Here is a 49,852-nt window from a genome sequence, read left to right as displayed (position 1 = left end):
GCCCGCGCGCCGCCGCCCCCCCGCGGGTGTGGGGGGGGGGGCGGCCCCCCCCCCCGGGGGGGGCCGCCCCCCCCCCCGGGGCGGGGGGGGGGGGGGGGCCCCCCCCCCCTCCTCGTACCTTCTGGAGTTCTTCGAAGTCGTACGGGGGAGGAAGCCGAAACCTGGAGTGCTTTTCAGGTCTACCCGTGGATTGGATACCGTCCGTCTTCATACGGACACCGGGCGTTTGCTGTGCTTTCGCAGAGTTTCGACTGTCCCCGCTTTATTCGCGGCGCTGCGGCGGCCACCCACATTTCCGCGCCGTCCACCTTCACCCTAAATTGGGGCTTTAGTGAAGTCCAGTTAGTCTTCATTGCCACTTAATCAACCGCAGCTTCACGAACGGGGTCGTCACGGCGGCCGTCGCCGGCGGTCGTGCGGGCCTGGCGGTTGATCAGCAGCACGCCCCCGATGATGACGATGCCGCCCGCCACCTCGGCGAGCCGGGGGATTTCGGACAGCCAGACGAACGAGACGACGAGCGCGACCGGCGGCACCAGGTAAAGGGCGGCCGTGGAAACCGCGAGCGGCAGCCGCGCCACGGCGTACCCCCAGATCACGAATCCCAGCGCGGAGGGCAGAAGTCCCAGATAGGCGACCGACACGAGCGCCCCGGCCGAAGCACCGGCGACACCGTGCACCGTCCCCGGAAGCAAGGGCAGCGCGAAAACCGTCCCGGCCACCATCGCGTACGTCGCGACCTCCATGCCGCTGTAGCGGCGAAGGAGCGGCTTGGAGACGACGTGGTACGCCCCCTGCACCACGGCGGCCGCCAGAACCACCAGCGCGCCTACGGAGAACCCGGCGGAACCACCGCCGAGCGCGACGATCACGGAACCGCCGATGGCGACACCACTGCCGACGAGCACGGTTCGCGTCACCCGCTCCGACAGGAACGTCCTGCCCAGCAGCACACTGAACACCGGAGCGATGGCGATCAGCATGCTCGCGGTACCCGCTGAGACATGGACCTCACCCCAGTTGAGCAGTATCTGGTAGGCGGTCATGCCGGTCGCGCCGGCCAGCGCGATCAGCGGCAGGTCCCGGCGCCTGGGGCGCCGAACTCCCAGGAACGGTGCGACCGCCACCAGGACGAGAGCGGCGACGGCCAGCCGGAGGAAGGACAGTGCCGCCACGCCGAGGCCGTCGACCCCGACCCGGATGGCCGGGAATGCCGATGCCCAGAGCACGACGACGCCTGCGAGGGCCAGGAAGCTGCGGGGGCTGGAGTGCACGTTCATGTCCCTCACGATGAGCCCGGCAACCCGAAAGATCTAGTTAGTTGTTCTTGCCGAACCATAAAGGGTGGCTGACTGCCCTGAAAGAAGGGGTGCAAGGATGTCTGAATTATGCAAATTTCCGGGAAGGGCTCCGGACGCACCCCGCCTCTGGCTATCCTTGATGTTTCAGGCGCGATGCATAAGGAGGCCTTCATGCTGGACGTCAGAAGACTCCGCGTCCTGCAGTACCTGGCCACACACGGCACGGTGGCGGCCGCCGCACAGGCGCTGTACCTGACCGCTCCCGCCATTTCCCAGCAACTCGCGGCGCTGGAGCGGGAAGTGGGGATGCCCGTGGTCGAGAAGCAGGGGCGCACCCTGCGCCTCACCCCTGTCGGTGAGCTGCTGGTGTCCCACGCCGAGATCGTGCTGAGCGACCTGGCCGCCGCCGAGTCCGCCCTGGAGGCCATCCGCGGTGGCGGCCACGGCATCGTGCGCGTCGCGGCCTTCGCCTCGGCCGCGCGCACCCTGGTGGCTCCCATATGGCGACGCATCCTTGAGGCGGACGAGGGAGCCGACGTCTCGCTGGAGCTGGAACTCGTCGAGCAGGAGCCCGGCGCGGCGCTCGAGTCGTTGCGCCGCCGGGATGTCGATGTGGCAGTGGTCCACGGGTACACCGTGCTGCCGCGGGACTTCCCGTCCGGATGCGAGGAGACCAAGCTCCTCGAGGAACCCGTTCTGCTCGCACTCCACCCTGATCACGCCACCCGCATGGGCATCGGCCCCGGAGACACCGTCGACCTCGCGCGCCTGTCCGAGAGTCCCTGGCTCACCCCGGGGCCGGAGACGTCCTGCTACGAGATGATCCAGCGCGCCTGCGGGGCCGCCGGGTTCGTTCCGGCCATCCGCTCGCGCAGCAACGACTTCTCCGTGCTGGCGGCGCTGGTCGCCGCGGGGGCGGGAGCGGCACTCCTGCCCCGTATGACCCTCCCCGACGCGACATCGGGGCCCGTCAGTCTCCACCCCCTCCTGCACCCCGTGACCCGCACCGTCTACGCCGTCAGCCGCACCGGCACGTCCCGGCGTCCGGACATCCGCCACCTCGGCGACCTCCTGCGGCAGGCGGCCGGCGCGGAGACAGGGGTCAAGCAGGCAAGTCACGCCTGAGGGACAGGCGGCCCGGAACGGCTGCAGAAGCTCGTCGCCGTCGGCATATTCGAGATCCACGACTCGCCGCTCGGGAACTCCCACGAGTACGTCCTCACCGAGAAGGGCCGGGATTTCCACACCGTTCTCTCGGCACTGCGCCAGTGGGGGCCGAAGCACCTCTTCGCGGACGACGAGCCGATGACCCAGGTCGTCGACGCCCGGACCGGACAGCCGCCCCGCCCCCTGTCCGTCATCGCCGAGGACGGCAAGGAGCTCACCGCCGACGCCCTGCTCCTGGTGCAGGCCCGTGCGGCGGACCCGATCGAGAACGCGGTGCCGATCGACACCCCCCGGCGCCGCAAGGCGTGAGGAGACGGCCCATGCCGCCGGGCCCCGGCACACGGCGGCAACGCCGGACGTGCATCCGGTCCCGCCGGACGTACATTCGGTCGTATGGACGAGATGCCCCAGCGCATCGCCCCCTCCACGGACCGGACGGCCGCCGCGCGCCTGCTCGGCTGCGCACCTCACGACGTCGGATACTGCCCGCGCTGCCAAGGGCTCACCCACCGCTACGGGCGCCACGCGCAGATCATCTGCCCTGCCTGCCGGGCGGCGCAGGCCCCGCCGGGCGAACCCCCGGCATCGACGTCCACGGCATCGGCGCAGCCCCCGAACTCCCCACGCCGATGAGTGCCCAGGCGGGTTGCGACCCCTCCCCCATGGGCGTTCCCTGGAAGTACCGGCGGTGAGGCGAGCCCATGATCGCGGCGCATACCGAAAGCCGCGCCTTCGTGTGCGTCCCCAGCAGCGGCCCGTCCTCTAGGCCGCCTTCCAACGCCTCACGGGAGGTGACAGGGGTGAAAGCCGTTGTCTACGAAAGGCCCTTCAGCGTCACGGTGAAGGACGTCGACGATCCGCGGATCCAGCACCCCAACGACGTGCTCGTACGGGTCACGTCGTCCGCGATCTGCGGCTCCGACCTGCACATGTACGAGGGCCGCACGGCAGCAGAGCCGGGCATCGTCTTCGGACACGAGAACCTGGGCGTCATCGAGGAGGTCGGCAGCGGCGTGACCTCCCTGGCCACGGGCGACCGTGTCGTGATGCCCTTCAACGTCGCGTGCGGATTCTGCAAGAACTGCCTCGCGGGCGAGACGGGCTTCTGTCTGACGGTCAACCCCGGCTTCGCCGGCGGTGCCTACGGCTACGTGGCCATGGGCCCGTACAAGGGCGGGCAGGCGGAGCGGCTCCGTGTTCCGTTCGCCGACTTCAACTGCCTGAAGCTGCCGGCGGGTGAGCAGTTCGAGACGGACTTCGTCCTGCTCGCCGACATCTTCCCGACCGGCTACCACGGCTGCGAGCTCGCCCAGGTGATACCCGGAGAGAGCGTGGCCGTCTACGGCGCCGGACCGGTGGGCCTGATGGCCGCCTACTCGGCGCTGCTGCGCGGTGCGTCGAAGGTGTTCTCCGTCGACCGGGTGCCCGAGCGGCTCGCCAAGGCGGAGGAGATCGGAGCCATCCCCATCGACTTCACCAAGGGCGACCCGGCCGAACAGATCAAGGAACAGACGAACGGAGAAGGAACCGACAAGGGCGTGGACGCCGTCGGATACCAGGCCCAGGCACACGACACCAGCCATGAGGAACCGGCCATCGTCCTCAACGAGCTCGTCGAGACGGTACGGGCGACCGGCAGGCTCGGCATTCCCGGCCTGTACGTACCGTCCGACCCGGGTGGTCCCGACGAGCACGCCAAGCACGGCCAGCTCCTGGTCTCGATCGGCAGGATGTTCGAGAAGGGCCAGAAGATGGGCACCGGCCAGTGCAACGTCAAGCGGTACAACCGCCAGCTGCGTGATCTGATCATCGCCGGGCGCGCCAAGCCCAGCTTCGTGGTCTCCCACGAGCTGCCGCTGGAGGACGCTCCGCGGGCGTACGAGAAGTTCGACAAGCGCATCGAGGGCTACACCAAGGTGGTCCTGCACCCCGGCCACGCACTCGCCGCGTAGGCCACCGGCCCGGGCACACACCGGTGCCCGGGCCGTCACTTGCTCACCGTCGCCCCCGGCCCTCAGCCCTCCCAGGCGTCCGGGCCGCCGCCACGCCACTCCACGAGTTCCGACCGGCGTACCCAGTCGTCGTCCACGTCGTCCAGACCCGCGAGCCGCAGGAACTCGACGATGTCCAGGAGCCCGTACGCCATCCCCACGAAGTGCCGGTCGACGCGGACCCGCCTGCCGCCGTCCTCGGCGGGTGGGTAGATCACCACGGGCGGTGCGATGGCCATGGCAACAGGATGCGGGCTGCGCCGGACGCCCGCACTCGGGGCGCTGCGGTCTTCGGGACAGCGCAGGTGCCGTCGCCGGCCGGGCGGCCGCGGGTGCCGCGGCCACGCCGCCTTCCTCGGTCGTCGCCCGGAGAACGTGCGTGCGGCTGAGATCCCGCCCGTGCCACGATGGCCTCGGGAAGCGAGGTCTCGTGGACGAGTTGAGGCGGTTTCGCCGGGCGCTGGTCGCGTGGGCGGCCGGAGGGGCGGCGGCGGGTGAGGCCGCCGAGGTGGCTCGGGCGCTGGCCGGTGGCGGTGCGCGGACGATCGTGCTCGTCGAGGGGAGCAGTGACCAGGTCGCGCTCGAAGCTCTGGCCGCGCGCCACGGCCGCGACCTCGGTGCGGAGGGCGTCGCGGTGGTTCCGCTCGGGGGAGCGACGAACATCGGGCGCTTCCTCGACGTGTGTGGCCCCCCTGGGCTCGGCCTCCCGCTGGCCGGCCTCTGCGACATCGGCGAGGAGCGGCACTTCCGGCGGCATCTGGAGCGGGTCGGGCTCGGCTCCGGTCTCACCCCCGCCGAACTGGAGACCCTCGGGTTCCACATCTGCGTCGCCGATCTGGAGGACGAGCTGATCCGTGCCCTCGGGGCCGCAGGCGTGCAGCAGGTGATCGAGGACCAGGGCGAGACACGTCCGTTCCGCACGTTCCAGGGCCAGCCTGCACAGCGGGGACGACCCGTGGAGCACCAGCTGCGGCGCTTCATGGGCACGCACAGCGGCCGCAAGGCCCTGTACGCGCAGGCGCTGGTCGCGCACCTGGACCTCGACCGCGTTCCCCGGCCGCTGGCGCGACTGCTCACGCACGTCTGACGCGGCCGTCACGTCATCGGCTCGCATGAGCCGGGGCGACGGACGTGAGGGAGGCGGACGGCGCGGCGGAGACGGAGGCCGAGCCGAACGGGGAGGCGCTGCCACCGGGCGGTGGAGGGTGGCCGGGCCGGTACGGCGCGGGCGAGCGAGACGTGCGTCCGTCGTCCGTACCGAGGTAGCCGGAGGGGGCGGTGCCGCCGGGCGTCAGGTCCACCGGCCGCCACACGGACACGGTCGCGTCGAACCACTCCACAGTGACCTGATCGGGCGTCACCTGATTCAGGCGCCAGTTCGGCGTACCGCGCGGCCTGATCAGCGGTCTGGGCGGGCGCCACGGCCACATCAGGGGAATGAGAAGAAGCTTGAAGTATCAACTGCCGGAAAGGGGCCGAGATTCGCAGTCGATCAAAAGAAGGAAGGAGTCAATCAATTGACTCCTCATACGCCACTGCGCCTTTGCGATCCGAGCGTCGGCACGGCGCGCCGCGCGGGAGTTCGGAATCTCCCACGCGGCACAGGCCGGGTCAGATACCGAACGGAGCGGCGTAATGGACCGTGCCGCTCGGGAGCGGGTGGCCGGCGTCGAGACCCAGTGCCATCAGTGCCTCGTCGGGAACGTCGATCGTCACACGGATGCCATGGTCACGGGCGCGGGTGAAGCCGAATCGGGGGTAGTAGTCCGGGTGCCCCAGGACGACCACATGACGCTCCCCCAGTGCCCTGGCCGCGGCCAGGGCCGCCCGTACGGCCGCGCTGCCCGCACCGGTCCGCTGCCGCTCCGGCAGGACAGCGCAGGGGGCCAGGCACAGCGCCGGGGTGTCGTCGATATGGCAGCGGGTCAGCAGCGCGTGGGCCACCGGACGGCCCGCCTCGTCCACCGCGACGAGAGAGAGGCCTTCGATCCATGCGGCCGGGTCGGCGCGCAGGGCGTCGACGAGGTCTGCCTCCGCGGGGGTGGGAAAGGCGGCCAGGTCGATCTCACGGATGGCGGGGATATCGGCGCTGTTCTCGGCGCGCGTCATCCAGTTTCTGCTCATGACGGTGAAGTTCCGATTCAGGAGGTGGTCGTGTAGTCGCCCCGTGAGCTCGCGCGCTCAGCAAGGGGCAATGGACGGAGTCAGGCCACGGCCCAGGACGTGAGGGAGACCCGGACGCTGCGCACGGTGGCCTCGAGCACGGTCATCAACCTCACCTCCCTGTTTCTCGGCTCCTGATCAGCGCGGACACAACAACCCTAACACCGCGCGAACCACGCCGTCGCGAATACTCCTGCCTCATGGTGTACCGCTGTCTGCACCCACTACGGAGTGGACTTCTTCCGTACCATCACTGCAACACAACTGTGTGCGGCAGTAACCGCAACCGCCCGCACAGCAACAGGCGGAAAAGCGCACACGTTAGATTTCGCATACGCCACGGGCCTGCCGCCCGCGGGAGACGACACCCAGGAAAGGTGTGAGGACCTTGTCCGAAACCACTGCCGAACCCATTGCCGAAACCACCGAGTTGACTTCTCAGTACAGCGCACAGGTGGCCGGCGACCTCGACCGGAACGTCAAGGAACAGGAGCGCCTCAGCGGCGAAATCGAGGAACTCCAGGCCCAGTTGACCGCCCTTCGCCACGACCACACCGTGCTGGTGAACATCCAGCAGGCCCTCGGTGTCCCGGCACCCGCACCCGCACCCGCACCCGCACCCGCACCCGCCGCGGCGGTGCCCGCACCCCGCAAGAAGGCGGCGGCCGCCTCGAAGTCGGCCAAGCAGGCCAAGGAGAAAAAGCCCGCCGCTGCGGCCCGGAAGCGGACCGAGAAGAAGGGCGCCACGAAGGCGGCGGCCTCGCCGACTTCACCCACGCTCGTCGAACTCGTACGCGCACACCTGGCCGGCCAGGCCGAACCCCGTTCCGCCGCCGAAGTCACCACCGCACTGGGACAGCAGCACCCCGAGCGCACCGTCAAGACAACTGTCGTACGCACGACGCTCGAAGGGCTCGTGGCCAAGAACCAGGCCCAGCGCACCAAGCAGGGTTCGTCCGTCTTCTACACCGCCTCGGAGACGGTCGAGCCGCCCACGCAGGCCGGGGAACTCCCGCAGCAGTCGGACTGACGCGTCCTCCAAGGCTGCGACCTCCAAGGCTGCGACCTCCAAGGCCGCAACCTCCCAGGCTGCGACTTCCGGAGCCTCTTCGCCACCGCCCCGCCCCCGCGGCACCCGCCTGCGGGGCGGCAGGCGTGCCTCTCTCAGATCCGCCCAGCGCGGCACATACGTGAACACCGCTGCCAGGTGCCGGCTCCCGCGAGTGCTCCGCATCCGGGAGTGCACAAGCCCTTGCCACAACCGCTCCCCCACCCTACGCTCACCCGACCTTCCACGTGAATTCTGTTCACATAGATGAATGGAGAGGGTGTGGGTAGACGATCTCCAGCCGCTGTCGCCCTGGCCATGATCGCGACGCTCGTCGTCTCGGTCCTCCCGGCGGCCTCCGCACAAGCAGCGCCCAAGACACCCGGAACGGCGGTTCTCGACGGAGCCCGGCTCCGGCAGGCGAGGATCGAGCTGCACCGCGGCGATCCCGAACTCCGCCGCGCTGTGGCGCACTTGACCCGCCGCGCGGACGGATGGCTGAACCAGGGTCCGTGGACCGTCGTCGACAAGCCACGTCCCGCACCGAGCGGCGACGTACACGACTACCTCAGCCAGGCACCCTACTGGTGGCCCACGCAGCCACCGTCCGCGAGCAATCCATGGGGCTGCCCGTATGTCCAGCGTGACGGGCAGCGGAACCCGGAGGTCGACTCGGGCACGGACCGCCAGGACGTCGAGAAGGTCTTCGACGCGACCTACGAGCTCACTCTCGCCTGGTACTACACCGGCCGCCGCCAGTACGCCGAGAAGGCCGCGCAGATCCTGCGCACCTGGTTCCTGAACCCGGCCACGAGGATGAACCCCCACCTGAACCACGCCCAGTTCATCCCCTGCAAGTACGACGGCCGGGCGATCGGCGTCATCGACTTCTCGCAGTCGTACACCAGCGTCGTCGACGCCCTCGCCATCCTCGACACCGGCGCTCCCGGCTGGACCCGGCACGACCGCACCGCCATGAGGCGCTGGAACACCGACTTCCTGACCTGGCTGACGACCAGCCCGTTCGGCAAGCAGGAGGCCGCGGCCACCAACAACCACGGCACCTTCCACGACATGCTGGTCGCCGCCCTCGCCTACTCGACCGGCGACAAGGAGCTGGCCCGCAGGACGGTACGGGAGGCGGCCGCCAAGCGGATCGACACCCAGATCGCGGCCGACGGCAGCCAGCCCCAGGAACTGGCCCGCACCAGAAGCTGGCACTACTCCACGTTCACCCTCGTCGCCCACACCCGCCTGGCCGCGGTCGGCCACCACGTCGGCGTGGACCTCTGGGCGCACCGCGGCCCGCACGGCCAGAGCCTCGCCCAAGCCGTGCGCCACCTGCTCCCCGCCGCGACCGGCTCGGCCGACTGGCCGCATCCGGAGCTTGAGTTCCACCGCTACGCCGCGAGCGACGTCGTCCGCGCGGCGGCGGACGCCGGTGACCCGGCGGCCGCCCGAGCCGTGCCCCTGCTGGAGCCACCGCCCCGAGGAGACCTGTGGCCCTTGCGGCCGGCTGCCGAGCAACTCGACTCGATCGCAGGCTGAACCCGCGTCCCGTCGTCCGGCCCCCAGGACCAGCGCCCCGCAGGCACCGCCTTTGCGTACCACTCCCCCACCGGAAAGGCACCCCGATGCAGACATACCCCCGCACGCTGTTCACCGCACTGCTCACCGCGGCCGCCGTCGCCGGCGGCGGCCCGGCGGTGACCCCCGCCCGGGCCACCGCCCCCGCGGCCACCATCGACGTCTCCACCGCGGCCCAGCTCAAGTCGGCCCTCACCGCCGCCGCACCGGGCGACACCATCCGCCTCGCCGACGGCACATACACCGGCAACTTCAAGACCACCGAAGCCGCGACCTCCGGCTCCCGCATCACGCTCACCGGCTCACCCCGGGCCGTCCTGAGCGCGAGCGGCGGTTACGGCCTGCATCTCGACGGCGCCTCCTACTGGACCGTCAGCGGCGTGACGGTGCGCGGCGGCCAGAAGGGCATCATGATCGACTCCGCCCGGGGGGTGGTCCTGGACGGAGTCACCGTGCACGACCTCGGCATGGAGGGAGTCCACTTCCGCAACTCCAGCAGGGACGGCGTCGTCAGGAACTCCAGGATCTACGACACCGGCAACGACGGCCGCGGAATGGGCGAGGGTGTCTACGTCGGATCGACCAACACCCTGTCCGACAGGAGCGACAACGTACAGATCCTCGGCAACACCATCGGTCCCGATGTAGGCGGCGAGAACATCGACATCAAGGAAGGCACCACCGGCACGCGCATCGTGGGCAACACCTTCGACGGCGACGGCCTCACCGGCGCCCACTACGACGACTCGTGGGTGGACGTGAAGGGCAACAACGTCCTCGTGGAGAACAACACCGGCAGGAACACCACGAACGACGGCTACCAGACCCACAGCCAGCAGTCCGGCTGGGGCTGCGGCACGGTCTTCAGGAACAACCGGTCCACACTCACCGGAGCCGGCGGCTCCACGCGGCTCGCCATCAACGTCACGAACAACAGCTCCAGTTGCCGTACGACGGTCTACGGCAGCAACACCGTCACGGGCGGCAGGGGCCTCACCAACATCCCCGTGACGCCGTAGCCCCGGCGCCGCGTTGCGCGGCTGTCCGCAGCCCAACTGGTCGGCGCCGTTCACCGATTGGACTGTACCAAGCTCTTGACAGAGTTTTCTGTCACTTCTTAAATCACGGTGTGAAGTAAGCGGTCCGATCTGACTCCCCACCTCCCCCACCCTCGCGCAGCCGCCACATGACTCCGCAGCCCCCGCCTCACGCCCGTCTGTCATAGACACGCCATCGCTTGGGCCCCTGCCGGTCCTCCGGCTCGCCGTCCTGATGGCTCATGACCGGCGTGGTCTTCGAGGTGGGGCAGCGGGGACCGCGGGCCGGCCGGACGACGGCAGAACAGGACACCGACGCATGACCAAGACACTCCTCCGCGGGCACGCGGGGCGCGCCGGGCTCGGCACGGCGGTTGCCGCCGCCCTCCTGGCAGGCTTGAACTCCACCCCGGCAGGCGCCGCCGCGGCGGCCACCGGACAGATCACCGGGCTCGGCGGCAAGTGCGTGGACGTCGCGGGCGCCGCGACGGTCAACGGCACTGCCGTACAGCTCTACGACTGCAACGGCACGGCCGCACAGCAGTGGACCGTCGGCGGCGACGGCACCATCCGCGCGCTCGGCAAGTGTCTGGACGTCGCCTCGGCCGGCACCACCAACGGCACGCGCGTGCAGTTGTGGGACTGCAACGGCAGCGCGGCCCAGCAGTGGACCGTCACCGCCGCCCGCGACATCGTCAACCCGCAGGCCGACAAGTGTCTGGACGCGACGGGCAACAGCTCCGCCAACGGCACCCGGCTGCAGATCTGGAGCTGCACCGGCGCCGCCAACCAGAAGTGGACGGCGCCCGCCGACGGCGGCAACCCGCCGCCCGGACCTGGCGCGATGGCGGTGGCGCCCTACCTCTACAACGGCTGGGGCAGCCCGCCGAACCCCACCACCGTGATGAACGCGACCGGCGTCAAGTGGTTCACCCTCGCGTTCGTCCTCAGCAATGGCTACTGCAACCCGCAGTGGGACGGCAACCGGCCCCTGACCGGCGGTGTCGACCAGCAGACCATCAACACCGTCCGCGGCGCGGGCGGGGATGTCATCCCGTCCTTCGGCGGGTGGAGCGGCAACAAGCTGGAGAGCTCCTGCGGCAGTGCGGGCGAGCTGGCCGCCGCCTACCAGAAGGTCATCAACGCCTACGGCCTGAAGGCGATCGACATCGACATCGAAGCCGCGGCCTACGACAGCCCGGTCGTGCAGCAGCGCACGGTCGACGCCCTCAAGACCATCAAGGCCAACAACCCCGGCATCAAGGTCTACGTCACCTTCGGCACCGGCCAGAACGGCCCCGACAGCAGCCTGATCAGCAAGGCGGCCGCATCGGGGCTGACCGTCGACAGCTGGACGATCATGCCGTTCAACTTCGGCGGCGCCGGCCAGAACATGGGCCAGCTGACCGTGCGGGCGGCCGAGGGACTGAAGACCGCGGTCAAGAACGCCTACGGCTACACCGACGACCAGGCCTACCGCCACACCGGCATCTCCTCGATGAACGGCATCACCGACAACAACGAGACGGTGACCGTGGGCGACTTCCGCACCATCCTGGCGTACGCCCAACAGCGGCACCTTGCCCGGCTGACCTTCTGGTCCGTCAACCGTGACCGGCCCTGCACCGGCGGCGGCGCCGACACCTGCTCGGGCGTCTCCCAGCAGCCCTGGGACTTCACCCGCGTCTTCGCCCAGTACAGCGGCTGACCGGGCGACGGCCGGCCCGCGCCTTCCTCCTCCCCGCTTTTCCTCCCCCGTCCCCCACCCGAGCCGCCTCTGCGGCCCAGGAAGCAGACACCATGCCTCGCTCCTCGCGACCACCCGTCCGTGGCCGCTCCAGCGGCTCTCCCCTGCGCCGTGCCCGTCGCCCGTGGACCGTCGTCCTCGCGGCCGCCGCCACCGTCGCCTCCGTCCTCACGGCCGTCCAGCCGGCCCAGGCCACCGCCACGAAGGCGGACACCCCCTCGGGCACCGCGGCGGTGGCCGCCCTGCCGACGGGCTGGGCGACGGTGGTGAACACCGGCAGCGGCAAGTGCCTGGACGCCCGGGCGGCCGGGACGGTCAACGGCACGGCGGTACAGCAGTACACCTGCAACAGCACCACCGCGCAGCAGTGGAGTTTCACCCCGACCAGCGACGGCTACGTCCGCATCGGCAACCGCAACGACGCCCAGCAGGTGGTGGACGTGAGCAACGTGTCCAGCGCCGACAACGCGGCCGTGCACCTGTGGACCTACGGCGGTGGCAACAACCAGCAGTGGCAGGCCGTGGACGAGGGCGGCGGCGCCTACCGCTTCGTCAACCGGCACAGCGGCAAGTGCCTAGACGTTCCGTCCGCGTCGACGGCCGACGGTGTGCAGCTCGTGCAGTACACCTGCAACGGTTCGGCGGCGCAGCGCTTCCAGGTCACGCCCGTGAGCACCGCGCCCGGGGATGTCGACCTCGGCCCGAACGTCGCCGTCTTCGACCCCTCGATGCCGTCGTCGACGATTCAGAGCCGCCTCGACTCGATCTTCCGGCAGCAGGAGACGAACCAGTTCGGCTCGCAGCGCCATGCGATCCTGTTCAAGCCCGGCACCTACAGCAACGACGTCAACGTCGGCTTCTACACCCAGGTCCTGGGCCTGGGCCAGTCTCCGGACTCGGTCACCATCAACGGTGCCGTGCATGTGGAGGCGGACTGGTTCCCGCCGCAGAACGCCACCCACAACTTCTGGCGCGGTGCGGAGAACCTCTCGGTGAACCCCACCGGCGGCACGGACCGCTGGGCGGTCTCACAGGCCTCCGCGTACCGGCGCATGCATGTGCGCGGCAACCTGGAACTCAGTGACGGCGGCTGGTCCAGCGGTGGGTTCATGGCCGACACCAAGATCGACGGCCAGGTCCGCTCCGGCACCCAGCAGCAGTGGCTGACCCGCAACTCGCAGCTCGGCAGCTGGACCGGCTCCAACTGGAACATGGTCTTCGTCGGCAGCCAGGGCGTGCCGGGCAACACGTTCCCCAACCCGCCCTACACCACGGTCAACCAGACCCCGACGGTACGGGAGAAGCCCTTCCTGTACGTCGACGGCTCGGGTGCCTACCGGGTGTTCGTCCCGGCCCTGCGGACCAGCTCCTCGGCCACCACATGGGCGAGCGGCAACGCCGCCGGCACCTCGCTCGGCATGGACCAGTTCTACGTCGTCAAGCCGGGGGCCACCGCCGCGCAGATCAACGCCGCCCTCGCCGAGGGCAAGAACCTCCTGGTCACGCCGGGCGTCTACCACCTGAACCAGACACTGCGCGTGACCCGGCCCGACACCGTGGTCCTCGGACTGGGACTCGCCACCTTCATCCCGGACAACGGCATCACGGCCATGACGGTCGCCGACGTCGACGGCGTGAAGATCGCGGGTGTCCTCTTCGACGCCGGCACCACCAACTCCCGGACGCTGGTGGAGATCGGGCCGGCCGGGGCATCGGCCGGCCACGCGGCCAACCCCACCTCGCTGCACGACGTCTACTTCCGTGTCGGCGGCGCCGCCGTGGGCAAGGCGACCACCAGCCTCGTCGTCAACAGCGACAACGTCATCGGCGACCACATGTGGATCTGGCGCGGCGACCACGGCGCCGGCATCGGCTGGAACACCAACACCGGCGACACCGGCCTGATCGTCAACGGCGACAACGTCACCATGTACGGCCTCTTCGTCGAGCACTACCAGAAGCACCAGACCATCTGGAACGGCAACGGCGGGCGGACGTACTTCTACCAGAACGAGATGCCCTACGACCCGCCCAACCAGGCAGCCTGGATGGACGGCTCCACCCAGGGCTACGCCGCCTACAAGGTCGCCGACTCCGTCACCAGCCATCAGGCCTACGGGCTCGGCAGTTACTGCTTCTTCAACGTCAACCCTGGCGTCACCGCCGAGCGCGCCTTCGAGGTGCCCAACAAGCCCAACGTCCGCTTCCAGAACATGGTGACCGTGTCACTGGGCGGCACCGGCACCATCCGGCACGTCATCAACGACCGGGGCGGGCCGTCCAACTCGACCACCAACGTCGCCAACCTGGTGAGCTACCCGTGAGGCGGCTCGCAGCACGCCTTCTGACACTGCTGGCCGTGGTGCTGGGGCTGACCGCCCCGGCCCACGCCGGGCCCACCGTGTCCGCCGCGCCCTCGGCACCCGCGTTCAAGGTCATCGCCTTCTACAACGGAACCTGGGACCCCGCGCACATCGACTTCGTCAAGGAAGCCAACGCGTGGTTCCCGCAGGCCGCGGCGCAGAACAACTTCACGTACACGGCGACAACCGACTGGAACCTCCTGGCGAACGGCGGGGTGGACGCCTACCAGGTCGTCCTCTTCCTGGACGACGCGCCCAAGACCGCCGCGCAACGGGCCGGTTTCGAACGGTACATGCGGGCCGGCGGCGGCTGGCTGGGCTTCCACGTCTCCGCCTTCACCACCGATGCCGGGTCCTGGCCCTGGTACTACGACACCTTCCTCGGCAGCGGGAACTTCAGGTCCAACACCTGGGGCCCCACGACAGCGGTCCTGCGCACCGAGGACCGCACGCACCCTTCGACGGCCGCGCTGCCGGCGACGTTCACCTCGGCGGTCAGTGAGTGGTACAGCTGGTCCAACGACCTGCGGACCAGGTCCGACATCAAGATCCTGGCCTCGGTCGACCCGTCGAGCTTCCCGCTGGGAACCGACCCGGACCAGTCGTGGTACAGCGGCTACTACCCGATCCTGTGGACCAACACCCAGTACCGGATGCTGTACGCGAACTTCGGGCACAACGCCATGAACTACGACACCAACACGCGGCTCTCCTCGACGTTCGCCAGTCCCACGCAGAACCGCTTCCTGATCGACGGCCTCACATGGCTCGGCGGAGCGGGAGAGGACCCCGACCCGCCGCCCGACCCGATCTCCGAGACGGCGTGGTACTCGGTCGCCAGCAGCGCGAACGGAACCTGCGTCGACGCCAGGGCGGCGGCCACCGCCAACGGCACACCCATCCAGCAGTACACCTGCAACGGGACCCTGGCCCAGCAGTTCCAGTTCCGCCCGACCGACAGCGGCTACTCGCGGATCGCGATCCGCGGCAACCCGCAGCAGGTCATCGACGTCACCGGAGTCTCGACCGCCGACAACGCGCCCCTTCAGCTGTGGGCGTACGGCGGCGGAGGCAATCAGCAGTGGCGGCCGGTACGGGAGGCCTCCGGCGGCTACCGCTTCGTCGCCCGGCACAGCGGTAAGTGCCTGAGCACGACCGGCAGTTCGGCGAACGGCGTGCAACTGGTGCAGCGGCCGTGCGACAACTCCGCCGCCCAGAGCTTCCTCCTGGACGCACAGCCCTGACGGACAGGGTCGCGCAAGGCACACGGCCCCCTCCCGCCCGCTCGGGCGGGAGGGGGCCACCAGCACATGGTGGAACTCGCGACCGGTATCCGTGGTTTCCCTGGAATAGCCGCGGGCCGGCCTCGTGTTGCGACGAGCATGACGACGCCACCGCCGCGGCCCGAGGTGCTGCGATACACCGCCTTCTCCAGCACCCCCGACGGCGGCAACCCCGCCGGGGTCGTGCTGGACGCCACCGATCTTGACGACGGTGACATGCTGTCCATCGCCGCCGGCCTCGGCTATTCGGAGTCCGCGTTCCTCACCCCGCCCCCGGAGGGCCTCGGCGGCCCTCAGGGGCGGTCCTACGGCATCCGCTACTTCAGTCCCAGGGCCGAGGTGCCGTTCTGCGGCCACGCCACCGTGGCGACCGCCCTCGCGCTCGCCGAGCGGACAGGACCGGGGGAACTGGTCTTCGCGACACGTGCCGGCACCGTACCGGTGGAGGTGACCGAGGAGGGCGGCGCGCTCAGGGCCACGCTCACCAGCGTCGAGCCGCACATCGAGGAGGTCGCCGGGGCCGACCTCGCGGAGGCGCTCGCCGCGCTCCGCTGGGACGCGGCCGATCTCGACCCGGGCTTCCCGCCCCGCATCGCGTTCGCCGGTGCCCGCCATCTCGTCCTGGCGGCGGCGACGCGCACGCGCCTCGCGGACCTCGCCTACGACTTCGCGCGCCTCGAAGCCCTGATGCACCGCCTGGACCTCACCACGCTCCAGCTGGTGTGGCGGGAGTCGGCCACCGTCTTCCACGTCCGTGACCCGTTCCCCGTCGGTGGTGTCGTCGAGGATCCGGCCACCGGTGCGGCGGCCGCCGCGTTCGGCGCGTACGCCCGTGAGCTCGGCCTGGTCCCCGAGGACGCCGTCCTCACCCTGCACCAGGGCGAGGACCTGGGCCGCCCCGGCGAGCTCACGGTGACACTGCGCGCGGGTGAGCGGCGCGTTCGTGTGAGTGGCACCGGCGCTCGCATCGGGTGACGTGCCGGTGGGCGTCACGGCATCCGCGCGGCGGGTGCGAACAGCCCTTCCGGGTCGTACGCGGCACGGATGCGCCCGAGTCGCTCCTCGTGCGAGCCGAAGACGGCTCCCCGCAGCTCACTCGCGTCCTCGCCCAGCCCGGCGAAGTTGACGTACGTGCCACCGCTCGAGAACCGCTTCATCGCGTCCCAGGCCGAGCGGGCCCACTCGATCGCGGTCCCGTCCATCGCCGGGTCGCGCCAGCCCGCGTCGATACTCACGTTGAAGCGCGCCTGCCGATGGGCGAACGCGCTGTCGTCGGGGGCCACGCGGGCCACGGCGCCCCCGAGTGTGCGGACGACGACGAGGCTCTCCGGAGTGGGCCGCCGGGAGTCCCAGTCCAGCAGGGTCCCGATGGCCTCGTCGGTCAGCTCGTCCATGAAGTGCGACTTCATGAAGTAGCGCTCGCCGTCCGGGAAGCGCCAGGTGTTCGCGCTCTGCAGCACCACATAGGGCACCGTGCCGCTCAGGTCCATGAGCACCGGGCCCAGGGCGCGCTGCGGGGCCAGCGCCGCGGCGGCGCCGTCGTCCGGCGGCCCTCCGTACACGGCACCGGCGATGACGCAGGGCGACCTGTGCAGTTCCCGCGGTATCGCGGGGTCGGCGGGGACGCTCCAGAGCAGCAGTTCCGGGGTCACCGTGTCCGGCGCGGTGTACGTCGCGTCCCGCCAGGCCCGTACCACCGCCTCGGCGTGCTCGTACGGGTGGAGTACCACCGCCGCGGCCACCTCCGGGCCCAGCGGCCGGAGTCCGAACTCGAAGGAGGTGACGACGCCGATGCCCCGGCCCCCGCCGCGCGCCGCCCAGTACAGGTCGGGCTCCTTCTCCCGGTCGGCCGTGCGCACCGTGCCGTCCGCCGTGACGATCTCCAGCGAGCGGACGCTGTCGCAGCTCAGGCCCAAGGTCCGCATCACGAAACCGAAGCCGCCGCCGAGAGTGAGACCCGCGATGCCGGTCGCCGAGATCTCCCCACCGGGCGTGGCCAGGGCGTGCAGCTGGGTCTCGCGGTCCAGTTGGCCCCACGTCACGCCTGCCTGGGCGCGTGCCGTACGGGCCACGGGGTCCACATGCACGCCCTTCATCCGCGACAGGTCGATCACGAGTCCGTCGTCGCACACCGCACTGCCGGCCACCTGGTGCCCGCCACCGCGGATGCTGACGACGGGACGGTGCTCCCTGGCGATCCGCACCGCCTCGACGACGTCCGCCGTGCCGGAGCAGCGGGCGACGACCGCGGGGTGGCGGTCGATCAGGCCGTTCCACACGGTGCGTGCCTCGTCGTAGCCGGGATGGGCGCGGTCGATGACCTCACCCCGGAGCGCGGAGCGAAGCTCATCGGCGATCACCCGCTCCGCAGCGGCCGTGGAGGGGGCACTCTGCTCGTCCGGCATCGCCGTCACCTCTTCCGGTGCCCGTTGCTGGCTACGGCTGTGTGTTCTTCCACGGTAGGCGCCGGTCCGCGGGCCTGCACGCGGTGCTCCACCGGGCGCACGGGGTCGCGCCCGCCGGAAAACCAGGTGCGTCCGACGCGCCCGGCTCCTACCGTTCCGGGCATGCGCGTCGTTTTCACCAAGGGCCCCGGTACGAGCTACGACATCGCCGTGCACCGCGAGACCGGAGTCGCGCTCGCCCCGCGCAACGGGCCTGGCGGGCACCCCTACCTCCCGCACGATCTGGTGCACTTCCTGGTCGAGGCGGAGGCCGGTATCGAGCTCGGGGTCTACGGGCGGCTCGCCGCCGGTGACCACGGCCTGTTCTGGCCCGCCGACCCCGCCGAACGCGCCAAGGCCTTCCGGCGCCGCAGGTCCAGGCCGGTGAAGCCGTCCCCGCGGGCGAAGGCCGACATGGCCATGTCCGAGCAGCTGGCGGGCATCGCCGTACCCGTGTGGGAGGTGCGGCACGGCCATGCGCGGGAGTTGCCGGCGTATGTGACGGCCGGGGAGATCCCGGCAGTGGTCGACCGGATCGTGTCCCGGTTCGACGACTACGCGGGCCGCTGGCACGCGCTGCCGGTCGGAGGCTCGCTGACACTGACGTGGTGAGGCCGGCCCGGCGAACCGGGCCCTCCGCCGTCGCCTTCCCCGGGCAGGCGCGCCGGCGCGATGTTCAGCCGCTGTCCGCTCGGCGCACGGATGCCTCCGGCGGGCGTTCGCGGAGCGCCCCGTAGGCCAGGAAGTAGGCCGGTACCCGGTTCAGCCGGCGTGAGGTGGTGACCAGTTCGGCCATGCGCTTGGCGCGCTTGGGGTCGCCGAAGGGCGGCCTGCCCTGCAGGACCGGCTCGATGACGTTGGTGTGCGCCAGGCGCTGCAAGCGCTGGGTGCTGGCCGTGGTCAGCCAGCGGCGGCGCTGGATGCGGCGTACGGCAGCCGGCAGGCCGGACGTCTCGCCGCTCAGTGGCCCGACGAGATGGCGGGCGGCGGCCACCGCGTCCTGGACGGCGAGGTTGATGCCGATGCCGAAGACCGGCGACATGGCGTGCGCCGCGTCCCCGATGCACAGCAGCCCCGGCCGGTGCCAGTGCCGGAGTCGTTCGAGCCGCACGTCGAGCAGCTTCACCTCGTCCCACGAGGACAGGGTGTGCATGCGGTCCGCGAGCCATGTGACGGCGGCCCCGTAGGAGTCCCTGAAGCGGTCGAGGCCCTCCGCGCGGAGCCGCGGGTCGCTGCCCTTGGGGATCAGCGCGGCGCACTGCCAGTAGTCCCCGCGGTCGATCATGGCGCTGAGGAACCGCTCGCCCACGCCCCCCACGAGCCCGTGTGGATCGCCGTCGCGCCGCGGCAGCCGGAACCACCAGGCGTCCATCGGGCACCGGAACGTGCGCAGCTCCAGTTCGGGGAGCGAGCGGGCCAGCGAGCCACGGCCGTCGCAGGCCACCGTGAGGGTGGCGCGCAGTTCCCCGGTGCGGCCGTCGGACGTGCGGTAGGAGACGCCGGTGACGCGGCCCCGCTCCTTCAGGAAGGACGTCGCCTCGGTGTTCATGCGCAGGGTGAACACCGGCTCGCGTCCGGCCTCGTCGGCGAGGAGGTCGAGCAGGTCCCACTGGGGCACCATCGCGATGTAGTTGTAGCGGCGCCGCAGCGCGGCGATGTTCCCTACGGTGACCAGCGTCCGGTCGGCGCCGATCGGCAGCTGGATCGTCGTGACCCGCCGCTGCGGCAGCCGCGCGAACCGTTCGGCCAGGCCGAGTTCGTCCAGGAGCGCGAGGGTGGTCGGATGGACGGTGTCGCCGCGGAAGTCCCGCAGGAAGTCGCCGTGCTTCTCCAGGACCGTCACCTCCACCCCGGCCCGGGCCAGGAGCAGGGCGAGGACCATTCCGGCGGGCCCGCCGCCCACCACGCAGCAGGTCGTCCGCTCCCCCGTCCGCCTGCTGTCCCTCGTGTCCATCGCGCTCCGCCCTTCACCGGCGCCACCTATGCGTCACACTGGCGTATATACCCACAAGTAGCCGCAATACCGTCACACAGGGTCGCTCTTCGTGGTTGCTCCGTGTCGATGTCGCTCCGTGTCCCTCTGTCGCTCCGTGTCCCTCTGTCGCTCCTGTCCATGTCACTTCGTGTGAGTGTCCCCGTGTCCGCCCTGTGCCCGGGAGGCGTGATGAGCCAGCAGCCGGTCCTTCTCCCCTACTCCGACCCGGCCTTCGTGACCGACCCCTTCCCGCTCTACCGGCAGCTGCGCGAGGACGGCCCGGTCCGGCGCGCCGTCATCGCGGGCGGCCTGGACGCCTGGCTGGTCACCCGCTACGACGACGGGCTCGCCGCCCTGTCCGACCCGAGGCTGAGCAGCGACGTCCGTGACGCGTCCGACCGCCGCCTCATGGAGCAGCTGCCCGAGTTCGAGCGCGAATCGATGATGAGCAACATGCTGCGCTCCGATCCGCCCGACCACACCCGGCTGCGCCGGCTGGTCTCGAAGGCCTTCACGGCGCGCCGGGTCGCCGGGCTGCGGCCGCGGATCCAGGAGATCACCGACCGGCTGCTCGACGAGGTGGCACCTGCGGGCCGGGCGGAACTCGTCGGGGACTTCGCGCTGCCCCTGCCGGTCATCGTGATCAGCGGGCTGCTCGGTGTGCCGGTGGACGACCAGTACGACTTCCAGCGGTGGACCGACGACATGCTGCTGCGCGGCGAGCGGATGCCGGACCCGGTGGTCGTGAACGAGGCGTGGCGGAAGATGCGCGCGTACCTCACGACGCTGCTGGATTCCAAGCGCGCCCGGCCCGAGGACGATCTGCTCAGCGCCCTGATCAGCGCCCGCGACGAGGAGCAGCGGCTGAGCGAGGACGAGTTGATCTCGATGACGTTCCTGCTGCTGGTGGCCGGGTACATCACGACGGTCAACCTGATCGGCGGGGGCATCGCCGCACTCCTCGACCACCCCGACCAGCTGGAGCTGCTGCGCAACGACCCCGGTCTGCTGCCCGGCGCGATCGAGGAGTTCCTCCGCTATGACGGTCCGGTCAGCCCGGGCATCGCCCGGTTCGCACGCGAGGACGTCGAGATCGCGGGTGTGACCGTGCCGCGCGGCGCGACGGTCCTCATCGCCTCCGCGATCGCCGACCGCGATCCGGCCCGGTTCACCGAACCCGACCGGCTGGACCTCGCCCGGCAGGACAACGGCCACCTGGCCTTCGGGCACGGCATCCATTACTGCCTGGGCGCCCCGCTCGCCCGCCTGGAGGGCCAGATCGCCATCGGCACGGCCCTGCGCCGCCTCCCGGACCTGGCCCTCGCGGTGCCACCGGCCGAGCTGACCTGGCGGCCCGGCGGGCTGCGCGGTCCGGTACGCCTGCCCGTCACGTTCACGGCCGCCGACGGGGCGGGCTGAGCAGCCGGCAGGCCGCCTGACACCCGGTCAGGCGGCCTGCCCGCCGGGCTAGAAGAAGCCCAGCTTCTGGGGTGAGTACGACACCAGCAGGTTCTTCGTCTGCTGGTAGTGGTCCAGCATCATCTTGTGCGTCTCCCGGCCGATCCCCGACTGCTTGTAGCCGCCGAAGGCCGCGTGTGCGGGGTAGGCGTGATAGCAGTTCGTCCAGACCCGGCCCGCCTGGATGGCGCGGCCCGCGCGGTAGGCCGTGTTGATGTCGCGGGTCCACACGCCCGCGCCGAGGCCGTACGACGTGTCGTTGGCGATCTTGATCGCGTCGTCGAAGTCGTCGAAGGACGCCACCGAGACCACCGGTCCGAAGATCTCCTCCTGGAACACCCGCATACGGTTGTCGCCCTCGAAGATGGTGGGCCGTACGTAGTAGCCGCCCTTCAAGTCACCGTCGAAGTCGGCGCGTTCACCGCCCGTGAGTACTTTCGCGCCTTCCTGCCTGCCGATGTCGATGTAGGACAGGATCTTGGTCAGCTGCTCGCTGGACGCCTGGGCGCCGATCATCGTGTCGGTGTCGAGCGGGTGCCCGGGCTTGATCAGCTCGGTGCGGGCGACCGCCGCCGCCAGGAAGTCGGGGTAGTTGCCGCGCTGGATCAGGCCCCGGGACGGGCAGGTGCACACCTCGCCCTGGTTGAGCGCGAACATCGTGAACCCTTCGAGGGCCTTGTCGCGCAGCTCGTCGTCCTTGTCCCACACGTCGTCGAAGAAGATGTTCGGCGACTTGCCGCCGAGCTCCAGCGTGACCGGCTTCAGGTTCTCCGCCGCGTACTGGAGGATCAGGCGGCCCGTGGACGTCTCGCCCGTGAAGGCGACCTTCGCCACCCGGGGACTGGAGGCGAGCGGCTTCCCGGCCTCGGGGCCGAAGCCGTTGACGATGTTGAGCACCCCGGGCGGGAGCAGGTCGGCGACGAGGCTCAGCCAGTAGTGGATGGAGACCGGGGTCTGTTCGGCGGGCTTGAGGACGACCGCGTTGCCCGCGGCGAGCGCGGGCGCGAGCTTCCATGTCGCCATCAGAATGGGGAAGTTCCACGGGATGATCTGGGCGACCACACCCAGCGGCTCGTGGAAGTGGTAGGCGACCGTGTCGTCGTCGACCTCGCTGAGGGAGCCCTCCTGGGCGCGCACGGCACCGGCGAAGTAGCGGAAGTGGTCGATGGCCAGCGGGATGTCGGCCGCGAGGGTCTCCCGCACCGGTTTGCCGTTCTCCCAGCTCTCCGCGACCGCCAGTGGCTCCAGGTGGGCCTCCATGCGGTCGGCGATCTTCAGCAGGATGTCGGAGCGTTCGGTCGCCGACCTGCGCCCCCAGGCGGGTGCGGCCGCGTGCGCCGCGTCGAGCGCCAGCTCCACGTCCTGGGCGGTGCCGCGGGCCACCTCGGTGAAGGGCCGGCCGTTCACCGGGCTCGGGTTCTCGAAGTACTGCCCCCTGACCGGGGGCACGTACTCGCCGCCGATGAAGTGGTCGTAGCGGGGCTGGTAGGAGACGATCGCGCCCTCGCTTCCGGGCGCCGCGTATCGGGTCATGCGGAACTGGCCTCCTTCAGCAGCGCTGCCCGCCGTTGGGCAGCTCTGCCACGGACGGTAGGGAGGCGGACGTTGCAGGCACGTTGCGGCCGCCGTCAGCCGTACCGGCGGGCCGTCCCTGGCGGGCGTCCCCGGCTCGGCGGCGCCGCCAGTTCCGACTCGAGTGCGGCCAGGCGGGCCCGGGTCGCCGCCGTCGGCCGGGCCGAGGCAAGCGACCGCCACACGTCCAGATCGTCCTCGCCCCAGGGCGCGTGCGCCCAGTCGGCCAGCAGGTCGGGATCCCGGCAGGCGATCAGTGCCGCGCGCAGACCGTCGGCGAGGCGGCGCCTGAGCCGTACGATCTCCGGTGCCTGCGAGGTGGGCAGCAGCGGGCCCGCGTAGGCGGTGAGGGCCGCCGTGACCGCGCCGGCCGCCAGCCGGCGTTGCACGACGGCGGCGTCCGAGGCTACGGGCACCGTGAGCCGGTACGGGCGGGAGGCGAGCAGTCCGGTGCCGAGCACCTGGCGCAGCCGGGCGAGTTCCGCGCGCAGCGTCACCGGGGTCACCGACTCGTCCTCGTACAGGGCGCACAGCAACTCGTCGCCGGTCAGGCCGTCGGGGTGGCGGGAGAGGAGCACGAGGATCTCGCTGTGCCGGCGGCTGAGCCTGAGCCTGCGGCCGCCCGCCGTCAGCAGCGCCTGGTCGCGTCCGAGCGCCGTGAGCTCGGGTTCGCGGGCCTCGGGGCGCCGCGGTCCCAGCAGCGCGAGCTGGGACTCGGCCGCCCGTGCCACGGCCCGGACGAAGCCCAGGCTGTGCGGGTGCGCGAGTCCGTCCCCGCCGGTGATGTCCACCGCACCCAGTACACGCCCTGTGCGGGGATCGTGGACGGGGGCGGCAGCGCAGGTCCACGGCTGCACGCGCCGGGCGAAGTGCTCGGCCGCGAACACCTGCACCGGGCGGTCGACGGCAACTGCCGTGCCCGGCGCGTTCGTTCCGACCGCGCTTTCCGCCCACCGCGCGCCCGGTACGAAGTTCATCCGCCCCGCCTGTTCCAGCGTCGACGCGTGCCCCTCGACCCACAGCAGCCGGCCCTGCGCGTCGCACACGGCCAGAAGATGCCGGCCGTCGCAGGCGAACGTGCCCAGCAGCTCCCGGAACAGCGGCATCACGTGGGCCAGCGGATGCTCGGCGCGCAGGACACCGAGGTCGTCGTCGGTGAGTTCTATGTCGGCGGTGCCGTCCGGGCGGACCCCTGCCCGCGCCGAGCGCCGCCACGAGTCGGCGACCACATCGCGCACCGGACGCGGGACCGTGCCGGCCTCGGTGAACATCTCGTGGGCACGGTGCAGCGCCCGGACGCGCTCGGCGGGGTCGGCCCCCGGCTCCAGAGCCACCCAGGGATCGGTCAACGGAACCTCCCTCGGGACGATGCGCTGGGGACATCGTCGCTGCGGGGGTGCGCGTCGACAACCGTTTCGACCGGGTGCGGGAGTTCCGCGCCCTCCCCGTGCCCCCTGCCGGGCCGCCAAGCGGATCGCCCCCCTACCCGCCCCGGGGTGTCCGCTGAGCGGACGCGCCTGACCGGTTATCGCTCTTGACAGGACATCGACATCTGACTCAGCATCAGGCGCACACAGCACCCGCACGGCTCTGGCACCACCTGATCCAGGCATCGATCGACTCCCCTCATCGACGAGAAAGTGCGGCTCCCCACATGACACATCCGAGATCCAGCCTGCCCACGACCAGCTCCGCACGTCTGGCCGCCGTGGCCCTCGCGGCCGTGGCGGGACTGATCGCCGCCTCGCCGGCCGCCACGGCCGCGCCCGACCGGATCGGGGCGGGCGCCACCAGCGCCGGGACCCTGGCGGCACCCGACATCCCGCTCGCCAACGTCAAGGCACACCTCACGCAGTTCCAGTCGATCGCCACCGCCAACGGCGGCAACCGGGCTCACGGCCGCCCCGGCTACAAAGCCTCGATCGACTACGTGAAGGCCAAACTCGACGCCGCCGGCTTCACCACCACCGTCCAGCAGTTCACCCAGTCCGGCAGCACCGGGTACAACCTGATCGCCGACTGGCCCGGCGGGGACCCGAACCAGGTCCTCATGGCCGGCGCCCACCTCGACTCGGTCTCCTCGGGCGCCGGGATCAACGACAACGGCTCCGGCTCCGCGGCCGTACTGGAGACGGCCCTCGCCGTCTCCCGTGCCCAGCTCCAGCCCACGAAACATCTGCGCTTCGCCTGGTGGGGCGCCGAGGAACTGGGGCTGATCGGCAGCAGGTACTACGTGAACAACCTGCCCGCCGCCGAGCGCGCCAAGGTCTCGGGGTACGTCAACCTGGACATGGTCGGCTCCCCGAACCCGGGCTACTTCGTCTACGACGACGATCCGGCGATCGAGAAGGTCTTCAAGGACTGGTACGCGGGCATCGGCGTGCCCACCGAGATAGAGACGGAGGGCGACGGCCGCTCCGACCACGCGTCGTTCAAGAACGCCGGCATACCCGTCGGCGGTCTGTTCACCGGCGCCAGCCGTACCAAGACGGCGGCGCAGGCGGCCAAGTGGGGTGGCACCTCCGGTCAGGCGTTCGACCGGTGCTACCACTCGTCCTGCGACTCGACCACGAACATCAACGACACCGCACTCGACCGCAACAGCGACGCCCTCGCCCACGCCGTCTGGACGCTGGGGACCTCGGAGCCGGTACCGCCCGGCGACTCGTACGAGAACACCGCCGACGTCGCCGTCCCGGACAACGGGGCCGCGGTGACCTCGGCCGTCACCGTCGCCGGACGCACGGGGAACGCGCCGGCGGCGCTGCGGGTCGGAGTGGACATCAAGCACACCTGGCGCGGTGACCTGGTCGTCGACCTGCTGGCGCCCGACGGCACGGCCTACCGGCTGAAGAACTCCAGCGGCTCCGACTCCGCGGACGACGTCGTCACCACGTACACCGTCAACGCGTCCAGCGAGACGGCGAACGGCACCTGGCGGTTGCGGGTGCAGGACGTCGCCTCGAGGGACACCGGCTACATCGACAGCTGGAAGCTGACCTTCTAGCCGCTCCGGGGCCGTGTCAGGGGGCGATGCCGACCCCCTCGACACGGCTCCACGCCCTCTCCTGCCCGGCGGTCAGGGCCGGCCAGCTCCAGCCGCCCGGCCGTGGCCTGACCCGCGAGGCGTAGGAGGACGGCCGGTACTCCGGGTCGTAGTAGCAGCCGGTGCCGTACCCGCGGTCGAACGCGGCGCAGGACGCGGCGATCGACCGCGCCGTGGGCTTCCTGCCGGTGCGCTCCCAAGTGTCCAGAACGCTGAGGGAGTTCGCGTGCTCGGAGTCGCTGAGCGCGCTGTGCTCGCGTTCGTCCGTGTACGTCTGCACCAGATTCCTGCCCCGGTGGGCGCCGGCGAGGGTGTCACGGTAGGCGGCCTCGTGCTCGACGAAAGCGGTGGGGTCGCCGATGGCGTGGAGGGTGAGGACCGGGATGCTCACCTTGCCGGTGAGGTCGCTGTCGTAGGACAGGTCGCGCACGGCCGTGGGGTCGGCGGAGAACCGCTCGACACCGGCGTTGAGAGCCGTGTCGTCATGCGAACCGGAGTACCTCACACCTTGTTGGTGAAGGGATTACGGTCACCGAGTCGCTTGTGCACGATGTCCCGGAAGGTGAAGACCGCGAAGCGCAGATGTGACTCCAGGGTGCGTTCCGGAATCCGCGTCCGAGGTCCTCCGGCTGGCCGGTCTCGCCGGGCAGCGCTGTCCGTGCTCCGGTTGCCACGTCCTCCGGCACCGCCTCGGTCCGGGGCGCGAGCCCACAGGTGCCGGACCTCGACACACCGTCCCGCGCTGTCAGTTGCACCGCGCCCCGGCCGTCCGCGTCCTGATCCGCCGCCATCACGCGCCGCGGGCCCGCTCCCGCTCCCCTCGCTCCCCGTCCGCCCCCACCGGTCAGCGCCCATCAGGCGTCTGCCCCACCTCGGCCGTGAGGCCGGTGTTGCGGGCGAGGTGCCACCGAGGGAGACCCGTGGCGGAACTCCCGTGCCGCGGCGGCCTTCGCGGGCCGGCCCGCCGTTTGCCCGGCGACACCATAGGTGCGGGCCACCGAAGAAGTCTGCGTCTCGGAGGACTTGTGCGCGCAGGTGCCTCCCGAAGGTGGGCGTACCCATGACGGCGGCGTCACCACCCCCGCCGTCGACGGGCCGGCCGTTCACCACCGGGAAGATCTGCCGACCGGGCCGCGCGCATCCGGGCGGCTCGGCACGCGCGCGCACGGCACGTGAGTTCCACCGCACGCCTCCCGCGGCCCGCTCTGAAATGGCGTGCGGGAGCGGATCGGCTTCCCCGCTGATGGGCGCCTGGTCCGGGCCTGCCGGGCGACCTGACGGGATGCATCCGAACGCCAGAAGGTTGCCTCGATCGGCTGAGGTTTCCGTCACATCAGAAGTGACCGGTTCCGCCTGGTTCTGTGTGGAGACTTTGCGAAGGACGCTGGTAATTTGAGAGCGGCGCGATACCCCGCGAGGCCGGGGAGGGGGAGTCGGGATGTGCCGCCGCTGCTGCGGCAACACATCCAACCTCGTACGACTGTACGGTCTGCCTGCGCGAGCAACATGGAGTGCGGAGGGAGGCACAGTCGTGGCCCAGGGAGGGCAGGGGGGACGCGATCAGGCTGGTGACGAGGGGCCCGTGGAGCCCGACGTCACCATGCAGTTGAAGGTCCCGGCGCCACCGCGGCCCGCCGCGGACGAGACCATGCAACTGCGCATACCCGAGGGTGAGATACCCGACGGCTCCGACAAGTCCGCCGCATCCGGTACATCCGCTTCCACCTCCTCCGCTTTCACGACTTCCGACGAGCCCGACCCGGCCCCCGACGCGCCCGGCATATCCGGCAAGTCCTCCCGTCGCCGCCGCAAAGCCCCCCGCCCCTCCCCCGCCGCCCGCGTCGTCGCGGTCCTCGGCCCCCGGCTCGCCCTGGTGCTCGGCCCCCTCGCCGCCCGCCTCGGCCCCTACGCCCGCCGGCTGCGCCCCCTGTATCCCCGGCCGGGCCGCACCGGGTGGCGCCGCTGGATACCCTCCTGGCGGCAGAGCCTCGGCGGCTTCCTCGCCTCCCTCGGTCTGAGCACCCTCTTCCTGGTCGTCGCCTACGCCGCCACCGACATCCCGGACAACCTCAACACCTACGCCACCCAGCAGGACAACGTGTACTTCTGGGCCGACGGCACCCCGATGGCCCGTACCGGCTGGGTGCAGCGCCAGGCGATGCCCCTGAAGGACGTCCCCGAGGACGTCCGCTGGGCGGTGCTGGCCGCCGAGAACGAGAGCTTCTACAGCGACCCCGGCATCTCCTTCAAGGGCATCACCCGCGCCCTGTTCCGCACCCTCGGCCGAGGTGACACCCAGGGCGGCTCGACCATCACCCAGCAGTACGTCAAGAACGTCTACCTCAACCAGGACCAGACACTCACCCGCAAGTTCACCGAGGCGATGATCGCCCTCAAGCTCGACAACAGGATGAGCAAGGACGAGATCCTGGAGAGCTATCTCAACACCAGCTGGTTCGGACGCGGCACCTACGGGATCCAGCGCGCCTCGCAGGCCTACTACGGCAAGGACGTCAGCGAGCTCAACGCCAGCGAGGCCGCCTTCCTCTCCTCGCTGCTCAAGGGCGCCGGCCTGTACGACCCCACGCTCAGCAAGGCCAACCACGACCGGGCCGTCGAGCGCTGGTCCTGGATCCTCGACCGTATGGTGGCGATCGGCAAGCTGTCGCCGCAGGAGCGCGCCAGGTACAAGACGTTCCCCGAGCCGCTGAAGAGCAACCCGCTGTACGACACCGGCGAGCAGAGCGACTACCTGGTGCAACTGGCCTCCCAGTACGCCAAGAAGACCGCACGCATCTCCGACAAGGACTTCGACCTCGGCGGCTACCAGATCTACACGACCTTCGAGAAGCACCGTGAGGCCCAGCTCACCGAAGCCGTCACCGAAGCCCGCAAGCAGGCCAAGGAGGACCACCCCAAGCTCGCCGGGACCGCCCACTACGGCGCCGCCTCCATCGCCTCGGACGGCCGGATCCTCGCCGTCTACGGCGGCCCCGACCACCGTAAGCAGGGTTACAACGAGTCCAACGCCACCACGGTGCCCGCCGGTTCGGCGTTCCTGCCGTTCGTCTACGCCGCCGGCCTGGAGCACGGCGTACGCAAGACCCGCGACGGCGAGGTCACGCCGGTGACCGGGGAGACCCTCTACAACGGCGACGACGGCGTGCCCGTCACCACCCCCGAGGGCCCGTACTGGGACCGCAGCGGCCGCAAGGTCGCCGCACGCAACGACGGGGGCAGGTCCTACGGGCAGATCTCCCTGCACCAGGCGCTCGCCCAGTCCGTCAACGCCCCCTTCATGCAACTGGGCATGGACACCGGCCTGGAGAAGGTGCGCTCCACCGCGGAGGCGTCCGGGCTGCTGTCCTCCAGCATCGGCGCCCAGGTGCCCACCCTGTCCACGGGCAGCTCCACCCCCAGCGCCATCCGCATGGCCAGCGGTTACGCCACCTTCGTCGCCGACGGCGTGCACACCGAGCCGTACTCGGTGCGCAGGATCACCCACAACGGCGACAAGGTCGCCCTCGCCGCCGCTCCCAACCGCCGCGCGATGGGCGCCGACACCGCCCAGGAGGTCCAGTCCGCCCTGGTCGACGCCTTCCGCACCGCCCACCCGGACGCCGCACCCGCCTCCGCCGAGGTCGCCGGGAAGGTGGGCACGACCGAGGACGACACCGCCGCCTGGTACGTCGGCAGCGCCAAGAAGGTGGCCACGGCAGTGGTCGTCTACCGCATCGACCTGAACAAGAGCCTCGAACCCCTGCCGCTCCAGGGCCTGGACGGGACCGCAACCGAAAGCGTCCCGTACGGCATCTGGTCACGTGCCATGAGTCCGCTCGACTGATCACCGCGCGACACCGGCACCGCTCCAGCCCTGTCCCCAAGAGATTGAGCCGCAAGATGAAACAGCCGTCGGGCCGCCGCCGCAAGGCCCGAGCACCCCGCCGCCCCGCCGCCCGTCCGCAGTTCATCACCCTCGCGGCGTTCCTCGTCGTGACCTCCCTCGTCGGCGGGTACCTGGTGCTCTCCCACACCGGCGACACCGCCTCGACCGCGGCCGCCGAGGACCACGCGCGGCAGAACACGGGCTCGCGGGCGACCGAGGAGCCGGCGTGGGACGGGAAGACCAAGGTGCTCGGCGACGGCTCGACGTCCTACACCGGCCCGCAGAAGAACCAACTGAAGCCGGTGCCGCTCAAGCCCGGTGAGAAGCCGCCCCAGTTCGTCGTCTTCTCCTGGGACGGCGCCCTCCAGGGCGACGACGAGCTCTTCTCCCACTACCGGGAGATGGCCAAGGAGTACAACGCCCACATGACCTTCTTCCTCACGGGCATCTACGTGCTGCCCAAGAGCAAGAAGGACCTCTACGCGCCGCCGCAGCACCCCAAGGGCACCGCGGCCATCAGCTTCCCCACCGACGAGCACATACGCACCACTCTGGAGCAGCTCGGCGGTGCCTGGGAGGACGGCAACGAGATCGGCACCCACTTCAACGGCCACTTCTGCGGCGCCAAGGGCGGCGGCGACTGGAGCGTCGAGGAGTGGAAGAGCGAGATCGACCAGTTCTACGACTTCGTGGAGAAGTGGAAGACCAACACCGGTTACACGGATCTCGACCCGCTGCCCTTCGACATCAGGAAGGCGGTCACCGGCGGCCGCGCACCCTGTCTGGAAGGCCAGGAGAACCTGCTGAAGGCGGCGAAGGACTACGGCTGGCGCTACGACGCCAGCTCGGCGGGCGACTTCCAGATCTGGCCCACGAAGAAGAACGGCATCTGGGACTTTCCCCTTCAGATGCTCCCGTACGAGGGCGGCAAGTACCAGGGCCTGTCCATGGACTTCAACTTCCTCTACAACCAGTCCGACGGGGAGACCGACGGCGATCCGGCCATGTACCCGCAGTGGCAGCAGGAGACCATCGACGCCTACATGGCCGGCTTCAACCGCGTCTACTTCGGCAGCCGGGCACCGCTGTTCATCGGCAACCACTTCGAGGAGTGGAACGGCGGCATCTACATGAACGCCGTCGACGAGGTCATCAAGACCGTCTGCACCAAGAAGGACGTCAAGTGCGTGTCCTTCAAGGAGCTCGCCGACTGGATGGACGTCCAGAAGCCGGCCACGCTGGAGCGGCTGCGCAGCCTGGACCCGGCGCAGTCACCGGACTGGTCCACGGTCGTGCAGTGACCGCCGCCGCCCGGCACGGCCGGGCGGCGATGACAGTCCGGTAACTCCGCCCGGTTCGGGACGCAACCCCCTTCACACTGGCCGCATACGCCATGCAAAGATGCCGCTTACCTCGGCATACCTCCGCCGGGGGAAGAGGGGAACTTCAGTGAAGTCAAGGAAATTGAGCCGTACGCGGCGTCGCGCGACGATACTCACGGCGGCCGCCGCATCGGTCGTCGCGGGTGCGGCGCTGCTGCCCAGCTGGAGCGCGGGCGCGTCCGCCCCGGCCGAGCCCGAGGTGGACGCCCAGACGAAGGCCACGTTTCAGCGACTGGCCGACGCGGTCTTCACCGACCGCACCAACGCCCTGGTCGACAAGCCCCGCAAGGGGAAGAAGCCGCTGATCGACGGCTTCTCCGGCGAGGTCGCGCTCTCCTCCGGTGCCGCCCGCACCGAGGACGGCGCCGTGGACCAGCTCGGCGACCGCAAGGACGGGCTCGCCCGGCTCGGCGAGAAGTACAGCGCGGCGAGCACCTCCGTCACCCTGAACCACACCAGCGTCAAGGGCCGCAAGGCCGTCGTCCAGGTCACCGAGACCACGACGCTGACGTATGAGAAGGTCCGCGGCGACGAGCCGGGGACGACCGGGTTCGAGGCGCACCACGAGCTGACGTTCAAGGCCGACCGGGACGGCAACTGGCGGCTGACGGACATCCGTGAGTCCGAGGACGGCGGCCTCGCGATCAACCAGACGGCCACGCCGAGCGTCGCGGCCGCCACCAAGGCCAAGGCGGGCAACACGACGCCGTCGGCTCCGCGCGCCGCCACCACGCGGCCCGCGCCGTCCAACCCGAAGAACTTCACCGCGAGCGGCTACGACTACAAGGCGATGGCCGCCTACGCGGAGAAGTACTGGAGCAACTACAACCCGGCCTACCCGAACTTCAACGGGCAGGGCGCGGGCGGTGACTGCACCAACTTCGTCAGCCAGTCCCTGAAGGCGGGCGGCTGGAAGCACGTGCCCGGCTACGTGTACGACTACACCAGGTGGTTCGGCACCGCCGACATCCAGTCGCACTCGTTCGTCGGCGTCAACGAGTGGTCCTGGTTCGCGCAGAACTCCAAGCGCACCACGAGCCTTGCCAACGTCTACCAGATGGACGTCGGCGACGTGCTCCAGGTCGACTTCGACAAGGACGGGTCCAAGGACCACACGATGATCGTCACGTACCGCAGCCGGCAGGGTGTGCCGTACCTGACCTACCACTCGACCAACACGTACCGCCGGTCGGTGGCCAGCATCATCGCGTCGTACCCGAACGCCGCGTACTACGCCTACCGCACCTGATCGGCGTCGTCCACCCCGTTCCGCCGCTCCTGCCCCTCGGGGCCGGGGCGGCGGTCCTGTGCTGAAGCACGATGGTCGTCACCATCGGGCGTCCCTGGGGTGCGGCGTCAGCACGGCAGTTGTCGGGTGCCTGTGACCGAGCAACTCAGCTGTCGCATCGGAGACTTCATGCCCAGCGGCTAGGAGTCCAGGGAGACGGCGTTGCGCCGGGTCTCCGTGAGGTGGAGGTCGATGTACCGCGTGAGGATCAGCGCGTCCTGCGGCTCGTCGGCCTGGAAGGTGACGCGACGCAGCAGGCTGACCCCGTCGAGCGCGACGCCCTCACGGGCAAGGACGAAGAGGAGCGCGAGGAAGGCGGATCGGGCGTTGCCGTCGTCGAAGGGGTGGAAGAAGCACACGTCGAGATAGGCACGTGCGGCCCGGGCGGTGAGGGGAAGGGGCCGCTCGGTGTGGCGCGCGCTCTCGGCCAGGCAGGCGTCGAGCTGAGCTCGGGTGTCCGGGCTGATGCCATAGCGTTCCCTGCCGTGCTTGGCGAAGGCCGGCAGGTCGCGGAACGGCGGCGGCTGCGGTGTGCCCAGAACATGCTGCTGCCAGCGCTGGAGCACCTCGAAGTCGAGCAAGGCGCCGCGCGCCGCGTCGGCCCGCAGCAGATCCAGGGCGACGAGCAGGCCTCGTGCACGGGCGGGATCCAAGGCGCCGTCGAAGGCGCGTATGTCCTCCGCCGCGCCGTCACCCGACGGGGCCACCGGTTCGTCCCCGCCGCCGTCCGGGGCGTTGTGCCAGGGTACGGTCGCGCGCACCGCGAGCCAGCGGTGGAGGTGGTCAGGCACGGGCCCGGCGGATCGTGCCCCGTCGTCCGGCCGCAGCGACAGCGCGAGCCGCTCTGCGACGTCCTCGACCACCACCGGGTCAGGGCCGGTCCAGCTCTGGAACCTCCCTCCGACCGCCTCGTCGACCAACTCCTGCGCGAGGTCGGGTGCGACGCCCCAGCGGCTGAGGAACCAGGTGAGCACTTGGCGGCAGTGTCCGTGCCAGCCGCTGCCGCAGCCGGTGCGGCCGGTCACCTGCAGGATCAGGTTCCGGGCGGCGCGCTCCCACAGGATCCGCTGGTCTTCGACCTCGGTCAGGTCCAACGGGTACGCGTCGAACCACGCGGCGAGACTCTCCAGCCACCCGCGCCACTCGCACAGCGCCGCGACGACAGCGGCGAGCGTCTCCTCAGGGGTGGTGATCGAGTCCCGCGGGCAGCACCAGTTTCCCACCGGACCTCCGTCGAAGTCGCCTTCGTCGTGCGCCCAGCGCCAGCCCACGGTCCAGCGGCCGTAGTGCTCAGCGAGGGCCTGCGACATGGCGTCGGCCCAGAGCTCTGCCTCGCCCCGGCACCAGGCCCACATCGCCGGGTCACCGAAGGGGACGTCGGGGCGGTGGGGCACCCGCCGAGCAGGCCCGAGCGACCGCACCACCTGCGGCGCCGACGCGCTGTCGAAGAAATAACGGGAGGGATCCACATCGCCCCAGGCCAGAAAGCTGGGAGCCAGCTCGGCAATCACCGCCCAAGCCTGCCACGTCCATCCGGCTGTGGTTCAAGCGAATTACCGCAGGACCGAGAAGCGTGCGGGAGGCTCTGCACGGCAAGTGTGGCACTCGAAGGGCCGCAGCCCTGCACGAGCCTGCCCCGCAGTCGGTCAGATCCGCGTCACGGGCCCCGCGCCGGCCGTGGGTCAGAGGTCGAAGTCGATGTGCTCCACGTCCGTGAACTCGACGTCGAGGCCGTGGGCTCGCCGGTCGCGGTCGCGGAAGTAGATCTCGCCCAGGCCCTCGGCGGCGATGTGGCGCAACTGCTGCTCGGTGGCGCCCTGTTCCTGTGCCTCGAAGAGGCGTGCCGCGTACGGGGGCGGCAGGGCCACGGTGAGGTGGCGCAGCCGGGCGTCGTCGGTCGTGCCGGGAGCGGCCGTGTATCCGAAGCGGGCACGGGTGTCGATGACGATGCCACCGGTGCTGGCCGCGGTCTTCCGGGCCCGGGCCCGGATCTGCGGCTGCCACCGCTTCCTCACCTCGCCTTCCAGCCGGTCGGCGAGGTCCCTGCGGGGCCTTTTGATCTGATCCCTCACATACCGTTCCACGGTGCGCTGTGTGATGCCCAGCAGCTCGGCCACCCGCCGTGTCCCCTTGAGCTGTTTGACGAGGTACCGCATCTGCGCGCCCGCGCTCTTCGGGACAGGGCGTGTGAACGCCTTCTGCAGCGCGGCGTCGAGGCCGTCACCGACCGTGTCCATCTGCCCTCGTCTCCTACTCTCCGTCGTCCTTGGCGGTGACCTCGCCGGTCTTGACGTACCGCGCGAGGTTGAGGAACTGGCCGTGCCGTTCGCGCACTTCCTCCGCCCACAGGGTGGTCTGCGTGCCCTCGTGCTTGACCATGCCGGGCGAGACCCCGAGCCGGAAGCTGCCGGGCACGGTCCTGCCGTCGGCGTCGTAGGGCAGGACGTCCAGCGGCGAGGGACCGTCGGCGGCGTACACGGCGCAGTCCGACAGGATCGCCACCGGGTAGCGGCCGGTGGCCGCGGCGAGCGCGACCGTCTTGCGGTGCATGTTGACCCGGGCCCGCGAGATCACCGCCGCGCGGATGTCGGGGCGCCAGGTCGGCCGGGCGAGGGCCGGCCAGGCCTGACCCGGTCTCCAGCCGCCGCCCCGCGCCCGCTCACGCAGCTTGCCGATGCCGCCCTTCACCGTGGACTTGACCGCGTCCAGGACGATCGCCATCTCGGGGTCGCGCCGCCGGTAGCCGTCCATGGCCTTCAGGAACTCCTCCGGCGGCAGTTTCTCGCCCACGCCCAGGTCCGCCATGGTGTCGACGTAGGCGTTGCGCAGCCGCTTGTACCAGGCGTCCAGGAACTTGCCCTTCTCGCGGCGCACCCAGGCTTCCAGCGGGGCGACGTCGTAGCCGAGCTCCACCGCGTACGCCACGGTCGGCGTCGCGTACCAGGCCGGGCCCGTCGGGCGCTCGCCGGTCGGGGTGAACGGGCTGGGCAGCAGGTCGCCTTCGAGGTGCCGCCACTGCTTGCCGACCAGGACGCGGGAGAGGTCGACGTGGGAGAGGTCGACCAGCCACGCGCCGGGCAGGCCCGCGTCGAACTCGGGTCGGGTGACGTGCACCGGCGGCTGGGCGAGGCCGACCACGACGCCGTTCGCGGCCGCTCCGAAGGCGAGGTTGACGTCGATGCCGACCAGGTGGCGCCGCATGCACTCGGCGTCGGTGAGCTCACGCGCCCAGTCGTAGGCCTCCTCGAACAGCATCTCCTCCGGGCCCCGCTGGTGGAAGCGAGGCAGATCCTTCAGCAGCGGATGCCCGTCGGGAGCCTCGCACGGCGCGCAGTCGATCGCGTGCTCCCCCAGGGAACCGGGCCGGTGTTCCTTGTGCCGCCTGCCCGTCTCGTCCGGGTCGCTCGCGCGAGTCGGCGGGTTCAGGGCGGTCATCAGTTCCAGACCGGTGACGGCGGTGGAGCCGCGCGGCGTCATCACCCGGCGCGCGTAGGTGCCGAGCAGACGGGCGAGTTCGGCCGGGGGCAGCTGCGCGGCGTCGCCCCACGTCCGCGTGTCGAGGGCGTGCCATGACGGGAGGCAGAGCTGCACGCACCGGCGCCGGCTGCCCTGCGCCGGGCGGTAGATCCGGGCCCACGGGCCGAACCCGCGCCTGGTGAGCCGCCACTGCGCGCGGTCGAGTTGCTTGAGGACCTTGTGCCCGTCCGGGAGCCGCCCGGCGAGGCGGTCGGCGTCCGGCAGCGTCGCGGGCAACCCGTACCGCCTGCACGCGGCCTCGGTGAGCACCAGCAGCGGATCGGCGTCCTTGCCGGACCCGTGCAGCTTCTCCGCCCCGAGCCGTGCCTCCGTCAGGGTCCACTCCAGCAGCGCGGGCAGCGACTTGGCGGGCACGTCCAGCACCAGTCCGCCGACGCAGTACGCGGTGACCTGCCGGTCTGCGCCGGCGTCGAGGACGGCGAGGGGACCGTGCGCGAAGCGGCCTTCGGTGCCGTTCTCCGAGTCGGGGGCCGGGCCGGCGGCGGCCTTCTTCGTACCCGTGCGAGGCGACGAGGGCGCCGCCTTCGCCGGGGAGGGTGATGTGACCTGGGCAGGGGCGCGTGGAGGCACTGGGGCGGCGGAGGCGTGCTGCGCGGGAGCCGAGTCCTGCGACGGTGGCGCGACGGCGCTGTCCTGCGGCCGCGTGGTGCCCGATTCCTGCGGCGGCGTACTGGTGTCGGGGTCGGCGGAGGTCTGCCGGGCAGGGGCCGTCTCCTGCGGCGGCGCGGCGGCGTCGGGATCGGCGGGGTAGAGCTCCGCGAGCTGCCTGAGCAGGCGGGCGTAGGCCTCCCGCTCCGGCGGCCGGGGCTCCGTCCGGCCCGCTTCCCAGCCGCTCAGCGTCGCCCGCCGCACTCGCAGAGCCCCGGCCACCTCGTCCAGCGTCAGCCCGTGCGCCTGACGCAGCCGCTTGCGCTCCGCCGGGGGCGGCAACGGGGAGCGGGACGCGACCAGGGCGTCGACCGCGTTGAACAGCTCGGACATGGTGCACCTCCTGTGGCGTCACCCTAGCGCGCGGCGCACCTTTGCCGTACTGACCGCGTACGGATGGCGTTCATCGCACCGGTGGCGTCACGCGGACGACGCAGCACGGGCACTGCTCCATGGCGGCCTCACGTCTCCTCCTCCATCCGGATCGCCGACTTCAGGTCCGCGAACGCCTTCTCCCGGTCACCGACGTTGGACTCGACGAGCGCGTTGGCGATGGCGTCCAGCTTGCGCTGGACCGCCCGCTCCGCCCGCTGCTCGGAGTTCTTCAGCAGGGCGAGCAGCAGCAGGGTCACTGCCGTCATGCACTCGCCGGCGAAGACCTTCCACTCCAATGCCGCGCCGGACACATGGGTGACGACCACTCCGGCCACCAGGGCCAGGCAGAGTAGATGGAAGGCCGGCGAGCTGGTGAACAAGGACGCCGCCTCGGCGAATCGTTCGAACGGGCCACGCTTGCCACCGCCACGGTCGGCAGGGTGCTGCAGTGCCATGTCGCCACCTTTCGTCGATGTTCAGGAGTGGAGCTTCTTTGCCGAAGCGGCAACCGGACTCGCGTCCGGCCGGCCGCCCGCCGAGGATCACCGTTCAGTGCCCACGGCCGGGGCACGGCAGCGCCACCGGCCGTTCCCCAGCCCAGGGAGGATCCATGACACACACGATCACCACCGACCTCGTTCACCGCCTGGTGCCCTCCCCCGCCGGCCGGATCCATCTCGTGGAGCAGGGCAGCGGTCCGCTGGTCCTGCTCGTACACGGCTTCCCGGAGTCCTGGTACTCATGGCGCCACCAGTTGCCTGCCCTGGCCGCGGCCGGCTACCGCGCGGTCGCCGTGGACGTCCGCGGCTACGGACGCTCCTCCCGGCCCGAGGCCGTCGACGCGTACCGGATGCTGGAGCTCGTGGCGGACAACGTCGCCGTCGTGCACGCCCTGGGCGAGCCGACGGCGGTGATCGTCGGGCACGACTGGGGCTCCGCCATCGCCGCGAACTCGGCGCTGCTGCGCCCCGACGTCTTCCGTGCGGTCGGGTTGCTCAGCGTGCCCTACGCCCCGCGCGGCGGACCCCGGCCGAGCGAGGGCTTCGCGCAGTTCGGCGGGGAGGACGAGGAGTTCTACATCTCGTACTTCCAGCAGCCGGGCCGGGTGGAGGGCGAGATCGAGCCCGACGTCCGCGGCTGGCTCGCCGGCTTCTACGCCGCACTCTCGGCCGAGACCATGCCCGCGCCCGGGGCGCCCGCCCCGCACTTCGTCAGCCGTGGCGGGCGCCTGCGTGACCGGTTCCCGGCCGGCCGGCTGCCCTCCTGGCTGAGCGAGCGCGATCTGGACTTCTACGCCGGGGAGTTCGAACGGACCGGCATGACGGGGGCGCTGGCCCGCTACCGCAACGTGGACCGCGACTGGGAGGACCTGGCCGACCACGACGGTGCCCCGATCACCCAGCCGTCGCTGTTCGTGGGCGGAACCCAGGACGTCTCCACAGGCTGGATGGCCGACGCCATCGAGGCGTTTCCGGCCACCCTGCCCGGCCTGGTCTCCTCACGCATGCTCGACGGCTGCGGTCACTGGATCCAGCAGGAACGCCCCCAGGAGATCAACCGGCTGCTGACCGACTGGCTCACGGGCCTGCCCGCTTGACCCGACGCGAGTTCGGGCGCGCGCCGGCCTTCGTGAGGCGCCGTCCGAACGGGCCCGGTGCCCGCATCCCGGCGATCGGGTTTCCCTCACCGGGGCGAGTGGGAACTCGTGCGCACGTCCGGACCCGTACGGAAGGCAGGAGGCCGACGTGACCGACCCGCAGCACGCTCGCCAGAACCCGGTGACCCAGCACCCGACGCCGGAGTTTCCGGCGCAGGACCAGCCGCACCCCGGGTGGACCGGCCCCATGGACCCGCCCCCGGACCACGGTGAGGAGTCCTACCGAGGCTCCGGCCGCCTGACCGACCGCAAGGCCGTGATCACGGGCGGGGACTCCGGCATCGGCCGGGCGGTGGCGCTCGCCTTCGCCCGGGAGGGCGCGGACGTGCTGTTCACCCACCTTCCGGAGGAGGAGAACGAGGCGCGTGAGACGTCCCGGCTGGTGGAGGACGCCGGCCGGAAGGCGGTCGCGGTCTCCTGCGACATCCGTGAGGAGGCGAACTGCCGGGCGCTGATCGACCGTGCGGTCGCGGAGTTCGGCCGCATCGACGTCCTGGTCAACAACGCCGCCTACCAGATGTCGCAGCCGGACGGGATCGAGGCGATCTCGACCGAGCAGTTCGACCGGGTCATGCGTACCAACCTCTACGGGATGTTCTGGCTGACGAAGTTCGCCGTGCCCCACATCCCGCAGGGCGGCAGCGTCATCAACTCCACGTCCGTGCAGGCGTACAAACCCAGCCCTCACCTGCTGGACTACGCCATGACCAAGGGCGCGATCGTGACCTTCACGCAGGGCCTGGCCCAGATGCTCACGGAGCGCGGGATCCGGGTGAACGCGGTCGCGCCGGGGCCGGTGTGGACGCCGCTGATCCCCGCCACGCTGCCCGACACGGTGGAGTTCGGCAAGCAGAGTCCGCTGGGCCGCCCGGCACAGCCGGCCGAGCTGGCACCCGCGTACGTCTATCTGGCCTCCCAGGAGGCGAGCTTCGTCACGGCGGAGATCCTCAACGCCACTGGGGGCACACCGCTGCCCTAGGGCTCCGGGGGACCCCGGGGAGAGGTTCCGGGGCGCACGGGGCGCGGTGAAAGCAACGGAATGAGGCACACCGATGAGTGAGCAGACACCGTCCCAGGCCGAAGGCGAGCGGGACGACGAGATGGACTCCGCAAGGACCCGCGACCCTGGCCGGCGTGCCACCGATCCGCCCCGGACCACTCCCTCCCAGGCGGAGGGGGAGCGCGACGACGACGAAGAGCTACCGCTGCCGCACACAGGCGGGACGAGGCAGGTCGGTCGCCGGCAAGGGTGAGGGGAGGAGGCGGCGGCCGTCACGGCCCCGCCTCCCTTCCCGTCGGCCCACGGCTCGGCACCCCGCCGGCGCCGGGTCATACCCCTGCCGTCCGGCTCAGCACCCCGCCGACACCGGTCATCCCCTTGTCGTCGGCTCCCGCCGCGCGCGCAGTCGCTCACCGCACCACCGCCGGGCGACGTCGGCGACGTCATGGAGCGCCCCCGGCTCCTCGAACAGATGGGTGGCGCCGGGCACCACGTGCAGTGCGTGCGGGGCGCGCAGCCGGTCGGCCGCCTCCTGGTTGAGCCGTAGTACCTCGTGGTCCGCGCCGCCGACGATCAGCAGCACGGGCGCCCCTACAGCCTCCAGCGCGTCGCCGGCCAGGTCGGGCCGTCCGCCCCGTGACACGACGGCCAGCACCCGGTCCGGGCGCTCGGCCGCCGCGACCAGGGCAGCGGCGGCACCGGTGCTGGCGCCGAAGACGACCACCGGCAGCCCCCGGGTGTCGGGCTGCGTGTCCAGCCAGTCGATGGCGGCGACCAGCCGGCGGCCCAGGAACGGAATGTCGAAGCGGTGCTCGCCCGTGAGCGCGTCATGCCGCTCCTCCCGCTCGCTGAGCAGATCCATCAGCAGCGTCCCCATGCCGGCGGAGCGCAGCTCGGCCGCGACCGTCCGGTTTCGTGAGCTGTGCCGGGAGCTGCCGCTGCCGTGCGCGAACAACACCACCGCCTGCGCGGGCGCCGGCACGACGAGGTCGCCCGGGAGCATCGCGGTGTCGGTGGGTATCAGAACCATGTCGGAAATCATCGACCTCAACTTCTTCCCCGGCCGGCCGGCCCTGCGAATCGATGTATCGACCTCTCCCCGACCGCGTACCCGTCCGGGCGGCCCCCGCACCAGAGCTCCGCCTCGGCCCTGGCCTGCAGGCGCCTGAGTCACCAAAAGGTTCCCCAGTCACCGAAAAGTGCGTTCTTCCACGTCAGCGCAGACTCTCGTACGGTTCCCCAGTAACCGCAGGAGAGCACGGCGCTCTCGCGAGGAGGAGGACGGCATGGCCATCACCCTGATGAACCCCGACGGACTGCCGAAGATCGACGTCTATCGGCAGGTGTCCGTCGCGACCGGTTCGAGGCTGGTCTTCGTCGCCGGGCAGGTCTCCTGGGACGCCGACGGAGTCACGGTCGGCGAAGGTGACCTCGCAGCACAGGTCGAGCGGTGCTTTCTGAACGCGGGCACCGCCCTGACCGCGGCCGGCGGCTCCTTCGACGACGTGGCGAAGCTGACCGTGTACGTCGTCGACTGGACCCCCGAGAAGATGCCCCTGCTGCTGGAGGGCATGGCCCGTGCGGGCGCGCGACTGGGTGGCGCACCGGTGCCGCCGGCCACGCTCATCGGTGTCGCGGCGCTGGACGTGCCGGAGCACCTGGTCGAGCTGGAGGTCACGGCGGTCCTCGAATGAGAGGCCCCGCTGTTCACCTTCGGTAACAGATTGGCTATATTGAGTTACTACCATCCCGCAAGCGAAAGCGGTTGAGCATGGCGGTAGCACAGAGGGCCGACATCGCCGCGGAGGAGCCGCTCGTCCTGCCGGTCAACTCGCACAACGAGTGGGATCCGCTGGAGGAGATCGTCGTCGGGCGCCTGGAGGGCGCGACGATCCCTTCCGGACATCCGGTCGTGACCTGCAACATCCCGCCGTGGGCGGCGCGGTTCCAGCGACTTGCCGCGGGGTTCAAGTACCCGGACCTGCTGATCGAGCGGGCCCAGCAGGAACTGGACCGGTTCATCGCTCTGCTGGAGTCGCTGGACGTCACGGTCAGGCGTCCGGACCCGGTCGACCACAAGCGGCGCTACGGCACCCCCGACTGGTCGTCGCGCGGGTTCTGCAACACCTGCCCGCGCGACGCCATGCTGGTGATCGGCGACGAGATCATCGAGACGCCGATGGCATGGCCGTGCCGCTACTTCGAGACCCACTCCTACCGCGAGATCCTCAAGGACTACTTCCGGCGGGGCGCCCGCTGGACGGCGGCGCCGAAGCCGCAGCTCACCGACGAACTGTTCGACCCGGATTTCCGCGTTCCCGAGGCCGGCGAGCCGATGCGGTACATCCTCACCGAGTTCGAGCCCGTGTTCGACGCCGCGGACTTCGTCCGCGCGGGACGGGACCTGTTCGTCACCCGGAGCAACGTCACCAACCGGATGGGCATCGACTGGCTGCGCCGTCACCTCGGGCCCGGCTATCGCATCCACGAGATCGAGAGCCGCTGCCGTACGCCCATGCACATCGACACGACGTTCGTGCTGCTGGCGCCCGGAAAGGCACTGGTCAATCCGGAGTACATCGACGTCGACCGGCTGCCCGACGTCCTGAGCTCGTGGGACATCCTGGTCGCCCCCGAGCCCGAGCCGATCGGCGAGCACCTGCTCAGGATCACGTCGATGTGCGGCAAGTGGCTGAGCATGAACGTGCTCATGGTCGACGAGAAGCGGGTCATCGCGGAGCGGCATCACACGGCCATGCTGCGGGCGCTGGAGAAGTGGGGCTTCGAGCCGATCCCGTGCGACCTGCTGCACTACGCGCCGTTCGGCGGCTCGTTCCACTGCGCGACACTCGACGTCCGGCGGCGCGGAACGCTCCAGTCGTACTTCCCCTGAGCGGCCGCCCGGGCAGGCCCGGGCCCGGCTCATCCGGACGCGTCCCCGAGCTCCCCGAAAGAATCTTGCTCCGCGATGTCGAGAAGCCGTGACCGGCTCCGTCCCCGGGGTGAGCGCGGCCACAATGGGTCGCATCACCACCGAGGAGAGTCACCATGGCCAAGTACCTGCTGCTCAAGCACTACCGCGGCGCTCCGGCCGCGGTCAACGACGCGCCCATGGAGCAGTGGACGCCGGAGGAGATCTCGGCGCACGTGCAGTACATGCAGGACTTCGCGGCCCGGCTGGAGGGGACCGGAGAGTTCGTCGACGGTCAGGCGCTCGCGCCCGAGGGGATGTGGGTCCGGTACGACGGTGAGGGGCGCCCTCCGGTCACCGACGGGCCGTTCGCCGAGACGAAGGACCTCGTCGCCGGCTGGATGGTGATCGACGTCGACAGCCACGAACGCGCGGTCGAGCTGGCCGGGGAGTTGTCCGCCGCTCCCGGCGCGGGCGGCAAGCCGATCCACGAGTGGCTCGAACTGCGTCCGTTCCTGGCCGCGCCGCCCACCGTCACGGAGTGACCCGTCGATGAACGAGGCCCTGCTCCGGAGCCTCACTCCCGGCGTGCTCGGGATCCTCGTCCGCCGCGGAGCCGACTTCGCGGCGGCCGAGGACGCCGTGCAGGACGCCCTGGTCGAGGCGGTCCGCGTCTGGCCGGCCGACCCTCCGCGAGACGCGAAGGGCTGGCTGGTCACCGTGGCCTGGCGCAAGTTCCTCGACGCGAGCCGGGCCGACGCCGCCCGCCGCCGGCGTGAGGACCGCGTCGACGAGGAGCCCCGTTCCGGCCCCGCGCCCGCCGTGGACGACACGCTCCAGCTCTACTTCCTGTGCGCCCACCCGTCGCTGACGCCGTCGTCCGCGGTCGCGCTCACGCTGCGCGCCGTCGGCGGGCTGACCACCCGCCAGATCGCCCAGGCCTACCTGGTGCCCGAGGCGACGATGGCGCAGCGCATCAGCCGTGCCAAGCGCACCGTGTCCGATGTGCGGTTCGACCAGCCCGGCGACGTCGCCACCGTGCTGCGCGTGCTGTACCTGGTCTTCAACGAGGGCTACTCCGGCGATGTCGATCTCACCTCCGAGGCCATCCGGCTCACCCGGCAACTGGCGGCGGTCATCGACCACCCCGAAGTGGCGGGCCTGCTCGCGCTCATGCTGCTCCACCACGCCCGGCGCGCCACCCGGACCGCGCCCGACGGCGGCCTGGTGCCGCTCGCCGAGCAGGACCGCGGCCGGTGGGACACCGCGTCGATCGCCGAGGGCGTCGGCATCCTCCAGGCCGCCCTCGCGCGCGGCCGGCTGGGCGAGTTCCAGGCCCAGGCCGCCATCGCGGCCCTCCATGCCGACGCGCCCACCGCCGGGGAGACCGACTGGGTGCAGATCGTGGAGTGGTACGACGAGCTCGCCCGCCTGACCGACAGCCCGGTCGTCCGGCTCAACCGCGCGGTGGCCGTCGGCGAGGCCGACGGACCGCGCGCCGGGCTGGCGGCCCTCGGGGAGCTTGACGGCAGTCTGCCCCGCCATGCCGCGGTGGCGGCGTACCTCCATGAGCGCGACGGCGACCTCGGGACGGCCGCACGCCTGTACGCCGAGGCCGCCCACAGGGCGTCCAACCTCGCCGAGCGCGACCACCTGACCCGCCAGGCCGCCCGGCTCAACGCACGCGGGCGCCGGTGACTTGCGACTGCCCGCCCGGTCACTGCATGAAGACGGCAGAGCCTCCGGTTCGTTCCACTTTGCCCTCTGGTGCACGCGCGTAGACCTCGGGCACGATGCCATCTGCCCCACCTGCACAGCCACCCCCCACAGGAATCATGGCCCCGCGCAGGAAGGAACCCCATGCAGGCCATCCAGGTCACGAAGGCTCCCAAGGTCCGATCCGTGCTGACCGCACTCGCGCTCGTCGTCGCTCCCGGCGTCGCGGTCCTCGGCACGGCGGGTACGGCGCATGCCGCCACGAAGATCAGTCACGCCACCGCGACCTCCATGTTCCGGCAGTCCGGCATCACCTGGTCGTCCTCCGGAGGCTGCTCCAACCGCAACAACCCGACCTGTACCTCGTTCGAGCAGCTCAACCTCGCCAGCGCCCAGGGCGCCCAGACGCTCAAGCAGGCGAGCGGCTGTGCGCTGAACATCACCGGCGGTACCGAGACGGGGCATGCCTCGGGGACTTACTCGCACTGGAACGGCTACAAGCTCGACTACAGCAAGTACGCGTGCGTCGGCAACTACATCAAGAACACGTTCACCTACATCGGCCCGCGCGGCGACGGTGCCCTCCAGTGGCGCTCCGGATCCGGCAACATCTACGCCGACGAGGGCAACCACTGGGACGTCACCTACTACAACTGCGGCGGCTGCTGAACCGTCGACGATCCGCTTCGCGGTGCCGGGCGGCCGTCGGGAGAGGGCCGCCCGGTCGCGTCAGGCCCTCGCCGGTGCCGGGCCGACCAGTTCCGACAACACGTCGTCCATCGTCACGAAGCCGAGGACCGCGCCCTTCTCACCGGTCACCGCCGCCAGGTGGCTGCCGTCGGCGCGCAGGGCGGTGAGGGTGTCGTCCAGCGGGGTGTCGATGCGTACCCGCGTGACCCGGTGCACCGACTCGCGCGGGAACGGCCGGTCGCGGTCGGTGACGCCGAGGGTGTCCTTGATGTGCAGGTACCCCAGCAGGCTGCCGTTGGGGCCGGTGACGGGGAAGCGGGAGAAGCCCGCCTCCGCGGCGACCCGCTCCAGCTCGGCCGGCGTCACGGTGTGTCCGACGGTGCGCATCCGGGGCAGGGGGACCAGGATCTCGCCCACCGGCCGGGTGCCCAGCTCCAGCGCGTCACGCAGCCGCTCCCCGTCGGCGGGCGACAGCAGGCCCGCCTCGCTGGAGTCGACGACCATACGGGCCAGCTGGTCGTCGGTGAAGACCGACCCGACCTCGTCCTTCGGCTCGACCCGCAACAGCTTCAGCAGGGCGTTGGCGAAGGCGTTGATGCCGAACACCACCGGCCGCAGGGCGCGGGTGAGGGCGACGAGCGGCGGGCCGAGCAGTAGCGCGGTCGGGACCGGTGCCGCGAGGGCGATGTTCTTCGGGACCATCTCGCCGATCAGCATGTGCGCATACGTCGCCACGGTGAGCGCGATGACGAAGGCGATCGGATGGATCAGGCCGTGCGGGATGTGGGCCGCCTCGAAGGCGGGCTCCAGCAGGTGCGCGATGGCCGGTTCGGCGACCGCGCCCAGCACCAGCGAGGAGACGGTGATGCCGAGCTGGGCGGTGGCCATCATCGCGGACAGGTGTTCCAGGGCCCACATCGTCATCCGGGCCCGTGTGTTGCCCGCCTTGGCGCTGGGCTCGATCTGGCTGCGGCGCACCGAGATCAGGGCGAACTCGGCGCCGACGAAGAAGGCGTTGGTGAGCAGGGTGAGGGCGCCGATGGCGAGTTGCAGCACGGTCATCGACAGGCCTCCCCCGCCGTTGCCTCCGTCACGCCCGCCTGGACCGGGAGCCTTGCGGGAGCGGTGATGCGGACGCGGTCGGCGCGGTGGTGCTCGACGTCGAGGACGTCCAGGCGCCAGCCGTCTTCCAGGTCCAGGACGTCGCCCTTGGCCGGGATGCGCGCGAGGCGCGTGGCGACGAGGCCGGCCACGGTCTCATACGGGCCGTCCGGGGCCGTCAGTCCTATCCCGGCGAGCTGGTCGAGCCGGACGGAACCGTCCGCATCCCACGCGGCACGGCCGTCCGCGGTCGCCGGGGTGGCCAGGAGGTCGGGGACCTCGACGGGGTCGTGCTCGTCGCGGACCTCGCCGACGACCTCCTCGACGATGTCCTCCATCGTCGCGACGCCCGCCGTGCCGCCGTACTCGTCGATGACCACGGCCATGGTGCGGGTGGCGCGCAGCCGCTCCAGGAGCCGGTCGGCGGTGAGGCTGTCGGGCACCAGCAGGGGCGCGGTGGCCAGGTCGGTGACGGGTGTGACCGCGCGGCGTTCCGGCGGCAGGGCGAGCACGTCGCGGATGTGGACGGTGCCGATGACGTCGTCGAGGCTGTCGCGGTAGACCGGGAAGCGGGACAGACCGGTGGCGTGGGTGAGGTTGGCGGCGTCCGTGGCCGTTGCCCGCGCCTCGAGCGCCTTCACGTCGACCCGCGGGGTCATGACGTTCTCCGCGGTCAGCTCACCCAGATGCAGGGTGCGTACGAAGAGTTCGGCGGAGTCGGCTTCCAGGGCTCCCTCGGCGGCCGAGTGCTGGGCGAGCGCGGCCAGCTCCTCGGCACTGCGGGCGGAGGCCAGCTCCTCGGCGGGCTCCAGACCCACACGCCGGACGAACCGGTTCGCCGTGTTGTTCAGGTGCCGGATGAAGGGGCCGAACGCGGCCGTGAAGCCGCGCTGCGGGCCGGCCACCACCTTGGCGACGGCCAGCGGGCGGGAGATGGCCCAGTTCTTGGGCACCAGCTCGCCGATCACCATCAGCACCACGGTGGACACGGCCACGCCCAGCACGGTCGCGACGGCGGACGCCGAGCTGCCGAGGCCGATCGCCTCCAGCGGCCCGCGCAGCAGAGCGGCGAGCGACGGCTCGGCGAGCATGCCGATCACCAGCGATGTCACGGTGATGCCGAGCTGGGCACCGGACAGCTGGACGGTCAGGCGGCGTACGGCCTTCAGCGCGCCCTCGGCGCCGCGCTCACCAGCGGTGACGGCCCGCTCCAGGTCACCGCGCTCGACGGTGGTCAGGGAGAACTCGGCGGCGACGAAGACCGCGCAGGCCAGTGTCAGAAGGAGGGCCAGCAGGAGCAGCAGGATCTCGGTCACCGTGCCACCCCCGTTCCCTCACCGTCGTGACGTGGGCGGGGCGTGGCACGGCTCGTACTGGGAGGCTCACCCATTGCGGGTCCCTGGCTCCTTTTCGGTCTGTCGGTGCGGAGGGGCGTCGTCGCCCCGACCCATGGTAAAGGACGAGCAAAGCACACCGGGGCCCGGCGTGCCACGCCTCATACGGGTCCGGGGAGAGATTGCCACGCGCCGCGCCAGGAGCCGCCCCCGCCCTCCGGGCGGAGACCGGGGCGGGAACGGTCCACCCGGCGCGGGTCCGCCGACGGCGCCGGGCTCACCGTCCCACGGGCATCGCGAGGTACTGGTACTCCAGGAACTCGTCGATTCCGACACGGCCGCCCTCCCGGCCGAGGCCCGACTGCTTGACCCCGCCGAAGGGTGCCGCCGGGTTGGAGACCAGGCCGGTGTTGAGGCCCACCATGCCCACGTCCAGGCGCTCGCTGACGCGCAGGGCACGGTCGAGGCCCTCGGTGAAGAGGTAGCCGACGAGTCCCCAGGGAGTGTCGTTGGCGCGGCGCACGACCTCGTCCTCGTCGTCGAAGGTGAGGATCGCCGCGACCGGGCCGAAGATCTCGGTGGCCGTCAGGCGGCTGTCCGGGGAGACGTCCGTGAGCACGGTCGGGGGGTAGAAGCAGCCCGGCCCGTCCGGCGTAAGGCCGCCGGTGAGCACCCGGGCGCCGCGTTCCACCGCGTCGGCGACGAGTCGCTCGACCTTGGCGCGCCCGGCGGCGTCGATGAGCGGGCCGACGTCGACCCCGTCCTCGGTGCCCGGGCCCACCACGAGCGCCCCCATGCGTGCGGCGAGCCGCTGCCCGAACTCCTCCGCGACGCGGCGGTGGACGAAGAAGCGGTTGGCGGCCGTGCACGCCTCCCCCATGTTGCGCATCTTGGCCACCAGCGCGCCGTCCACGGCGACGTCCAGATCGGCGTCCTCGAAGACGATGAAGGGGGCGTTCCCGCCCAGTTCCAGCGAGGCGCGTACGACCGTGTCGGCGCACTGGGCGAGCAGCAGCCGCCCGACCTGGGTGGAGCCGGTGAAGGACAGCTTCCGGATGCGTCCGCCACGCAGCAGTGGCTCGCACACCTCGCCGGCCCGGGAGGTGGTGACGACGTTCAGCACGCCGTCCGGCAGCCCCGCCTCCTTGAGGACCGCGGCGACGGCCAGAGCGGAGAGCGGGGTCTGCGGGGCCGGCTTGAGCACCATCGTGCAGCCGGCCGCGATCGCCGGGCCGATCTTGCGGGTGCCCATGGCGAGGGGGAAGTTCCACGGCGTGATGAGCAGGCTGGGCCCGACCGGGCGGCGGGAGAGCAGCATGCGGTTGCGGCCGTCGGGGAGGGTCCCGTGGCCGCCGTCGATACGGACGGCCTCCTCCGAGAACCAGCGGAAGAACTCCGCCGCGTACGCCACCTCCCCCCTGGCCTCGGCCAGCGGCTTGCCCATCTCCGACGTCATCAGGCGGGCCAGCTCGTCGGTGCGGCCGAGGATGATCTCGTACGCCCGCCGCAGGATCTCGCTGCGGGTGCGCGGTGCCGTGCGTGCCCACTCCCGCTGTGCCCGCACCGCCGCGTCCTCGGCCAGCCGGGCGTCCTTGGGCCCGCCGTCGGCGACATGGGCGATGGTCTCACCGGTCGCGGGGTCGTCGACGGGCATGGTGGCGCCGTCGGCGGCGTCCACCCAGGCGCCACCGATGAGCAGTTGCTTGCGTACGTCCGTGGTCATGAGGTCTCTCCTGGTCGGTCGGCGGCGGGGTCGAGCAGTTCCGCGAGATGGAGGGCCCGGACTCCTCGGTCACCGGCGAGGTGGCCGATCTGGGTGGCGCAGCTGAATCCGTCGGCCACGACGACGGTGTCCCCGCCGTCCTGGAGGTCACCGAGGCGCGGCGCGAGGGCCAGCCCGGCGACGGCCATCGAGGTGCCGTAGTGCTGTTCCTCGAAGCCGAAGTTCCCGGCGAGTCCGCAGCAGCCCTCGGCCTCGTCGATCCGCCCGATGCCCAGGCGGCGCAGCAGGTCAAGCGGGCGGCGCCCGGTGAAGGTGGCGTACTCGTGGCAGTGCGTCTGGAGGACGACGTGGTCCGGCAGCGGCGGCGGGGTCCACTCCGGCGCGGCCAGGTCGGTCAGGGCACCCGTGAGGGTGTGGACGCG

The 49,852-nt window shown here is 71.0% G+C and carries 43 protein-coding genes and 3 pseudogenes (1 of these 46 running past the window's edge); 28 read left to right on the top strand and 18 right to left on the bottom strand.

Annotated features, from left to right (window positions below):
• Positions 1 to 359: 359 nt before the first annotated feature.
• Complete coding sequence (locus ACIHCM_RS09860; protein WP_399891879.1) at positions 360 to 1,280, bottom strand: DMT family transporter; 921 nt, start codon at positions 1,278 to 1,280, stop codon at positions 360 to 362.
• Positions 1,281 to 1,472: 192 nt separating this feature from the next.
• On the opposite strand from ACIHCM_RS09860, the gene ACIHCM_RS09855 reads away from it, so the two are divergent.
• The 5 genes and pseudogenes from ACIHCM_RS09855 (at position 1,473) to ACIHCM_RS09835 (ending at position 4,420) form a co-directional block, all read left to right on the top strand.
• Positions 1,473 to 2,426, top strand: a complete 954-nt coding sequence (locus ACIHCM_RS09855) for a LysR family transcriptional regulator (protein WP_399891876.1) — start codon at positions 1,473 to 1,475, stop codon at positions 2,424 to 2,426.
• Between the two features lie 21 nt (positions 2,427 to 2,447).
• A pseudogene (locus tag ACIHCM_RS09850) lies at positions 2,448 to 2,576 on the top strand (winged helix-turn-helix transcriptional regulator); the annotation flags it as partial.
• 30 nt (positions 2,577 to 2,606) lie between these two features.
• Entirely contained in the window at positions 2,607 to 2,777 is a 171-nt protein-coding gene (locus ACIHCM_RS09845; protein ID WP_399891873.1) for a hypothetical protein, read from the top strand.
• Between the two features lie 84 nt (positions 2,778 to 2,861).
• A complete protein-coding gene (locus tag ACIHCM_RS09840; protein ID WP_399891870.1) occupies positions 2,862 to 3,101 on the top strand; it encodes a hypothetical protein in 240 nt (79 codons plus the stop codon).
• A gap of 167 nt (positions 3,102 to 3,268) precedes the next feature.
• On the top strand, positions 3,269 to 4,420 hold the full coding sequence (locus tag ACIHCM_RS09835) for a glutathione-independent formaldehyde dehydrogenase (protein ID WP_399891867.1): 1,152 nt from the start codon (positions 3,269 to 3,271) through the stop codon (positions 4,418 to 4,420).
• Between the two features lie 62 nt (positions 4,421 to 4,482).
• Here the strand turns inward: ACIHCM_RS09835 and ACIHCM_RS09830 are convergent, their stop codons facing one another.
• Positions 4,483 to 4,698 carry a hypothetical protein gene (locus ACIHCM_RS09830; RefSeq protein ID WP_399891864.1) on the bottom strand — a complete coding sequence of 72 codons (216 nt, stop codon included), beginning with the start codon at positions 4,696 to 4,698 and terminating at the stop codon, positions 4,483 to 4,485.
• A gap of 191 nt (positions 4,699 to 4,889) precedes the next feature.
• Here ACIHCM_RS09830 and ACIHCM_RS09825 point away from each other — a divergent pair, with 191 nt between their 5' ends.
• On the top strand, positions 4,890 to 5,546 hold the full coding sequence (locus ACIHCM_RS09825; protein ID WP_399891861.1) for a TOPRIM nucleotidyl transferase/hydrolase domain-containing protein: 657 nt from the start codon (positions 4,890 to 4,892) through the stop codon (positions 5,544 to 5,546).
• A 13-nt stretch (positions 5,547 to 5,559) separates the two neighbouring features.
• Here the strand turns inward: ACIHCM_RS09825 and ACIHCM_RS09820 are convergent, their stop codons facing one another.
• Positions 5,560 to 5,820 (bottom strand): hypothetical protein, encoded by a 261-nt coding sequence (locus ACIHCM_RS09820; RefSeq protein WP_399891858.1) that lies wholly within the window; start codon positions 5,818 to 5,820, stop codon positions 5,560 to 5,562.
• 250 nt (positions 5,821 to 6,070) lie between these two features.
• Positions 6,071 to 6,583, bottom strand: coding sequence for a GNAT family N-acetyltransferase (locus ACIHCM_RS09815; protein ID WP_399891855.1), 513 nt, complete (start codon positions 6,581 to 6,583; stop codon positions 6,071 to 6,073).
• Positions 6,584 to 7,001: 418 nt separating this feature from the next.
• Between ACIHCM_RS09815 and ACIHCM_RS09810 the strand changes: the two genes are divergently transcribed.
• From ACIHCM_RS09810 to ACIHCM_RS09775, 8 genes and pseudogenes are all read left to right on the top strand, one after another.
• A complete protein-coding gene (locus ACIHCM_RS09810) occupies positions 7,002 to 7,652 on the top strand; it encodes a hypothetical protein (RefSeq protein WP_399891852.1) in 651 nt (216 codons plus the stop codon).
• A gap of 15 nt (positions 7,653 to 7,667) precedes the next feature.
• Positions 7,668 to 7,922, top strand: a pseudogene (locus ACIHCM_RS09805) (hypothetical protein); the annotation flags it as partial.
• Between the two features lie 15 nt (positions 7,923 to 7,937).
• Positions 7,938 to 9,218: an alginate lyase family protein gene (locus ACIHCM_RS09800; RefSeq protein WP_399891850.1), complete on the top strand. Its 1,281-nt coding sequence runs from the start codon at positions 7,938 to 7,940 to the stop codon at positions 9,216 to 9,218.
• Between the two features lie 86 nt (positions 9,219 to 9,304).
• Positions 9,305 to 10,276, top strand: coding sequence for a right-handed parallel beta-helix repeat-containing protein (locus ACIHCM_RS09795; protein ID WP_399891847.1), 972 nt, complete (start codon positions 9,305 to 9,307; stop codon positions 10,274 to 10,276).
• A 337-nt stretch (positions 10,277 to 10,613) separates the two neighbouring features.
• Entirely contained in the window at positions 10,614 to 12,002 is a 1,389-nt protein-coding gene (locus ACIHCM_RS09790; protein WP_399891844.1) for a ricin-type beta-trefoil lectin domain protein, read from the top strand.
• 92 nt (positions 12,003 to 12,094) lie between these two features.
• Entirely contained in the window at positions 12,095 to 14,365 is a 2,271-nt protein-coding gene (locus tag ACIHCM_RS09785) for an RICIN domain-containing protein (protein ID WP_399891841.1), read from the top strand.
• Positions 14,362 to 15,648, top strand: a complete 1,287-nt coding sequence (locus ACIHCM_RS09780) for a ThuA domain-containing protein (protein WP_399891838.1) — start codon at positions 14,362 to 14,364, stop codon at positions 15,646 to 15,648. Before ACIHCM_RS09785 ends, ACIHCM_RS09780 begins: the two co-directional genes overlap by 4 nt.
• Before the next feature lie 138 nt (positions 15,649 to 15,786).
• Complete coding sequence (locus ACIHCM_RS09775) at positions 15,787 to 16,662, top strand: PhzF family phenazine biosynthesis protein (protein ID WP_399891835.1); 876 nt, start codon at positions 15,787 to 15,789, stop codon at positions 16,660 to 16,662.
• A gap of 14 nt (positions 16,663 to 16,676) precedes the next feature.
• Here ACIHCM_RS09775 and ACIHCM_RS09770 read toward each other — a convergent pair whose 3' ends face one another.
• Positions 16,677 to 18,092 (bottom strand): FAD-binding oxidoreductase, encoded by a 1,416-nt coding sequence (locus ACIHCM_RS09770; RefSeq protein WP_399891832.1) that lies wholly within the window; start codon positions 18,090 to 18,092, stop codon positions 16,677 to 16,679.
• 162 nt (positions 18,093 to 18,254) lie between these two features.
• Between ACIHCM_RS09770 and ACIHCM_RS09765 the strand changes: the two genes are divergently transcribed.
• The gene (locus ACIHCM_RS09765) at positions 18,255 to 18,743 is read left to right on the top strand and encodes a hypothetical protein (RefSeq protein ID WP_399891829.1); all 489 of its coding nucleotides are present in this window, start codon (positions 18,255 to 18,257) and stop codon (positions 18,741 to 18,743) included.
• Between the two features lie 64 nt (positions 18,744 to 18,807).
• Here the strand turns inward: ACIHCM_RS09765 and ACIHCM_RS09760 are convergent, their stop codons facing one another.
• Positions 18,808 to 20,085, bottom strand: a complete 1,278-nt coding sequence (locus ACIHCM_RS09760) for an FAD-dependent oxidoreductase (protein WP_399891826.1) — start codon at positions 20,083 to 20,085, stop codon at positions 18,808 to 18,810.
• Between the two features lie 210 nt (positions 20,086 to 20,295).
• On the opposite strand from ACIHCM_RS09760, the gene ACIHCM_RS09755 reads away from it, so the two are divergent.
• Positions 20,296 to 21,525, top strand: coding sequence for a cytochrome P450 (locus tag ACIHCM_RS09755; protein ID WP_399891823.1), 1,230 nt, complete (start codon positions 20,296 to 20,298; stop codon positions 21,523 to 21,525).
• 48 nt (positions 21,526 to 21,573) lie between these two features.
• Here ACIHCM_RS09755 and ACIHCM_RS09750 read toward each other — a convergent pair whose 3' ends face one another.
• Positions 21,574 to 23,097 carry an aldehyde dehydrogenase family protein gene (locus ACIHCM_RS09750; RefSeq protein WP_399891819.1) on the bottom strand — a complete coding sequence of 508 codons (1,524 nt, stop codon included), beginning with the start codon at positions 23,095 to 23,097 and terminating at the stop codon, positions 21,574 to 21,576.
• Between the two features lie 95 nt (positions 23,098 to 23,192).
• Positions 23,193 to 24,485 carry a GAF domain-containing protein gene (locus ACIHCM_RS09745; RefSeq protein WP_399891816.1) on the bottom strand — a complete coding sequence of 431 codons (1,293 nt, stop codon included), beginning with the start codon at positions 24,483 to 24,485 and terminating at the stop codon, positions 23,193 to 23,195.
• 305 nt (positions 24,486 to 24,790) lie between these two features.
• On the opposite strand from ACIHCM_RS09745, the gene ACIHCM_RS09740 reads away from it, so the two are divergent.
• The gene (locus tag ACIHCM_RS09740) at positions 24,791 to 26,143 is read left to right on the top strand and encodes a M28 family metallopeptidase (RefSeq protein ID WP_399891813.1); all 1,353 of its coding nucleotides are present in this window, start codon (positions 24,791 to 24,793) and stop codon (positions 26,141 to 26,143) included.
• Positions 26,144 to 26,159: 16 nt separating this feature from the next.
• Here ACIHCM_RS09740 and ACIHCM_RS09735 read toward each other — a convergent pair.
• Positions 26,160 to 26,797 (bottom strand): annotated as a pseudogene (locus ACIHCM_RS09735) (hypothetical protein); the annotation flags it as partial.
• Positions 26,798 to 27,782: 985 nt separating this feature from the next.
• Between ACIHCM_RS09735 and ACIHCM_RS09730 the strand changes: the two are divergent.
• The 3 genes from ACIHCM_RS09730 to ACIHCM_RS09720 all read left to right on the top strand — a co-directional run bounded on the left by ACIHCM_RS09730 (position 27,783) and on the right by ACIHCM_RS09720 (position 32,699).
• A complete protein-coding gene (locus ACIHCM_RS09730) occupies positions 27,783 to 30,026 on the top strand; it encodes a transglycosylase domain-containing protein (protein WP_399892201.1) in 2,244 nt (747 codons plus the stop codon).
• A 56-nt stretch (positions 30,027 to 30,082) separates the two neighbouring features.
• On the top strand, positions 30,083 to 31,369 hold the full coding sequence (locus tag ACIHCM_RS09725; RefSeq protein WP_399891810.1) for a hypothetical protein: 1,287 nt from the start codon (positions 30,083 to 30,085) through the stop codon (positions 31,367 to 31,369).
• A gap of 148 nt (positions 31,370 to 31,517) precedes the next feature.
• On the top strand, positions 31,518 to 32,699 hold the full coding sequence (locus tag ACIHCM_RS09720) for an amidase domain-containing protein (protein ID WP_399891808.1): 1,182 nt from the start codon (positions 31,518 to 31,520) through the stop codon (positions 32,697 to 32,699).
• A 179-nt stretch (positions 32,700 to 32,878) separates the two neighbouring features.
• Here ACIHCM_RS09720 and ACIHCM_RS09715 read toward each other — a convergent pair whose 3' ends face one another.
• The 4 genes from ACIHCM_RS09715 to ACIHCM_RS09700 all read right to left on the bottom strand — a co-directional run bounded on the left by ACIHCM_RS09715 (position 32,879) and on the right by ACIHCM_RS09700 (position 37,753).
• On the bottom strand, positions 32,879 to 34,249 hold the full coding sequence (locus ACIHCM_RS09715) for a Fic family protein (protein ID WP_399891805.1): 1,371 nt from the start codon (positions 34,247 to 34,249) through the stop codon (positions 32,879 to 32,881).
• Between the two features lie 171 nt (positions 34,250 to 34,420).
• On the bottom strand, positions 34,421 to 34,975 hold the full coding sequence (gene tpg / locus ACIHCM_RS09710; protein WP_399891802.1) for a telomere-protecting terminal protein Tpg: 555 nt from the start codon (positions 34,973 to 34,975) through the stop codon (positions 34,421 to 34,423).
• 13 nt (positions 34,976 to 34,988) lie between these two features.
• Positions 34,989 to 37,256, bottom strand: coding sequence for a telomere-associated protein Tap (tap, locus tag ACIHCM_RS09705; protein ID WP_399891800.1), 2,268 nt, complete (start codon positions 37,254 to 37,256; stop codon positions 34,989 to 34,991).
• A gap of 128 nt (positions 37,257 to 37,384) precedes the next feature.
• Positions 37,385 to 37,753, bottom strand: coding sequence for a hypothetical protein (locus tag ACIHCM_RS09700; RefSeq protein ID WP_399891797.1), 369 nt, complete (start codon positions 37,751 to 37,753; stop codon positions 37,385 to 37,387).
• 155 nt (positions 37,754 to 37,908) lie between these two features.
• Between ACIHCM_RS09700 and ACIHCM_RS09695 the strand changes: the two genes are divergently transcribed.
• From ACIHCM_RS09695 to ACIHCM_RS09685, 3 genes are all read left to right on the top strand, one after another.
• Entirely contained in the window at positions 37,909 to 38,895 is a 987-nt protein-coding gene (locus ACIHCM_RS09695) for an alpha/beta fold hydrolase (RefSeq protein ID WP_399891794.1), read from the top strand.
• A gap of 148 nt (positions 38,896 to 39,043) precedes the next feature.
• On the top strand, positions 39,044 to 39,934 hold the full coding sequence (locus ACIHCM_RS09690; protein ID WP_399891792.1) for an SDR family oxidoreductase: 891 nt from the start codon (positions 39,044 to 39,046) through the stop codon (positions 39,932 to 39,934).
• Positions 39,935 to 40,007: 73 nt separating this feature from the next.
• A complete protein-coding gene (locus ACIHCM_RS09685; protein ID WP_399891789.1) occupies positions 40,008 to 40,208 on the top strand; it encodes a hypothetical protein in 201 nt (66 codons plus the stop codon).
• A gap of 117 nt (positions 40,209 to 40,325) precedes the next feature.
• Here ACIHCM_RS09685 and ACIHCM_RS09680 read toward each other — a convergent pair whose 3' ends face one another.
• A complete protein-coding gene (locus ACIHCM_RS09680; protein WP_399891786.1) occupies positions 40,326 to 40,997 on the bottom strand; it encodes a dienelactone hydrolase family protein in 672 nt (223 codons plus the stop codon).
• A gap of 244 nt (positions 40,998 to 41,241) precedes the next feature.
• Between ACIHCM_RS09680 and ACIHCM_RS09675 the strand changes: the two genes are divergently transcribed.
• The 5 genes from ACIHCM_RS09675 to ACIHCM_RS09655 all read left to right on the top strand — a co-directional run bounded on the left by ACIHCM_RS09675 (position 41,242) and on the right by ACIHCM_RS09655 (position 45,251).
• Positions 41,242 to 41,649, top strand: coding sequence for a RidA family protein (locus ACIHCM_RS09675; protein ID WP_399891783.1), 408 nt, complete (start codon positions 41,242 to 41,244; stop codon positions 41,647 to 41,649).
• 77 nt (positions 41,650 to 41,726) lie between these two features.
• A complete protein-coding gene (locus tag ACIHCM_RS09670; protein ID WP_399891781.1) occupies positions 41,727 to 42,848 on the top strand; it encodes an amidinotransferase in 1,122 nt (373 codons plus the stop codon).
• A gap of 155 nt (positions 42,849 to 43,003) precedes the next feature.
• Positions 43,004 to 43,411 (top strand): YciI family protein, encoded by a 408-nt coding sequence (locus ACIHCM_RS09665; protein ID WP_399891778.1) that lies wholly within the window; start codon positions 43,004 to 43,006, stop codon positions 43,409 to 43,411.
• 7 nt (positions 43,412 to 43,418) lie between these two features.
• Positions 43,419 to 44,564 carry an RNA polymerase sigma factor gene (locus tag ACIHCM_RS09660; protein ID WP_399891775.1) on the top strand — a complete coding sequence of 382 codons (1,146 nt, stop codon included), beginning with the start codon at positions 43,419 to 43,421 and terminating at the stop codon, positions 44,562 to 44,564.
• Positions 44,565 to 44,726: 162 nt separating this feature from the next.
• Positions 44,727 to 45,251, top strand: a complete 525-nt coding sequence (locus tag ACIHCM_RS09655; protein ID WP_399891773.1) for a hypothetical protein — start codon at positions 44,727 to 44,729, stop codon at positions 45,249 to 45,251.
• Between the two features lie 60 nt (positions 45,252 to 45,311).
• Here ACIHCM_RS09655 and ACIHCM_RS09650 read toward each other — a convergent pair whose 3' ends face one another.
• The 4 genes from ACIHCM_RS09650 to ACIHCM_RS09635 all read right to left on the bottom strand — a co-directional run.
• Positions 45,312 to 46,334 carry a hemolysin family protein gene (locus ACIHCM_RS09650; RefSeq protein WP_399891770.1) on the bottom strand — a complete coding sequence of 341 codons (1,023 nt, stop codon included), beginning with the start codon at positions 46,332 to 46,334 and terminating at the stop codon, positions 45,312 to 45,314.
• Positions 46,331 to 47,689: a hemolysin family protein gene (locus ACIHCM_RS09645; RefSeq protein ID WP_399891767.1), complete on the bottom strand. Its 1,359-nt coding sequence runs from the start codon at positions 47,687 to 47,689 to the stop codon at positions 46,331 to 46,333. Before ACIHCM_RS09645 ends, ACIHCM_RS09650 begins: the two co-directional genes overlap by 4 nt.
• A 295-nt stretch (positions 47,690 to 47,984) precedes the next feature.
• A complete protein-coding gene (locus ACIHCM_RS09640) occupies positions 47,985 to 49,430 on the bottom strand; it encodes an NAD-dependent succinate-semialdehyde dehydrogenase (RefSeq protein WP_399891763.1) in 1,446 nt (481 codons plus the stop codon).
• Positions 49,427 to 49,852, bottom strand: the end of a protein-coding gene (locus ACIHCM_RS09635) for an FAD-binding and (Fe-S)-binding domain-containing protein (RefSeq protein ID WP_399891761.1). The gene runs 2,445 nt beyond the window's last position; 426 of the gene's 2,871 nt are visible here — the last part of the coding sequence; its start codon lies off the right edge, out of view; it ends in the stop codon at positions 49,427 to 49,429. The genes ACIHCM_RS09640 and ACIHCM_RS09635 overlap by 4 nt, the downstream gene beginning before the upstream one ends.

Origin of the sequence: Streptomyces sp. NPDC052023 (genome assembly GCF_044548465.1) — a bacterium.
Taxonomy (GTDB): domain Bacteria; phylum Actinomycetota; class Actinomycetes; order Streptomycetales; family Streptomycetaceae; genus Streptomyces.
The sequence above is the reverse complement of the archived record's forward strand: the minus strand, read 5'-3'. Positions and strand labels throughout refer to the sequence as shown.

What these genes read in the sequence shown, in the direction of transcription:
- ACIHCM_RS09860 (WP_399891879.1), bottom strand. Translation starts at nt 1,280, where the DNA reads ATGAACGTGCACTCCAGCCCCCGCAGCTTCCTGGCCCTCGCAGGCGTC.
- ACIHCM_RS09855 (WP_399891876.1), top strand. Translation starts at nt 1,473, where the DNA reads ATGCTGGACGTCAGAAGACTCCGCGTCCTGCAGTACCTGGCCACACAC.
- ACIHCM_RS09845 (WP_399891873.1), top strand. Translation starts at nt 2,607, where the DNA reads ATGACCCAGGTCGTCGACGCCCGGACCGGACAGCCGCCCCGCCCCCTG.
- ACIHCM_RS09840 (WP_399891870.1), top strand. Translation starts at nt 2,862, where the DNA reads ATGGACGAGATGCCCCAGCGCATCGCCCCCTCCACGGACCGGACGGCC.
- ACIHCM_RS09830 (WP_399891864.1), bottom strand. Translation starts at nt 4,698, where the DNA reads ATGGCCATCGCACCGCCCGTGGTGATCTACCCACCCGCCGAGGACGGC.
- ACIHCM_RS09815 (WP_399891855.1), bottom strand. Translation starts at nt 6,583, where the DNA reads ATGAGCAGAAACTGGATGACGCGCGCCGAGAACAGCGCCGATATCCCC.
- ACIHCM_RS09800 (WP_399891850.1), top strand. Translation starts at nt 7,938, where the DNA reads ATGAATGGAGAGGGTGTGGGTAGACGATCTCCAGCCGCTGTCGCCCTG.
- ACIHCM_RS09795 (WP_399891847.1), top strand. Translation starts at nt 9,305, where the DNA reads ATGCAGACATACCCCCGCACGCTGTTCACCGCACTGCTCACCGCGGCC.
- ACIHCM_RS09790 (WP_399891844.1), top strand. Translation starts at nt 10,614, where the DNA reads ATGACCAAGACACTCCTCCGCGGGCACGCGGGGCGCGCCGGGCTCGGC.
- ACIHCM_RS09785 (WP_399891841.1), top strand. Translation starts at nt 12,095, where the DNA reads ATGCCTCGCTCCTCGCGACCACCCGTCCGTGGCCGCTCCAGCGGCTCT.
- ACIHCM_RS09775 (WP_399891835.1), top strand. Translation starts at nt 15,787, where the DNA reads ATGACGACGCCACCGCCGCGGCCCGAGGTGCTGCGATACACCGCCTTC.
- ACIHCM_RS09770 (WP_399891832.1), bottom strand. Translation starts at nt 18,092, where the DNA reads ATGCCGGACGAGCAGAGTGCCCCCTCCACGGCCGCTGCGGAGCGGGTG.
- ACIHCM_RS09765 (WP_399891829.1), top strand. Translation starts at nt 18,255, where the DNA reads ATGCGCGTCGTTTTCACCAAGGGCCCCGGTACGAGCTACGACATCGCC.
- ACIHCM_RS09760 (WP_399891826.1), bottom strand. Translation starts at nt 20,085, where the DNA reads ATGGACACGAGGGACAGCAGGCGGACGGGGGAGCGGACGACCTGCTGC.
- ACIHCM_RS09755 (WP_399891823.1), top strand. Translation starts at nt 20,296, where the DNA reads ATGAGCCAGCAGCCGGTCCTTCTCCCCTACTCCGACCCGGCCTTCGTG.
- ACIHCM_RS09750 (WP_399891819.1), bottom strand. Translation starts at nt 23,097, where the DNA reads ATGACCCGATACGCGGCGCCCGGAAGCGAGGGCGCGATCGTCTCCTAC.
- ACIHCM_RS09740 (WP_399891813.1), top strand. Translation starts at nt 24,791, where the DNA reads ATGACACATCCGAGATCCAGCCTGCCCACGACCAGCTCCGCACGTCTG.
- ACIHCM_RS09730 (WP_399892201.1), top strand. Translation starts at nt 27,783, where the DNA reads ATGCAGTTGAAGGTCCCGGCGCCACCGCGGCCCGCCGCGGACGAGACC.
- ACIHCM_RS09725 (WP_399891810.1), top strand. Translation starts at nt 30,083, where the DNA reads ATGAAACAGCCGTCGGGCCGCCGCCGCAAGGCCCGAGCACCCCGCCGC.
- tpg (WP_399891802.1), bottom strand. Translation starts at nt 34,975, where the DNA reads ATGGACACGGTCGGTGACGGCCTCGACGCCGCGCTGCAGAAGGCGTTC.
- tap (WP_399891800.1), bottom strand. Translation starts at nt 37,256, where the DNA reads ATGTCCGAGCTGTTCAACGCGGTCGACGCCCTGGTCGCGTCCCGCTCC.
- ACIHCM_RS09700 (WP_399891797.1), bottom strand. Translation starts at nt 37,753, where the DNA reads ATGGCACTGCAGCACCCTGCCGACCGTGGCGGTGGCAAGCGTGGCCCG.
- ACIHCM_RS09695 (WP_399891794.1), top strand. Translation starts at nt 37,909, where the DNA reads ATGACACACACGATCACCACCGACCTCGTTCACCGCCTGGTGCCCTCC.
- ACIHCM_RS09685 (WP_399891789.1), top strand. Translation starts at nt 40,008, where the DNA reads ATGAGTGAGCAGACACCGTCCCAGGCCGAAGGCGAGCGGGACGACGAG.
- ACIHCM_RS09680 (WP_399891786.1), bottom strand. Translation starts at nt 40,997, where the DNA reads ATGATTTCCGACATGGTTCTGATACCCACCGACACCGCGATGCTCCCG.
- ACIHCM_RS09675 (WP_399891783.1), top strand. Translation starts at nt 41,242, where the DNA reads ATGGCCATCACCCTGATGAACCCCGACGGACTGCCGAAGATCGACGTC.
- ACIHCM_RS09670 (WP_399891781.1), top strand. Translation starts at nt 41,727, where the DNA reads ATGGCGGTAGCACAGAGGGCCGACATCGCCGCGGAGGAGCCGCTCGTC.
- ACIHCM_RS09665 (WP_399891778.1), top strand. Translation starts at nt 43,004, where the DNA reads ATGGCCAAGTACCTGCTGCTCAAGCACTACCGCGGCGCTCCGGCCGCG.
- ACIHCM_RS09660 (WP_399891775.1), top strand. Translation starts at nt 43,419, where the DNA reads ATGAACGAGGCCCTGCTCCGGAGCCTCACTCCCGGCGTGCTCGGGATC.
- ACIHCM_RS09655 (WP_399891773.1), top strand. Translation starts at nt 44,727, where the DNA reads ATGCAGGCCATCCAGGTCACGAAGGCTCCCAAGGTCCGATCCGTGCTG.
- ACIHCM_RS09650 (WP_399891770.1), bottom strand. Translation starts at nt 46,334, where the DNA reads ATGACCGTGCTGCAACTCGCCATCGGCGCCCTCACCCTGCTCACCAAC.
- ACIHCM_RS09640 (WP_399891763.1), bottom strand. Translation starts at nt 49,430, where the DNA reads ATGACCACGGACGTACGCAAGCAACTGCTCATCGGTGGCGCCTGGGTG.